The 57,671-nt window shown below is 43.9% G+C and carries 44 protein-coding genes, 11 tRNA genes, 6 rRNA genes and 1 pseudogene (2 of these 62 cut by a window edge); all 62 read left to right on the forward strand.

All coding sequences use genetic code 11. From position 1 onward, the window contains the following. A protein-coding gene (gene ridA / locus GKC25_RS00310) for a 2-iminobutanoate/2-iminopropanoate deaminase (RefSeq protein ID WP_034665708.1) crosses the window boundary here: on the forward strand, positions 1 to 243 show its 3' portion. It extends 135 nt beyond the left edge of the window; 243 of the gene's 378 nt are visible here — the last part of the coding sequence; its start codon lies off the left edge, out of view; the stop codon is at positions 241 to 243. A 225-nt stretch (positions 244 to 468) separates the two neighbouring features. Further along, positions 469 to 765, forward strand: coding sequence for a septation regulator SpoVG (gene spoVG, locus GKC25_RS00315; RefSeq protein ID WP_034324487.1), 297 nt, complete (start codon positions 469 to 471; stop codon positions 763 to 765). A gap of 199 nt (positions 766 to 964) precedes the next feature. Beyond that, a complete protein-coding gene (glmU, locus tag GKC25_RS00320; protein WP_034665711.1) occupies positions 965 to 2,335 on the forward strand; it encodes a bifunctional UDP-N-acetylglucosamine diphosphorylase/glucosamine-1-phosphate N-acetyltransferase GlmU in 1,371 nt (456 codons plus the stop codon). Between the two features lie 22 nt (positions 2,336 to 2,357). Further along, complete coding sequence (locus GKC25_RS00325; RefSeq protein ID WP_034665714.1) at positions 2,358 to 3,311, forward strand: ribose-phosphate diphosphokinase; 954 nt, start codon at positions 2,358 to 2,360, stop codon at positions 3,309 to 3,311. A 137-nt stretch (positions 3,312 to 3,448) separates the two neighbouring features. Next, positions 3,449 to 4,075: a 50S ribosomal protein L25/general stress protein Ctc gene (locus tag GKC25_RS00330; RefSeq protein ID WP_034665719.1), complete on the forward strand. Its 627-nt coding sequence runs from the start codon at positions 3,449 to 3,451 to the stop codon at positions 4,073 to 4,075. A gap of 140 nt (positions 4,076 to 4,215) precedes the next feature. After that, a complete protein-coding gene (pth, locus tag GKC25_RS00335) occupies positions 4,216 to 4,782 on the forward strand; it encodes an aminoacyl-tRNA hydrolase (RefSeq protein WP_012008658.1) in 567 nt (188 codons plus the stop codon). 55 nt (positions 4,783 to 4,837) lie between these two features. Continuing rightward, complete coding sequence (locus GKC25_RS00340) at positions 4,838 to 5,068, forward strand: anti-sigma-F factor Fin family protein (protein WP_003217967.1); 231 nt, start codon at positions 4,838 to 4,840, stop codon at positions 5,066 to 5,068. A 67-nt stretch (positions 5,069 to 5,135) separates the two neighbouring features. Beyond that, the gene (mfd, locus tag GKC25_RS00345) at positions 5,136 to 8,669 is read left to right on the forward strand and encodes a transcription-repair coupling factor (RefSeq protein WP_342689877.1); all 3,534 of its coding nucleotides are present in this window, start codon (positions 5,136 to 5,138) and stop codon (positions 8,667 to 8,669) included. Positions 8,670 to 8,808: 139 nt separating this feature from the next. After that, a complete protein-coding gene (spoVT, locus tag GKC25_RS00350; protein WP_003217990.1) occupies positions 8,809 to 9,345 on the forward strand; it encodes a stage V sporulation protein T in 537 nt (178 codons plus the stop codon). Positions 9,346 to 9,538: 193 nt separating this feature from the next. After that, on the forward strand, positions 9,539 to 11,143 hold the full coding sequence (locus GKC25_RS00355) for a putative polysaccharide biosynthesis protein (RefSeq protein WP_034665727.1): 1,605 nt from the start codon (positions 9,539 to 9,541) through the stop codon (positions 11,141 to 11,143). After that, complete coding sequence (gene mazG / locus GKC25_RS00360) at positions 11,133 to 12,617, forward strand: nucleoside triphosphate pyrophosphohydrolase (protein WP_342689878.1); 1,485 nt, start codon at positions 11,133 to 11,135, stop codon at positions 12,615 to 12,617. The genes GKC25_RS00355 and mazG overlap by 11 nt, the downstream gene beginning before the upstream one ends. Then, a complete protein-coding gene (locus GKC25_RS00365) occupies positions 12,614 to 12,874 on the forward strand; it encodes an RNA-binding S4 domain-containing protein (RefSeq protein WP_008357417.1) in 261 nt (86 codons plus the stop codon). Before mazG ends, GKC25_RS00365 begins: the two co-directional genes overlap by 4 nt. A gap of 74 nt (positions 12,875 to 12,948) precedes the next feature. Next, a complete protein-coding gene (gene yabP / locus GKC25_RS00370; protein WP_003217974.1) occupies positions 12,949 to 13,257 on the forward strand; it encodes a sporulation protein YabP in 309 nt (102 codons plus the stop codon). Continuing rightward, positions 13,254 to 13,892, forward strand: coding sequence for a spore cortex biosynthesis protein YabQ (yabQ, locus tag GKC25_RS00375; protein WP_060595359.1), 639 nt, complete (start codon positions 13,254 to 13,256; stop codon positions 13,890 to 13,892). The genes yabP and yabQ overlap by 4 nt, the downstream gene beginning before the upstream one ends. 18 nt (positions 13,893 to 13,910) lie before the next feature. Beyond that, positions 13,911 to 14,285 carry an FtsB family cell division protein gene (locus tag GKC25_RS00380; protein WP_003217952.1) on the forward strand — a complete coding sequence of 125 codons (375 nt, stop codon included), beginning with the start codon at positions 13,911 to 13,913 and terminating at the stop codon, positions 14,283 to 14,285. A gap of 82 nt (positions 14,286 to 14,367) precedes the next feature. After that, positions 14,368 to 14,766, forward strand: a complete 399-nt coding sequence (locus tag GKC25_RS00385) for a S1 domain-containing RNA-binding protein (protein ID WP_003217901.1) — start codon at positions 14,368 to 14,370, stop codon at positions 14,764 to 14,766. A 177-nt stretch (positions 14,767 to 14,943) separates the two neighbouring features. Then, positions 14,944 to 15,017 (forward strand) — tRNA-Met (locus tag GKC25_RS00390). A gap of 26 nt (positions 15,018 to 15,043) precedes the next feature. Beyond that, positions 15,044 to 15,115: transfer RNA gene (locus GKC25_RS00395), tRNA-Glu, on the forward strand. A gap of 203 nt (positions 15,116 to 15,318) precedes the next feature. Continuing rightward, positions 15,319 to 17,802, forward strand: a complete 2,484-nt coding sequence (gene spoIIE / locus GKC25_RS00400; RefSeq protein ID WP_095286202.1) for a stage II sporulation protein E — start codon at positions 15,319 to 15,321, stop codon at positions 17,800 to 17,802. Between the two features lie 77 nt (positions 17,803 to 17,879). Then, positions 17,880 to 18,617, forward strand: a complete 738-nt coding sequence (locus GKC25_RS00405) for a vWA domain-containing protein (RefSeq protein WP_034665741.1) — start codon at positions 17,880 to 17,882, stop codon at positions 18,615 to 18,617. Beyond that, on the forward strand, positions 18,601 to 19,608 hold the full coding sequence (locus GKC25_RS00410; RefSeq protein WP_095286203.1) for a protein kinase domain-containing protein: 1,008 nt from the start codon (positions 18,601 to 18,603) through the stop codon (positions 19,606 to 19,608). Before GKC25_RS00405 ends, GKC25_RS00410 begins: the two co-directional genes overlap by 17 nt. A 96-nt stretch (positions 19,609 to 19,704) precedes the next feature. Next, positions 19,705 to 21,127, forward strand: a pseudogene (gene tilS / locus GKC25_RS00415) (tRNA lysidine(34) synthetase TilS). Further along, the gene (gene hpt, locus GKC25_RS00420) at positions 21,124 to 21,663 is read left to right on the forward strand and encodes a hypoxanthine phosphoribosyltransferase (RefSeq protein ID WP_003217950.1); all 540 of its coding nucleotides are present in this window, start codon (positions 21,124 to 21,126) and stop codon (positions 21,661 to 21,663) included. Before tilS ends, hpt begins: the two are co-directional and overlap by 4 nt. 95 nt (positions 21,664 to 21,758) lie before the next feature. Next, entirely contained in the window at positions 21,759 to 23,663 is a 1,905-nt protein-coding gene (gene ftsH / locus GKC25_RS00425) for an ATP-dependent zinc metalloprotease FtsH (RefSeq protein WP_034665747.1), read from the forward strand. A 162-nt stretch (positions 23,664 to 23,825) separates the two neighbouring features. Next, a complete protein-coding gene (locus GKC25_RS00430; RefSeq protein ID WP_060595364.1) occupies positions 23,826 to 24,602 on the forward strand; it encodes a type III pantothenate kinase in 777 nt (258 codons plus the stop codon). A 15-nt stretch (positions 24,603 to 24,617) separates the two neighbouring features. Further along, the gene (gene hslO / locus GKC25_RS00435; protein WP_342689879.1) at positions 24,618 to 25,493 is read left to right on the forward strand and encodes an Hsp33 family molecular chaperone HslO; all 876 of its coding nucleotides are present in this window, start codon (positions 24,618 to 24,620) and stop codon (positions 25,491 to 25,493) included. Between the two features lie 46 nt (positions 25,494 to 25,539). Next, entirely contained in the window at positions 25,540 to 26,448 is a 909-nt protein-coding gene (locus tag GKC25_RS00440) for a peptidyl-prolyl cis-trans isomerase (protein ID WP_342689880.1), read from the forward strand. Positions 26,449 to 26,525: 77 nt separating this feature from the next. Further along, a complete protein-coding gene (gene cysK / locus GKC25_RS00445; RefSeq protein ID WP_012008673.1) occupies positions 26,526 to 27,449 on the forward strand; it encodes a cysteine synthase A in 924 nt (307 codons plus the stop codon). A 124-nt stretch (positions 27,450 to 27,573) separates the two neighbouring features. Continuing rightward, positions 27,574 to 28,992, forward strand: a complete 1,419-nt coding sequence (gene pabB / locus GKC25_RS00450; protein WP_187704279.1) for an aminodeoxychorismate synthase, component I — start codon at positions 27,574 to 27,576, stop codon at positions 28,990 to 28,992. A gap of 13 nt (positions 28,993 to 29,005) precedes the next feature. Continuing rightward, positions 29,006 to 29,599, forward strand: coding sequence for an aminodeoxychorismate/anthranilate synthase component II (gene pabA / locus GKC25_RS00455; RefSeq protein WP_003217897.1), 594 nt, complete (start codon positions 29,006 to 29,008; stop codon positions 29,597 to 29,599). Next, on the forward strand, positions 29,596 to 30,444 hold the full coding sequence (gene pabC / locus GKC25_RS00460; RefSeq protein ID WP_342689370.1) for an aminodeoxychorismate lyase: 849 nt from the start codon (positions 29,596 to 29,598) through the stop codon (positions 30,442 to 30,444). Before pabA ends, pabC begins: the two co-directional genes overlap by 4 nt. Positions 30,445 to 30,453: 9 nt before the next feature. After that, positions 30,454 to 31,311, forward strand: coding sequence for a dihydropteroate synthase (gene folP / locus GKC25_RS00465; protein ID WP_034665762.1), 858 nt, complete (start codon positions 30,454 to 30,456; stop codon positions 31,309 to 31,311). Next, the gene (gene folB, locus GKC25_RS00470; RefSeq protein ID WP_034665765.1) at positions 31,304 to 31,666 is read left to right on the forward strand and encodes a dihydroneopterin aldolase; all 363 of its coding nucleotides are present in this window, start codon (positions 31,304 to 31,306) and stop codon (positions 31,664 to 31,666) included. The genes folP and folB overlap by 8 nt, the downstream gene beginning before the upstream one ends. Further along, positions 31,663 to 32,166 (forward strand): 2-amino-4-hydroxy-6-hydroxymethyldihydropteridine diphosphokinase, encoded by a 504-nt coding sequence (gene folK, locus GKC25_RS00475; protein WP_034665768.1) that lies wholly within the window; start codon positions 31,663 to 31,665, stop codon positions 32,164 to 32,166. The genes folB and folK overlap by 4 nt, the downstream gene beginning before the upstream one ends. Continuing rightward, entirely contained in the window at positions 32,118 to 32,351 is a 234-nt protein-coding gene (locus GKC25_RS00480; protein ID WP_034665770.1) for a helix-turn-helix domain-containing protein, read from the forward strand. The genes folK and GKC25_RS00480 overlap by 49 nt, the downstream gene beginning before the upstream one ends. Further along, the gene (gene dusB / locus GKC25_RS00485; RefSeq protein WP_034665771.1) at positions 32,344 to 33,345 is read left to right on the forward strand and encodes a tRNA dihydrouridine synthase DusB; all 1,002 of its coding nucleotides are present in this window, start codon (positions 32,344 to 32,346) and stop codon (positions 33,343 to 33,345) included. The genes GKC25_RS00480 and dusB overlap by 8 nt, the downstream gene beginning before the upstream one ends. Positions 33,346 to 33,435: 90 nt before the next feature. After that, a complete protein-coding gene (gene lysS / locus GKC25_RS00490; protein ID WP_034665772.1) occupies positions 33,436 to 34,935 on the forward strand; it encodes a lysine--tRNA ligase in 1,500 nt (499 codons plus the stop codon). 343 nt (positions 34,936 to 35,278) lie between these two features. After that, positions 35,279 to 36,827: ribosomal RNA gene (locus tag GKC25_RS00495) — 16S ribosomal RNA — on the forward strand. A gap of 182 nt (positions 36,828 to 37,009) precedes the next feature. Continuing rightward, positions 37,010 to 39,940, forward strand: a 23S ribosomal RNA gene (locus GKC25_RS00500). Positions 39,941 to 40,001: 61 nt separating this feature from the next. Further along, positions 40,002 to 40,117, forward strand: a 5S ribosomal RNA gene (rrf, locus tag GKC25_RS00505). Between the two features lie 782 nt (positions 40,118 to 40,899). After that, positions 40,900 to 40,975, forward strand: a tRNA-Val gene (locus tag GKC25_RS00510). Between the two features lie 33 nt (positions 40,976 to 41,008). Beyond that, positions 41,009 to 41,084 (forward strand) — tRNA-Thr (locus tag GKC25_RS00515). Positions 41,085 to 41,121: 37 nt separating this feature from the next. After that, positions 41,122 to 41,197, forward strand: a tRNA-Lys gene (locus GKC25_RS00520). A gap of 8 nt (positions 41,198 to 41,205) precedes the next feature. After that, positions 41,206 to 41,288 (forward strand) — tRNA-Leu (locus GKC25_RS00525). A 30-nt stretch (positions 41,289 to 41,318) separates the two neighbouring features. Further along, positions 41,319 to 41,390, forward strand: a tRNA-Gly gene (locus GKC25_RS00530). A 12-nt stretch (positions 41,391 to 41,402) separates the two neighbouring features. After that, positions 41,403 to 41,488 (forward strand) — tRNA-Leu (locus tag GKC25_RS00535). 12 nt (positions 41,489 to 41,500) lie between these two features. After that, a tRNA-Arg gene (locus tag GKC25_RS00540) sits at positions 41,501 to 41,577 on the forward strand. 7 nt (positions 41,578 to 41,584) lie between these two features. Continuing rightward, positions 41,585 to 41,661, forward strand: a tRNA-Pro gene (locus GKC25_RS00545). Between the two features lie 8 nt (positions 41,662 to 41,669). Beyond that, positions 41,670 to 41,745, forward strand: a tRNA-Ala gene (locus tag GKC25_RS00550). 170 nt (positions 41,746 to 41,915) lie between these two features. Beyond that, positions 41,916 to 43,464, forward strand: a 16S ribosomal RNA gene (locus GKC25_RS00555). A 182-nt stretch (positions 43,465 to 43,646) separates the two neighbouring features. Then, positions 43,647 to 46,577 (forward strand): 23S ribosomal RNA (locus GKC25_RS00560). A 61-nt stretch (positions 46,578 to 46,638) separates the two neighbouring features. After that, positions 46,639 to 46,754 (forward strand): 5S ribosomal RNA (rrf, locus tag GKC25_RS00565). Together the 16S, 23S and 5S rRNA genes with 9 tRNA genes alongside form the textbook arrangement of a ribosomal RNA operon. Positions 46,755 to 46,931: 177 nt before the next feature. Further along, entirely contained in the window at positions 46,932 to 47,396 is a 465-nt protein-coding gene (locus tag GKC25_RS00570) for a CtsR family transcriptional regulator (RefSeq protein ID WP_003217184.1), read from the forward strand. 14 nt (positions 47,397 to 47,410) lie between these two features. Continuing rightward, on the forward strand, positions 47,411 to 47,968 hold the full coding sequence (locus tag GKC25_RS00575) for a UvrB/UvrC motif-containing protein (protein WP_034665655.1): 558 nt from the start codon (positions 47,411 to 47,413) through the stop codon (positions 47,966 to 47,968). A 4-nt stretch (positions 47,969 to 47,972) separates the two neighbouring features. Then, a complete protein-coding gene (locus GKC25_RS00580; RefSeq protein ID WP_342689881.1) occupies positions 47,973 to 49,064 on the forward strand; it encodes a protein arginine kinase in 1,092 nt (363 codons plus the stop codon). Further along, entirely contained in the window at positions 49,061 to 51,496 is a 2,436-nt protein-coding gene (gene clpC, locus GKC25_RS00585; RefSeq protein WP_034665649.1) for an ATP-dependent protease ATP-binding subunit ClpC, read from the forward strand. The genes GKC25_RS00580 and clpC overlap by 4 nt, the downstream gene beginning before the upstream one ends. Before the next feature lie 93 nt (positions 51,497 to 51,589). After that, positions 51,590 to 52,969, forward strand: coding sequence for a DNA repair protein RadA (gene radA, locus GKC25_RS00590; protein ID WP_034620767.1), 1,380 nt, complete (start codon positions 51,590 to 51,592; stop codon positions 52,967 to 52,969). Positions 52,970 to 52,971: 2 nt separating this feature from the next. Beyond that, positions 52,972 to 54,051, forward strand: a complete 1,080-nt coding sequence (gene disA / locus GKC25_RS00595; protein ID WP_012008686.1) for a DNA integrity scanning diadenylate cyclase DisA — start codon at positions 52,972 to 52,974, stop codon at positions 54,049 to 54,051. A 153-nt stretch (positions 54,052 to 54,204) separates the two neighbouring features. Next, positions 54,205 to 55,305 carry a PIN/TRAM domain-containing protein gene (locus tag GKC25_RS00600; RefSeq protein ID WP_003217214.1) on the forward strand — a complete coding sequence of 367 codons (1,101 nt, stop codon included), beginning with the start codon at positions 54,205 to 54,207 and terminating at the stop codon, positions 55,303 to 55,305. Positions 55,306 to 55,318: 13 nt separating this feature from the next. Then, complete coding sequence (gene ispD / locus GKC25_RS00605; protein WP_034665643.1) at positions 55,319 to 56,008, forward strand: 2-C-methyl-D-erythritol 4-phosphate cytidylyltransferase; 690 nt, start codon at positions 55,319 to 55,321, stop codon at positions 56,006 to 56,008. Positions 56,009 to 56,011: 3 nt separating this feature from the next. Next, positions 56,012 to 56,488, forward strand: coding sequence for a 2-C-methyl-D-erythritol 2,4-cyclodiphosphate synthase (gene ispF / locus GKC25_RS00610; protein WP_095286191.1), 477 nt, complete (start codon positions 56,012 to 56,014; stop codon positions 56,486 to 56,488). 94 nt (positions 56,489 to 56,582) lie between these two features. Further along, on the forward strand, positions 56,583 to 57,671 hold the 5' portion of the coding sequence (gltX, locus tag GKC25_RS00615) for a glutamate--tRNA ligase (RefSeq protein WP_034665641.1). The gene runs 363 nt beyond the window's last position; 1,089 of the gene's 1,452 nt are visible here — the first part of the coding sequence; its start codon is at positions 56,583 to 56,585; its stop codon lies off the right edge, out of view.

Below are 57,671 nucleotides of genomic sequence, written 5' to 3' on the forward strand. Positions count from 1 at the left end.
ATTAAAGAACAAACACATCAAGTGTTCCGTAATCTTAAGGCCGTACTTGAAGCAGCAGGTGCTTCCTTTGAGACAGTCGTGAAAGCAACAGTTTTTATCAAAGATATGGAACAATTCGCAGAAGTAAATGAAGTGTACGGTGAGTATTTCCATACACATAAGCCAGCTCGTTCATGTGTGGAAGTAGCAAGACTTCCTAAGGATGCACTCGTAGAAATTGAAGTGATTGCATTAGTAAAGTAAACAGGCAGTCTCAACGAAAGCCGTTTGGTTTCATCATATGCAGGAAAAGACATCATCATGATGTCTTTTTTTCACGCAGAGAATGTAAGCATCGTCACCAAAATGACAAATAATGTATAAATATCCCGATATTTCAAAAAAAGTTTAAAAAAAGAGCAGGAGAATCACCACAATCGTTGAATACCTAAGTAATGCTTTTATATTGGGAAAAGGTGGTGAACTACTGTGGAAGTTACTGACGTAAGATTACGCCGCGTGAATACCGATGGTCGCATGAGGGCGATTGCATCCATCACGCTGGACCACGAATTTGTTGTTCATGATATTCGTGTGATTGATGGAAACAATGGGTTGTTTGTGGCAATGCCTAGCAAACGCACGCCTGATGGAGAGTTTCGCGATATTGCACACCCAATTAATTCAGGTACTCGGGGTAAAATCCAAGATGCTGTATTAAATGAATATCATCGCTTAGGCGAAGAGGAAGAAACAATTGAATATGAAGAAGCTGGAGCTTCTTAATCATATGTGAATCCAAAAAGACAGCTTTAAGAGAAAATGGAATGTTTTCTTTTAAATGCTGTCTTTTTTGCGTTTTTTCTCTTGTTTCTTATGTCTTTCAACCATTAGAAAATTATTGCACTTCCTCTTGTATCCTTGAAATCAGTCCTTATTTAGGATATATTTTTCTATGGATAATAGGGATATTGGAGGCCAATCAATGGATAAGCGGTTCGCAGTGATTTTAGCAGCGGGAAAAGGAACGAGAATGAAGTCAAAGCTATACAAAGTACTTCATCCAGTTTGCGGAAAGCCAATGGTCGAGCATGTGGCAGATGAAGCGTTAAAGCTTTCTTTAGCCAAGCTAGTGACGATCGTCGGTCATGGAGCAGAGAACGTCAAAGAGCAGCTTGGAGACAGAAGTGAGTATGCACTTCAAGAAGAACAGCTGGGAACAGCACATGCCGTCAAACAAGCAAAGTCGTTCCTTGCGCAGGAAAAGGGAACAACCATTGTCATTTGTGGTGATACGCCATTATTGACAGCGGAAACAATGGAAGCTATGTTGAGCGAGCATCAAAAACATCAAGCGAAAGTCACTATTTTAACAGCACATGCGGATGACCCGACAGGTTATGGTCGTATTATTCGTGACGAAACCGGTGCTGTCGTGAAAATTGTGGAGCATAAAGATGCGAATGATGCGGAACGTCAAGTGAATGAAATTAATACAGGGACCTATTGTTTTTCAAATGAAGATCTCTTCCGTGTGATTGAGCAAGTATCGAATGAAAATGCACAGGGTGAATACTATTTGCCAGACGTCATTGAAATTTTAAAGAATGAAGGGCAAACGGTTGCAGCATATCAAACACCGCATTTTGAAGAAACACTTGGAGTCAATGATCGTATCGCTCTATCACAAGCAGAGCAATTCATGAAGCGACGTATTAATCATCAGCATATGAAGAATGGTGTGACCTTGATTGATCCTGAGAACACGTATATTTCACCAGATGCTGTCATCGGTGAAGATACAATCATTTATCCTGGGACGGTCATCAAAGGGAATGTGAAAATCGGTGCAGACGCTACTATTGGGCCAAACACTGAAATTGTTGACAGCATCGTCGGAGATCGCACAGTGATTAAGCAATCTGTCGTCTGCGATAGTGAGGTTGGAGTCGATGTGACAATTGGGCCGTTTGCTCATATTCGCCCGTTGTCGAAAATTGGCGATGAAGTGAAGATCGGGAATTTTGTCGAAATCAAGAAAACGGTTTTCGGTGACCGCAGCAAAGCATCTCATCTAAGCTATATTGGAGATGCAGAGGTCGGAACTGATGTAAACCTTGGCTGTGGATCTATTACAGTCAACTATGATGGGAAGAACAAATTCTTAACGAAGATTGAAGATGGCGCTTTTATTGGCTGTAATTCAAATCTCGTGGCACCAGTCACTGTCGGAAAAGGGGCATATGTTGCAGCTGGTTCAACGGTTACAGAAGATGTACCGCAGGATGCATTGTCTATTGCTAGAGCAAGACAAGTCAATAAAGAAGATTATGTGAAAAATATTCATAAAAAATAATCCAAATACCCGGAGGTTTACCATGTCTAATCGTTATGCTGATGCGAATTTAAAGATATTCTCTTTGAATTCAAACCCTGAACTTGCTAAAGAAATTGCCGATCGTATCGGAGTTGATGTAGGAAAGAGCTCTGTTAAACGCTTTAGTGACGGTGAAGTCCAAATCAATATTGAAGAAAGTATTCGCGGCTGTGATTGTTATGTCATTCAATCAACTAGTGCGCCAGTCAATGAGCACATTATGGAACTGCTCATTATGGTGGATGCACTAAAACGCGCTTCTGCGAAAACGGTCAATATTGTGATCCCTTATTACGGATATGCACGTCAAGATCGTAAGGCAAAACCTCGTGAGCCAATCACTGCGAAGCTTTTTGCGAACTTGCTTGAAACAGCAGGTGCTACTCGTGTCATTGCACTTGATCTTCATGCGCCGCAGATCCAAGGTTTCTTTGATATTCCAATCGATAACTTAATGGCTGTGCCAATCTTAACAAACTATTTCGAACAGAAAAATTTGAATGATATCGTCGTTGTGTCTCCAGACCACGGTGGTGTGACACGTGCGCGTAAAATGGCAGACCGCCTGAAAGCGCCAATCGCTATTATCGACAAACGTCGTCCGAAGCCAAATGTTGCTGAAGTGATGAACATCATTGGTAACATTGAAGGCAAAACGGCGATTCTCATCGATGATATCATTGATACGGCTGGTACCATTACACTTGCTGCAAATGCACTTGTGGAAAATGGAGCGGCTGAAGTATATGCTTGCTGTACTCACCCAGTATTGTCTGGACCAGCAGTAGAACGTATCACAAATTCTAAAATAAAAGAATTGGTTGTGACAAACAGTATTCACTTAACAGATGACAAGAAAGTTGAAAAATTCATTCCGCTTTCAGTTGGGCCTTTGCTAGCAGAAGCCATCATCCGTGTACATGAAGAAGAATCTGTGAGCTACCTTTTTAGCTAATTTTCTGATTAAAAAAGGCCCTAGGCATCAGCTTGGGGTCTTTTTGCTGTCATCATTCAGAGCAAATAGGTTTAAAATGATTCACTTATGGGTAATTATGAGAGTAGTGACAAAAATGAAATAGGATGGTGCTGAATATGGCAACTTTAAAAGCAAATAAAAGAACTGATTTCAAACGTTCCACACTGCAAAAAATCCGTCATTCAGGACACGTTCCTGGTGTCATATACGGAAAAAATACAGACAACCTGGCTGTTTCACTAGACAGCATCGATTTATTAAAGACCTTACGTGATGAAGGAAAGAATACAATCATCACATTAGACGTGAACGGTGAAACAAAATCCGTGATGGTCACAGAATTACAAACAGATCCGCTGAAAAATGAGCTTGTCCATGCAGATTTCCAAGTGGTCGACTTACAGCGTGAAATTGAAGCAGATGTACCTGTCCAGCTGATTGGCGAATCTAAAGGGGTAAAAGATGGCGGTGTGCTTCAGCAGCCACTATTTGAACTATCCATTACAGCGAAACCAAAAGATATCCCGCAGCATATTGAAGCAGATATTACAAACTTAGAAGTAAATGATGTCCTAACAGTCGCTGATTTGTCTGTTCAGTCATCATATCAAGTGAATAACGATCCAGAAGAAGTCGTTGCATCCATTTTGCCGCCTCAGCAATCAGAGGTTCCTGAGCCAGATAGCGAAGACGAACCAAAAGAACCTGAGGCCATTAAAGAAAAGGATAACGATGGAGAATAACTGGTCATTTAGAGACGTAACCCTCCCGCGGTTGCGTCTTTTGTGCTAGAATGAAAAGAATTCATACGTTATTACATGGGGCAATCCTATTGGCTCATTTTTTAGGCGTGTGCTTTGTGACAAAGGAGGTTATTGGTTTCATGATTGCATTCGTTGGATTAGGTAATCCAGGAAAAGAATATGAAAAAACAAGACATAATGTCGGGTTTATGACAATAGATGAATTATCGAAAAAATGGGACATCCCCTTAAATCAATCAAAATTCCATGGACAATTTGGAACAGGGTTTGTTTCAGGGCAAAAGGTTCTACTTGTAAAGCCGCTTACATATATGAACTTATCAGGAGAATGCGTGCGTCCGCTAATGGATTACTATGATATTCCACTTGAACATTTGAAAGTCATCTATGATGATCTTGATTTGCCAACTGGGCGGATTCGTTTGCGTACAAAAGGAAGTGCAGGCGGGCATAATGGAATCAAATCGTTGATTCAGCATTTAGGGTCACCTGAGTTTGACCGATTCCGTATCGGCATTGGACGTCCTCAAAATGGCATGAAGGTCGTCGATTACGTGCTAGGACGCTTTTCTGAAGAGGAGCAGCCTGACATTGCATCAGCCATTCAGGCGTCTGTCGAAGCTTGCGAGGCGGCTTTAACAAAGCCATTTTTAGAAGTGATGAATGATTTTAACAAGAAGGTATAAGAATGATAAGCAAAGCACATACTGATTATAAAATCTCAGCATGGGAGGATCACGTATGGCTTTGCATTATTACTGCCGGCATTGTGGTGTAAAGGTTGGCAGTCTAGATGAATCCGCTGTTCAAAGTGAAGCACTTGGATTTCATCACTTAACAAATGAGGAAAGAAACGATATGATTTCTTATAGGGAAAATGGTGATCTACATGTACAAACCATTTGTGAGGATTGCCAAGAGGCGCTCGAAAGAAATCCTGATTACCATCAGTATCATACCTTTATTCAATAAAAAGCTTTGGTGTAGATAATAGACCAAAGCGTTTTTCTGTTTTAAACAAGCAGGGAGGAGGAGCCAAATGAAAAATATACAATCATTTATCAAACAAAGTGATGATTTTCAGTCCATTTTTAATGGGCTAAAGGAAGGGTTAAAAGAACAGCTGCTCGCCGGACTATCAGGCTCCGTCAGATCTTTATTTACAGCCGCTATATCAGACGAACTTAAGCGGCCGATGTTTATTGTGACTCACAACTTGTATCAAGCGCAGAAGGTAACAGATGATCTTGCCAGTGTGATTTCAGATCGCTCGGTCCTTCTTTATCCTGTTAATGAACTCATTGCTTCAGAAATTGCCGTTGCCAGCCCTGAGCTCAGAGCACAGCGTCTAGATGTTCTGAACCGGCTGGCGAATGGAGAAAACCCCATTATCGTCACACCGGCTGCAGCGGTGCGCAGAATGCTTCCGCCAGTTGAGCTCTGGAAGGAGAGTCAGATCCATTTAAAGCTCGGTGAAGAAATTGATTTGGAGGCGTTTTCAAAACAACTTGTACAAATCGGTTATGACCGGACGTCGATGGTTGCTGCGCCCGGAGATTTTAGTGTGCGCGGAGGAATCATTGATATTTATTCGTTAACGGAAGATCATCCGATCCGTATTGAGCTGTTTGATACAGAAGTAGACTCGATTCGAACGTTCCACTCAGATACACAGCGTTCATTAGAAACACTTCAAGAGATTAAAATCGGTCCCGCAAAAGAGCTGATTGTGAGAGGTCCTGAACGAGTGAGAGCCATTGAACAGCTTGATCAAGGACTTGCGAAGAGCTTAAAGAAATTTAACTCAGACCAGCAAAAAGAACTGCTTCATCAACATATTTCTGCTGATCGAGAGAAGCTGCTAGAAGGTATCGTGACACAGGAAATGACGAAGTACCTGTCCTATTTCTATGAAAAGCCTGCTAGTTTGCTAGATTACACATCACAGGATACGATTATTATTTTAGATGAAATTAGCAGAATTCAGGAGATGGAAGAACAGCTTGAACAGGAAGAAGCTGATTGGACAATTAGCCTGCTTGAAGAAGGCAATATCCTTCATGATTTATCCCTTTCTTTCCCGTTCCAACAACTGATCAATCAGCAATCGCGGTCTATTCTGTACTACTCCTTGTTCCTGAGACATGTCCAGCAGACAAATCCGCAAAATATCGTCAATGTATCTAGTAAGCAAATGCAGAATTTCCACGGGCAGATGAATGTGCTTGCGAGTGAAATTGAACGCTACAAAAAACAACAATATACAGTTGTCTTCTTAGGTGCGGATGAAGAGCGGACAGATAAACTATCTTCTGTCTTACATGATTATGACATTGAAGCCGCTCTTGCCAAGCCGGACGCCGAGCTTGTAAGCGGACAGGTGTATATTTTACAAGGTGAGCTGCAAACAGGCTTTGAACTGCCGTTATCGAAAATTGCCGTGATCACAGAAGGCGAGCTCTTCAAGAAACGTGTGAAGAAGCAGGCACGTAAGCAAAAGCTGACCAATGCAGAGCGAATTAAGAGCTATTCAGAGCTTCAAGTCGGCGATTATGTGGTGCACATTAACCACGGGATCGGTAAGTATTTAGGAATTGAAACGCTTGAAATCGGCGGCATTCATAAAGATTATTTAAATATTCATTATCAAGGAAGCGACAAGCTTTATGTACCGGTTGAACAAATTGATCAGGTGCAGAAGTATGTCGGATCAGAAGGTAAAGAACCAAAGCTGTACAAACTAGGCGGCAGCGATTGGAAACGTGTGAAGAAAAAAGTGGAAACATCTGTACAGGACATCGCAGATGATCTCATTAAGCTGTATGCGGAACGTGAGGCAAGCAAAGGGTATGCCTTCTCGCCTGATCATGAGATGCAGCGCCAGTTTGAATCAGCGTTCCCTTACCAGGAAACAGATGATCAAATCCGTTCGATTCACGAAATCAAACAAGACATGGAGCGGGAGCGTCCAATGGACCGCCTGCTTTGTGGAGATGTGGGATATGGAAAAACAGAAGTGGCGATTCGAGCGGCCTTCAAAGCCATTGCTGACGGAAAACAGGTTGCTCTGCTTGTACCGACAACCATCTTAGCGCAGCAGCATTTTGACACGATTATGGACCGATTCCAAGACTACCCTGTCAAAATCGCTCAGCTGAGCCGTTTCCGTACAAGAAAAGAAACAACCGAAACGTTAAAAGGGCTGAAAAACGGAACGATTGATATGGTCATCGGCACACACCGTTTGCTTTCTAAAGATATTGTCTATAAAGACTTAGGTTTGTTGATCATTGACGAAGAGCAGCGTTTTGGTGTGACGCATAAAGAGAAAATTAAACAGATGAAAGCCAATATCGATGTACTGACATTAACGGCTACGCCAATTCCGCGTACGCTGCATATGTCTATGCTTGGCGTACGGGATTTATCGGTTATTGAGACACCGCCTGAAAACCGTTTCCCTGTTCAAACCTATGTGGTTGAGTACAATGGCGCTTTAGTCAGAGAAGCGATTGAGCGAGAACTAGCACGCGGCGGTCAAGTGTACTTTCTTTACAACCGTGTTGAAGATATTGAACGCAAAGCAGATGAAATCTCCATGCTAGTCCAAGACGCGAAAGTCAGCTATGCACATGGGAAAATGAGTGAGAACGAGCTGGAATCAGTGATGATCAATTTCCTTGAAGGTGAATCAGATGTATTGGTCAGTACCACCATCATTGAAACGGGAGTCGACATTCCAAATGTGAACACGCTCATCGTCCACGATGCGGATAAAATGGGGCTTTCTCAGCTGTACCAGCTAAGAGGACGAGTAGGACGTTCGAATCGTGTCGCATATGCTTATTTCACGTATCGAAAAGATAAAGTTCTGTCTGAAGTAGCAGAGAAGAGACTTCAAGCTATTAAAGAATTCACAGAGCTCGGATCAGGATTTAAAATTGCGATGCGTGATTTAACGATTCGAGGAGCAGGAAATTTACTTGGTGCACAGCAGCATGGATTCATTGATTCTGTTGGATTCGACCTCTATTCTCAAATGCTGAAAGAAGCCATTGAGGAAAGAAGAGGCGATACAACGGCTCAAGATAAATTCGAACCGGAAATCGATCTGCAAATCGATGCCTACATCCCGGACACTTACATTGCGGATGGGAAGCAAAAGATCGAGATGTATAAACAGTTCAGAGCGATTGGATCAATCGAAGAGCGAAAAGAGCTTCAAGATGAAATGATCGACCGATTTGGTGAATATCCGCAAGAAGTGGCGGACTTGTTCACGATTGCGACGATGAAAGTATACGCAGTGCAGGAACGTGTCGAACTGATCAAGATGGAGAAAGGCATTGTCAGGCTTACTCTTGAAGAGCAAGCAAGCAGTGAAATCGACGGTCAAAAATTATTTGCGCTCAGCAGTAAATATGGTCGTGATATAGGCTTGGGAATGGAAGGCAGCAAGCTGATTATTTCTGTTCAAACGAAAGGCAAGAAGACTGAGGAATGGCTTGAGATCGTTCTGAATATGCTTCGAGGCCTTCAAGAAGTGAAAAAAGAAACCATTCCATCTTCATAAAATTTTGTTTGTCTCTCGTGTATATTACATTTGATGTGACGGATACTAAACTCAGGGTCAAGTGGTGAATGTTGCATAAAGTGGACGCTTTTGTTCCATTCACCCAACACATCATCAAACGAAAGAGAGGCAGCAGTGAATGAAAGCAACTGGAATTGTACGCCGCATCGATGATCTAGGTAGAGTGGTTATTCCGAAGGAGATTCGCAGAACATTGCGCATCCGGGAAGGAGATCCGCTTGAGATTTTCGTCGACCGCGATGGAGAAGTGATTTTGAAGAAATATTCGCCGATTAGTGAGCTAGGAGACTTTGCGAAGGAATATGCTGATGCATTATTCGACAGTTTGGGTCATTCCATCCTGATCTGTGATCGAGATACGTATATTGCTGTATCCGGCAGTTCGAAAAAAGAGTACTTAAACAAATCCATCAGTGATTTACTTGAACGAACAATGGACCAGCGTAATTCTGTATTAGAAGAAAGCAAAAAAGAAATTCAACTTGTCGATGGTATTGATGATGACGTATCTGCTTATACCATTGCACCTATTGTTGCAAACGGAGATCCTATTGGCGCCGTCGTCTTATTTTCTAAAGAGCGTTCAATGGGAGAAGTGGAGCATAAAGCGGCAGAAACGGCAGCTGGCTTCTTAGCCCGTCAAATGGAACATTAGGTCTAATAATTCTATATCATATAGATAAAACGAAAGAATGCCGATGAAATCATTTGATTTTGTCGGCGTTTTTTATATGGGATGAAACAAAACGAGGAATGTGCCGTCTACTCCTTAGAAAGAAACGGCTTTTCATTCACGTATGATATAATGAGTGCGTTTAACTGTAGATCTATTTTTAAAGGAGTCATCCATGAAAAATGCTGTGAATCAGCCGCATTGGCTTTTCCAGGGTGCGGTGATTTTGACCATCGCAGGCTTGTTATCAAAGGTTCTAAGTGCCGTTTATCGTGTTCCATTCCAGAACATCGTAGGAGACACAGGGTTTTATATTTATCAGCAAGTGTATCCCTTCCTTGGCATTGCCATCATGCTCGGCACCACAGGGTTTCCTGTCATGGTGTCCAAGCTTCTGAGTGAGCATGGGGAAGAGAATCGAAGGATCATTACAAGGGTATCCTTGGTCTATATCACTTTACTGAGCTTGGTCTTATTTCTTTGTCTTTACATAGGAGCAGGCAGAATTGCGAGCCTTATGGCGGACAGTCAATTAATCCTGCTCATCCAAATGAGTGCTTTCGTGTTTTTATTTCTTCCGCTTACCGTGATGCTGAGGGGAGTTTTTCAGAGTGACGGTATGATGCTTCCAACGGCTATTTCTCAATTGGTGGAGCAGCTCATCAGGGTAGGCGTCCTGCTTGTTTTATCCTTCTATTTCGTGAGGCGCGGCTATTCGCTTTATGAAACAGGGGCGGGTGCGGTCTTCTCCTCCATAGCGGGGAGTGCGGCCTCGCTTATACTACTTCTTTTTCTTTGGCTGACATACCGAAAACAGTCTGCTGCAAGTATGACAAGCAAACAGGCGACACTTCGGAAAAAGGATGTTTTGAAGAGTTTGGTGCTGTATACATTCACGATTTGTGTCAGCGGACTGCTCATTTTATGGATGCAAATGGTTGATGCCTTTCATCTGTATGCGTTGCTGCGCAGTGAGGGTCTGAGTGAAGCCGCGGCAAAGGCGGCAAAAGGTGTGTATGACCGAGGACAGCCGTTCTTACAGCTAGGGACGGTGTTTGCCATTAGCATCGGAACCTCTCTTGTGCCATTTTTATCGGCGGCTATGAGGAATGGAGAGCATGAAGCGATAAGGCAAAAAGTGCGTACATCGTTTAAGACCACGTCGGTTTTAGGGATTGGTTCAGCAGTTGGGCTGATTTGTATTCTAGCGTCAGTCAATACCATGCTTTTTCGTAATGACTTAGGCACCGATGCGCTGCAAATATTCTGTATTTCCATCGCATTTACATCGATTGCGATTACGCAAGCATCTTTACTTCAAGGGCTCGGGCATACTGTGTATCCAGCTGTTGTGGTGATTCTCAGTGTGCTGGTGAAATGGATACTAACGCTTGCACTTGTCCCGCTATTTGGCATCTACGGTGCCGCATGGTCAACCGTATGTGGTTTTCTCGCTGCGGCTCTGCTCAATGCCGTTTATTTGAGGCATAAAGGATGGATTTCTTTGAGAGAGCTGTTCCCAGTGAAAATTCTTTTATCGGCTGCTTTCATGGCCATTGTCTTAATAGGGTATCAGGCACTGTTTTCTTGGGTCATTCCCTTTGAAAAACGTCCTTTTTTCGTTTTAGAGAGCCTGACGTCAGTTTTTATTGGTGGTTTCGCCTTTTTATATAGTATTCTTAAGCTAGAAGTATTTACGGACGAGGAATGGAGACTCATTCCATTAGGAGAAAAGATTTTATATTTTAAACAGATGAGAGGGAATCGAAATGGCAGGTAAGATTACCGTCGTCGGTCTCGGGGCAGGCGACATGGATCAGCTGACGCTCGGTGTATACAAGCAGCTGAAGCAGGCGAAAGAAGTATTTATGAGAACGCAGGATCATCCGCTTACCGCAGAGTTGATGCAGGAGGTCTCATCGCTGACCTTTTTTGATGAAATTTATGAAAAGCACGATCAGTTTGATTCGGTATATCAGGAAATCACTGAAATTTTATTTACAGAGGCTGCGGAACAGGAGATTGTGTACGCAGTACCAGGTCACCCATTTGTCGCAGAAAAGACTGTCCAGCTATTAGTTTCTCAGCAGCACGAACGCGGGATTGATGTGTCTGTTGCTGGTGGACAAAGCTTTTTGGATGCGACGTTTAACTCCTTGCAGATTGACCCAATCGAGGGATTACAATTCGTTGATGCAGGAGATATGAGAGCGGACGATCTGAAATTGACCCAGCATGTCCTCATTTGTCAGGTATATGATCAGCTGACCGCTTCGAATGTGAAACTCACGCTGATGGAAAAGCTTCCTGACGATTATGAAGTCTATATTGTGACTGCGGCTGGAAGCAGTCAGGAACAGATTACTGCCGTTCCTTTATTTGAACTTGATCGAGATGTGTCGATAAATAACTTAACGAGTGTTTATGTACCTCCGATTCAAGATGAAAAGCTGCTTTATCAACAATTTGACACTTTCCGTGACGTCATACGTACATTAAGAGGTCCGGGCGGCTGTCCATGGGATCAAAAACAAACCAATGAGTCACTTAAACCATATTTAATTGAAGAATGCTATGAACTGCTTGAAGCGATCGATGAAGATGATCCAGACCATATGGTGGAAGAGCTCGGAGATGTGCTGCTGCAGGTGTTACTTCACGCCCAAATTGGTGAAGATGACGGCTTTTTCTCAATTGATGACGTCATCCAGCATGTCACAGAAAAAATGATTCGTAGACATCCCCATGTGTTTGGTGACACAAATGTTTCTGAAGCAGCAGATGTGGTCGCCAACTGGGAAAAAATCAAGCAGCAGGAGAAGCCGGAGCGGGCAGCCTCCATTTTGCAATCCATCCCGGCGGCGCTTCCAGCACTAACAAAGGCATATAAGCTCCAAAAGAAAGCCGCCAAAGTAGGCTTTGATTGGACAGATGTGAAAGATATTTGGAACAAATACGAAGAAGAGAAGCAGGAATTTCTCGTTGAAGTGGCAGAGAAGCCGGACGAAAGTGCAACGAAGCAGATGAAAGATGAATTTGGAGATCTTTTGTTTGTTCTCGTCAACATTGGAAGGTTCTATCAGCTAGAGCCTGAAACGGCACTCGCTTCCGCCAACACAAAATTCATGCGTCGCTTTCAGCATATCGAACAAAAAGCAAAGGACATGGGACGTTCATTAGAGGACTTAACGCTAGAGGAAATGGACGATCTATGGAACGATGCCAAACGTATAGAAAGAGGTGAGCATACATGAGACTAGATAAATTTTTAAAAGTGTCCCGTTTAATTAAAAGAAGAACATTGGCAAAAGAAGTAGCTGATCAAGGCAGAATTTCTATTAACGGCACACAGGCGAAAGCCAGCTCTGACGTGAAAGAAGGAGACGAGCTTCAAATCCGTTTTGGTCAAAAAATTGTGACGGTTCAAGTCAACGAGTTAAAGGACACGACGAAAAAAGAAGAAGCCGCTGGCATGTATACTGTGCTAAAAGAAGAAAAAACAGCAGAATAGGGCTTGTTCTAAATGATCCTCCTGTCACATACAATGCAGTAACAATGCAAGTATGAGATATGGGGGATGTATAAATGAATCAATATTATAATCAACCTCAAGGCACGAAGCTGTCATCAGAAGCGGAGCACAATATCACAATGCGAAACAGAAAGCATTTAGATATTACCGGCGTCAAACAGGTGGAAAGCTTTGATAATGAAGAATTTCTGCTTGAGACAGTCATGGGGATTCTCGCTATCCGTGGAGAAAATCTGCAAATGAAAAACCTAGACGTCGAAAAAGGTGTTGTGTCGATTAAAGGACGTGTCTTTGACTTAATTTATGTAGATGAGCAGCACGGGGAGAAAGCTAAAGGGTTTTTTAGCAAGCTGTTTAAATGACGCTGACAGTCCAGTTTTATACGATGCTTTCGATGGTAGCGATGGGCATCTGGCTGGGCGCATCGCTTGATACGTACAAGCTGTTTGTGAATCGGGAAAAGACAGCAAAATGGCTTTTGGTCATACACGATCTCCTTTTTTGGCTGGTACAGGGCCTCTTATTCTTTTATGTCCTGCTGCTGACAAATGAGGGAGAATTCAGGCTTTATATCTTTCTAGCCGTTGCACTAGGTTTCTCGATGTATCAGGCATTGATGAAACAGCTGTATATGAACATTCTCAAGTTTATGATGATGTGTGTGTATCAGACCGCTCTCGTCCTTAAACGGCTGGTCATGTCCATCGTATTCCAGCCAATCCGCTGGCTGCTGACATTGATTATAAGTGCTATTATGTTCTTGCTCCACTTGCTCTTACGTCTTGTTCATTTTACGTTTCGGCTCGTGTGGAAGGTGCTGTCCATTGTTTGTTATCCGCTCATCTGGTTACTTAATGTGACCATTATTCATCGGATTCCCGAAAAATGGCGAACATCAATGAGATTGTTTTTCTCTAAAGGAGCAGGAATTTTACAAGGGACCAAGAAATTATCTGGTACCATCAAAACGAAATGGAAACAATTCTGGACAAAGTAAGAGAGGAGGCCTTCAACCTTGAACAAGAGAAAAAGAAATATCGCACAAATTCAAAATGATTACCAAAAACAAATGGAACAGCAAGCACAGCGCTTAAAACGCAAACGCCGTGGACTCCTTAGAAGGCTTACCGTGTTTGGTGTGATTGTGCTCATGTTTGCTGTCTTGGTGACAAGTGCCCTCTGGTCGCAATCGTCCTCATTAAAGGAAAAAGAAGAGAAGAAGGTTGCGCTTGAAAAAGAATTGAAGCAATTACAAACAAAGCAGGAAGATATTTCTGATGAAATTAAAAAGCTGAAAAGCAAAGAATACGTACTCGAACTGGCACGACGAGACTATTATATGTCCAAAAAAGGCGAAAAAATCTTTGATGTGGGCAATAAGAGCGATTAGCCTTGTTGACACTTAAAATTCAGTTTATGTATAATTGAACAAATGAGATTTTTTTATAAGTCTAAGGAGGAGCACTTTTTTTATGTCGATTGAAGTTGGCAGCAAGTTACAAGGGAAAGTTACGGGCATTACAAATTTTGGAGCTTTTGTGGAGTTGCCAGGCGGTTCAACTGGTCTCGTTCATATCAGTGAGGTAGCCGATAACTATGTAAAAGATATTAATGAGCATTTAAAAGTCGGTGAACAAGTTGAAGTGAAAGTGATTAACGTTGAAAAAGACGGTAAAATCGGCTTGTCCATTAAAAAAGCAAAAGATCGTCCTCAACAACAACAATCAAGACCGAGCAGAAATGATTTCCGTCCGAAGGAATCGTTTGAGCAAAAAATGAACAAATTCTTAAAAGATAGTGAAGACCGCTTAACATCTTTAAAACGTAACACGGAATCAAAACGTGGGGGACGCGGAGCAAGAAGAGGTTAACTTGTTGCTGCTTTCTATATATCTTTCACAACAAAGCACCTGCTGTCCGCAGGTGCTTTTTTTCTTGATCCATACGACATTTTTTGAGATTTCGTCATTTAATTTAAAACTTTCTATTGACGGACAAGCGATTCCTTTGTATTATAGATCTTGTGCTTCTTAGCGCATTTTTATTATGGCGGTGTAGCTCAGCTGGCTAGAGCGTACGGTTCATACCCGTGAGGTCGGGGGTTCGATCCCCTCCGCCGCTATCCTTTTTAGTAGAACATAAAAGCAAGGCCCGTTGGTCAAGCGGTTAAGACACCGCCCTTTCACGGCGGTAACACGGGTTCGAATCCCGTACGGGTCATCTTCAAAACAGCTTTCTTTAGGAAGGCTGTTTTTTTGTGTCTTCGTAAAATTCTGATGAAAGACATCGACTTTCATGAAAGTATGCCTCTTTGACGAATAAAGCGTCGAACGTTTTATGGAAACGACAACTTCTTTTGACAAAATTTCTTTTTCACCTTCGCTATAATGACAAGCAACGAATATCAGGTGGGGGATGAAAAGATGGAAAAACTAGAAAGAAGAACTGATTTAACAGGAGCGGGGTTTGAAAGAATCAGTGCAGGGTTAAAAAAGATGAAAAACCTGTTTCTTCATCACACGCATTCTCTTTTTTTCTATAAAGGGTTTATTTATGTTGTTCTTGGTTTTTTATTAGGACGAGCCTTTATTTTATCTGAAATTATGCCGTTTGCTCTGCCTTTCTTTGGCTCCATGCTGCTTATCAAAAGAGATAAGGCCATGCTTGCTTGTCTCGCTTTACTCGCTGGAGCCATGACGATATCACCTCAAAACGCATTGTTTGTGTTTGCGTCGTTAATCGTGTTTCTCCTTATGTCCAAGGTGGTTTCTTTCATCATCAAAGACCCAGTGAAAACATTGCCGGTTGTCATTGTGCTGTCGATGCTGATCACCCGAGGAGCATTTGTTTACCTAGAGCAAGGTGCTGTGCAAAGCTACGATTACGTCATGGCGGGTGTTGAAGCAGGACTTGCCTTCATTTTGACACTGATTTTCCTTCAAAGCCTGCCGATTTTTACAGTCAGGAAAATCAAACACTCCTTAAAGGTTGAAGAAATTATTTGCTTTATGATTTTAATTGCCTCAGTTTTAACAGGTCTGGCTGGCATCACATTTCAAGGGATGCAGGCAGAGCATATTTTGTCACGTTATGTAGTGCTGAGCTTTGCTTTTATTGGAGGAGCCAGTATTGGTTGTACGGTGGGTGTCGTGACAGGATTAATTCTCGGTCTCGCTAACATCGGAAACCTTTATCAGATGAGTCTTCTTGCCTTTTCAGGCTTATTAGGGGGACTGCTGAAAGAGGGGAAGAAAGCAGGCGCAGCCATTGGCTTAATTGTGGGTTCCTTACTTATTTCCCTATACGGAGAAGGATCAGCAGGTCTCGTGACCACGCTGTATGAATCACTTATTGCAGTTGCGCTCTTCTTACTCACGCCACAATCAGTGACCTCTAAGGTAGCGAAATATATTCCTGGTACGGTAGAGCATGTACAGGAACAGCAGCAATACGCCCGGAAAGTACGAGATGTGACAGCAAAAAAGGTAGACCAATTTTCTAATGTATTTCATGCGCTGTCTGAGAGTTTTGCGACATTTTACGAATCCATTCCTGAAGAAAAGAAGCAGGAAGAGGATGTAGATCTTTTTTTAAGTACGATCACAGAACGATCCTGTCAAACGTGCTATAAGAAAAATAAATGCTGGGTGCAGAACTTTGATACAACCTATGAACTGATGAAACAAGTTATGCATGAATCTGATGAAAAAACCTACGAGCATAACCGGAAATTGAAGAAGAAATTTAGCCAGCACTGCTCAAAATCAAAACATGTCGAGGAATTGATTGAAGAGGAGATCGCTTACTATAAAGCCAACCAGACCCTGAAGAAAAAGGTCCAAGACAGCAGACGACTTGTAGCCGAACAGCTGATGGGGGTCTCACAAGTGATGGAGGATTTTTCCCGGGAAATAAAACGAGAAAGAGAACAGCATTTTATTCAAGAAGAGCAGATGATAGAAGCACTTCAGCACTTTGGGATTGAAATTCAGCAAGTAGAAATTTATAGCTTGGAGCAGGGGAATGTCGATATTGAAATGAGAATCCCATATTGCCAAGGACATGGTGAATGTGAAAAAATCATCGCTCCCATGCTCTCAGATATTTTAGAAGAACAGATTTTAGTCAAAGCAGAGCAGTGTGCAGAGCACCCAACAGGCTATTGCCACGTTGTATTTGGCTCTGCAAAATCATATCGAGTGGCTACAGGCGTAGCGCATGCAGCGAAAGGCGGAGGGTTAGTGTCTGGGGATAGCTACAGCATGATGGAGCTGGGTGCGGGCAAATATGCCGCAGCTATTAGTGATGGAATGGGCAATGGAGCAAGGGCTCATTTTGAAAGCAATGAAACGATTAAGCTGTTAGAAAAAATATTGGCGTCAGGTATCAATGAAAAAGTGGCAATCAAAACCATTAATAGTATTTTATCTTTACGAACGACGGATGAAATCTATTCTACATTAGATTTATCAATTATTGATTTACAGGATGCGAGCTGTAAGTTCCTCAAGATTGGTTCAACACCCAGCTTTATTAAACGAGGTGAACAGGTGATGAAGGTACAAGCGAGCAACTTACCGATTGGGATTATTGATGAATTTGAAGTGGAGGTAGTGAGTGAACAGATGAAGGCAGGAGATCTGCTGATTATGATGAGTGATGGCATTTTTGAAGGACCAAAGCATATTGAAAATCATGATCTGTGGGTGAAGCGCAAAATGAAAAGCTTTAAAACAGAAGATCCGCAAGAGATTGCTGATTTATTAATGGAAGAGGTCATTCGAACAAGAGCGGGTCAAATTGACGACGATATGACGGTTGTTGTCATCAGGCTTGATCACAACACACCAAAATGGGCATCCATTCCGACTGGTACATTCTATCTTGAGAAACAAGAGATTTCTTAAAATATCGTATAATATGAATTTCTTCTGGCGATGATGGGGATATAAAGCATTCAGTTACGATCCCAGGAGGAATGAAGATGCGAAAAGGTCACGTAAACCAAATCTTATTGATTACAGATGGCTGCTCAAATCACGGGGAAGATCCACTTGCGATTGCCTCATTGGCAAAGGAACAAGGGATTACAGTCAATGTCATTGGCATTATGGAGGAAAACAGACACGATCATGAAGCGATGAAAGAAGTCGAGGGGATTGCCCTCGCAGGCGGAGGCATCCATCAGGTTGTCTACGTCCAGCAGTTATCTCAAACGGTACAAATGGTCACAAAAAAAGCGATGACACAAACCTTACAAGGTGTTGTGAATAAAGAATTGCAGCAAATACTTGGCAAAGACACTGAAATTGAAGAGCTTCCGCCTGATAAGCGTGGGGAAGTGATGGAAGTAGTCGATGAGTTAGGAGAGACGGTTCATCTTCAAGTACTTGTGCTTGTTGATACAAGTGCAAGTATGAAACCGAAGCTGCCGACCGTTAAAGAAGCACTCATCGATCTCTCTATTAGTTTAAATTCAAGAATTGGTGAAAATCAGTTTGGGATGTGTATATTTCCCGGGAAAAACTCAGATGCTGAAATTGTGTTGAATTGGACGCCTCGATTCGATTCGTTATCATCTATTTTCCCGAAACTGACCACGGGAGGAATTACTCCAACTGGACCAGCGCTTCGAGAAGCACTCCAGCATTTCAAATCAGTTCGTTCGCGTAAAGGGCTGCTTGAAGCAAAGGAAGAGCATGATAATGAATTCGGCTTCTAACATTCCGTTAGGCACGGTGATTCAAGGGAAATGGCATCACAATCATTACCGCATTGTAAAAGAGCTGGGAAAAGGGGCGAACGGTATTGTCTATCTAGCCGAATCGCAAAATGGTCAAGTAGCCCTTAAAGTGAGTGATGACAGTATGCTCATTGCATCTGAAGTCAATGTATTAAAATCCTTTTCTAAGGCTCCTGTGAAAACCATGGGGCCTTCTTTTTATGATATGGATGATGCGATTTATCCCGGTATGCTTCAAAAGCGTTCCTTTTATGTGATGGAGTATGTCAGAGGCCCGTTACTGCTTGAATTTGTAAAACAAAAAGGTGATGAGTGGATCGTCGTTTTAATGGTTCAGCTTTTATCTAACCTGGCTCATTTACATCAGGAAGGCTGGATTTTTGGTGACTTGAAGCCAGACAATCTCATCGTGTCAGGTCCCCCAGCCGCGATCCGGTGCATTGATGTAGGGGGAACGACAAAAGCAGGCAGGGCAATCAAGGAGTATACAGAGTTTTTTGATCGAGGCTATTGGGGATTCGGCACAAGAAAGGCAGAGCCATCCTATGATCTGTTTGCCTTAAGTATGGTGATGGTGAATTGTGCGTATAAGAAAGAATTCAAAAAAGGAGCAGAACCGGAAAAGCAGCTTTACAGAGCGATTGAAGGACATCCTTTATTAAAGCGTTATGAAAGGGTGTTAAAGGCTGCTCTACAAGGTAAATATCAATCAGCGGCGGCTATGAAGAGTGCGATGCTGAAAGAAGGACAGCTGATCGCTTCAAGAAAAGCGAGTCAAAAGAAGCAGCAGCAAAAAAACGGGCAAAAGCCCGCTGTTCAACAAAATCAACAGGTGACTTCACGATCGAGAGTTGCAGCAGCAAAAAGAACACCAGTACGCAAAAAATCAGGCGGGCTTTTTGAAACTGTTCTGATCGTGTGCAGTGTACTTGCTCTTTACTGTGCATATGTAGTTTTGTTCCTGCTATAGACCTGTAAAAAAGCAGGCTTCATCTTTGCTTGGAGCTACTGAAAGTGATAGGATATGTATATCTTTAAATTACCTGCTCTTTGTGAGGAGGAAGTTGTGAATAGAATTGAATCATTTTTGAAAAAACATGATGTTTACCTTGAAAATACGACAGTCATTGTCGGGGTTTCTGGCGGACCAGATTCCATGCTTTTACTGCACGAACTAAACAAACGTCGAAAAGGTTCCTATCAGCTGATTGCAGCCCATGTAGATCACATGTTCAGAGGAGAAGAATCCTTTGCTGATTTGGCATTTGTTGAGGCTTACTGCAAGGAGCAAGAGATTCCTTTTGAATCGGCCCGCATACAGGTCACCCAATATGCAAAAGAAAACCGCTTAAACAAACAGGCAGCTGCAAGGGAGTGCAGATATGCTTTCTTTCGTCAATTGATGGAGCAATACAACGCTCAATTTATAGCGCTTGCACATCATGGAGACGACCAAGTAGAAACAATGATGATGAGGCTTGCGAGAGGGACTGTTGGAATAGGACTCGCCGGTATCCAAGCAAAACGTCCTTTTCAAGATGGATGGCTGATTCGGCCGCTCATTGGATATTCCAAGGACGACGTGCTGACAGCTTGTGAAAAAGAACATATTCCCTATGTCATTGATCAAAGCAATCACACTGATGACTACTTGAGAAACCGGATAAGAAGACACATTCTTCCCGTGTTAAAAGAAGAGGCACCTCATGTACATGAAAGCTTTCAGTTTGTAAGTGACATGCTGACTGAGGATGAGCAATATTTGCAGGCATTAACAAAGGAACAAATGAACCAAGTGATAACGAATCAATCGCCTAAGCAAATTAAGATCAAAACGAAGCCTTTGCTTGACCTGCCTTTGCCTTTACAAAGAAGAGGCATTCAACTAATATTAAACTATCTTTATGAAAACACTCAATCAGCGTTTTCAAACCAGCATATTCTAGGGACTTTGGACTGGTTATCTCATACCGAACAACCGTCTGGATCATTAGATTTGCCAAAAGGTTTACAAGCTGTCAAGTCTTATGATTACTGTATGTTTACCTTTGAACGATCGCTTGTACTAGACCAGTCTTATGCTCTTCACTTAAAGGGTGAGCTTGGAGAGGAGCTTTTCCTTCCGAATGGGCAGTCTATCGTGGTATCAAATCATGTTCCGAAGGATGCACGGAACGGAAACCATTTTTTCTTGCTTCAAAAAGATCATGTTCGTCTCCCTTTGATCATTCGCTCACGAAAAAATGGTGATCGAATCAAACTTAAAGGGATGAATGGATCAAAAAAGGTGAAGGATATATTTATTGATAAAAAAGTGCCTCTTGCAGAAAGAGACAGCTGGCCGATCGTCACTGACTCGGATCATCAAATCATCTGGATCCCAGGTCTGAAAAAATCCGTTTTTGAAGAAATTGATATGACAAACAGCGATCTCATTGTATTACAATATAGACAGCATGAAAATTTGTAGGGGGCAAGCAAAAGCATGAAACAAGATATTGAAAAGGTTTTGATCTCAGAAGAAGAGATCCAGCAAAAAGTGAAGGAACTGGGTGCAACATTAACCAGCGATTATGATGGTAAATTTCCCCTGGCTATTGGTGTTTTGAAAGGGGCTCTTCCATTCATGGCAGACCTGATCAAACACATTGATACATATTTAGAACTTGATTTTATGGATGTATCTAGCTACGGAAAATCTACCGTATCTTCAGGAGAAGTAAAGATCATTAAAGATCTTGATACTTCTGTTGAAGGAAGAGATATTTTAATTATGGAAGATATCATCGACAGTGGGTTAACTTTGAGCTATCTGGTAGAGCTTTTCCGATACCGTAAAGCAAACTCCATAAAAATTGTGACATTGCTTGATAAACCAAGCGGTCGTAAAGCAGACATCAAAGCAGATTATGTTGGATTTGAAGTGCCAGATGCATTTGTTGTCGGCTATGGATTGGATTTCGCTGAACGTTACCGAAACCTCCCGTATATTGGAGTGTTAAAACCATCTGTTTACGAAGGCTAATCAGCATACGTATACATGAGGTTATTGGTTGTATTGGAATGATTTTCTATGATACTATTGAACATAGTTGTGCTTACTGTGGGAGGAGGTAAGGAATGAATCGGGTTTTTCGTAATACGATTTTTTATATACTTATTTTATTACTTGTGATAGGGGTAGTCAGTTGGTTAGGATCCCCTAATCAAAAGCCTGAGAACATGTCTTACAGCAAATTTTCGCAAAATCTAAGTGCGGGAAAAGTGGAGAGTATCTCCATTCAGCCTGTAAGAGGGGTTTATGAAATTCGTGGTCAATTAGATGGCGCGAAAAAAGATCAATACTTCATTACCCATGTTCCAGATGGTCAAGGTGTTGACCAGATTTACAGTGCACTGAAGAATACAGATGTAAAAGTAGAACCAGCACCTGAAACAAATGGATGGCTGCAAGTTCTGACAACCATCATTCCGTTTATCATCATCTTTATCCTGTTCTTCTTCTTATTGAACCAAGCTCAGGGCGGTGGAAGCCGTGTTATGAACTTTGGTAAGAGTAAGGCGAAGCTTTACACAGAAGAGAAGAAACGTGTGAAATTTAAAGATGTTGCCGGTGCAGATGAAGAAAAGCAAGAGCTTGTAGAAGTGGTTGAATTCCTAAAGGACCCACGTAAATTTGCGGAGCTTGGCGCAAGAATACCTAAAGGGGTTTTACTAGTAGGGCCTCCAGGTACAGGTAAAACTTTGCTTGCGAGAGCATCTGCAGGAGAAGCAGGCGTTCCTTTCTTCAGCATCAGTGGTTCTGACTTCGTCGAGATGTTCGTCGGTGTCGGTGCATCACGTGTACGTGATTTATTCGAAAATGCGAAAAAGAATGCACCTTGCTTAATCTTTATTGATGAGATTGATGCAGTGGGTCGTCAGCGTGGAGCCGGTCTTGGCGGTGGTCATGACGAGCGTGAACAAACGCTTAACCAGCTTCTTGTTGAAATGGATGGTTTTAGTGCGAACGAAGGTATTATTATCATTGCTGCGACGAACCGTGCAGATATCCTAGATCCTGCATTGCTGCGTCCGGGACGTTTTGACCGTCAAATTACGGTTGACCGACCAGATGTCATTGGCCGTGAAGAAGTACTGAAGGTTCATGCGAAAAACAAACCGCTTGATGATACAGTCAACTTGAAAGCCATTGCAAGCAGAACACCTGGGTTCTCTGGAGCAGATCTTGAGAACTTACTAAACGAAGCAGCGCTAGTTGCTGCCCGTCATAACAAAAAGAAAATCGATATGCGTGATATCGACGAAGCGACTGACCGTGTCATCGCTGGACCGGCGAAGAAAAGCCGCGTCATTTCGAAGAAAGAACGTAATATCGTGGCTTACCATGAAGCAGGTCATACTGTGATTGGACTTATCCTAGACGAAGCGGACATGGTGCATAAAGTAACGATCGTTCCTCGTGGTCAGGCAGGCGGATATGCGGTCATGCTTCCAAGAGAAGACCGTTATTTCCAAACGAAGCCAGAGCTTCTTGATAAAATTGTCGGCTTGCTCGGCGGTCGTGTTGCAGAGGAAATTACGTTTGGTGAAGTAAGCACAGGCGCTCACAACGACTTCCAGCGTGCAACAGGCATTGCAAGAAAAATGGTTACTGAGTTCGGTATGTCTGATAAGCTTGGTCCGCTTCAGTTCGGTCAAGCACAAGGTGGTCAAGTGTTCCTAGGCCGTGACTTTAACAACGAGCCGAATTATAGTGAAGCCATTGCTTACGAGATTGACCAAGAAATTCAGCGTTTCATCAAGGACAGCTACGAACGTGCGAAACAAATTCTTACTGAGAACAAAGATAAGCTAGAAATTATCGCACAAGCCCTTCTAGAAGTTGAAACATTAGATGCTGAGCAAATTAAATCTCTTTACGAAACTGGAAAGCTTCCAGAGCGTATATACGCAGATGACGAAGAGAAAAACGATGATGTGAAAGTGAACATCAAGAAAAAAGAAGAAGATGAGGAGATCTAATCTCCTTCTGTGAAAGCTGCCGGGATCACCGGCAGCTTTTTTTATTTCGATTCATGAATGGATCGGTTTCGAATTGTTTACAAATGGAACTCAATTCGTGTATGGTATGATAGAAAGTCGAAAAATGCTCTTTTTGAGAAACTATTCAAAGTGGTGATGAAGTTGTTACTCGTGATAGATGTAGGAAACACAAATACCGTTTTAGGTGTTTATCATAACGGCGATCTAAACTACCATTGGCGAATTGAAACAAGCCGTCATAAAACAGAAGACGAATTTGGTATGGCCATCAGGTCTTTATTTGATTATGTGGGGCTGATGTTTGATCAAATAGAAGGAATTATCATCTCGTCTGTTGTCCCGCCAATGATGTTTGCACTAGAAAGAATGTGCGAGAAGTACTTTCACTTAACACCCCAAATTGTAGGGCCTGGAATGAAGACGGGATTAAACATTATGTGTGACAATCCAAAGGAAGTCGGGGCTGATCGAATTGTGAATGCAGTAGCGGCGATTCACCTATATGGGGCACCTCTCATTGTTGTAGACTTTGGCACAGCGACAACCTACTGCTATATCAATGAACAAAAACAATACATGGGTGGGGCAATTGCACCTGGTATTACCATCTCAACAGAGGCTTTATATACAAGAGCGGCGAAGCTGCCGAGAATTGAAATTGTCCGTCCAGATCACATTGTTGGAAAAAACACCATTAGTGCGATGCAATCCGGCATCCTTTATGGATATGTTGGGCAAGTCGAGGGAATAGTGAAACGGATGAAGCAGCAAGCGAAACAAACACCGAAAGTCATTGCAACAGGCGGTTTGTCGACATTGATTGGAAATGAATCAGACTGCATTGATATTGTCGATCCGTTCTTAACATTAAAAGGACTTCAACTCATTTATGAGCGTAATCGTGTCGGTGTACTATAGGAGGTTTAAAATCGAATGGATTACTTAGTTAAAGCGTTAGCATATGACGGAAAAGTCCGAGCATATGCTGCAAACACAACAGATACAATCAATGAAGCACAAAGAAGACACCATACATGGCCAACAGCATCAGCAGCGATTGGCAGAACAATGACAGCTACAGTCATGATGGGTGCTATGCTGAAAGGCGAAAATAAGCTAACGGTCAAAATTGAAGGCGGTGGACCAATCGGTGCCATCATTGCTGATGGAAACGCAAAAGGTCAGGTGCGCGGATATGTCTCAAACCCACAAGTCCACTTTGACTTAAATGAACATGGCAAGCTGGATGTCAGACGTGCAGTCGGGACATCTGGAACGTTGAGTGTTGTCAAAGATATCGGACTGAAAGATCACTTTACAGGACAAACGGAGATCGACTCAGGTGAAATTGGAGACGACTTCACTTATTATCTTGTCTCTTCTGAGCAAGTGCCTTCCTCTGTAGGCGTAGGGGTTCTGGTCAATCCAGATAACTCGATCCTTGCAGCAGGCGGTTTCATCATTCAATTGCTGCCTGGAACAGAAGATGCTGTCATCGAAAGATTAGAAAAGCGGCTCTCAACCATTGAACCCATTTCTAAACTCATTGAAAAAGGGATGACACCAGAAGAAATTTTAGAAGAAGTACTCGGAGAAAAACCTCAAATTTTAGAAACTGTACCTGTCGAATTCTCTTGTAACTGCTCAAAAGAACGTTTTGCTAATGGCATTATCAGCCTAGGGAAAGCCGAAATTGACGACATGATTGAACAAGACGGACAAGCAGAAGCTCAATGCCATTTTTGTAACGAAACGTATGTATTTACAAAAGAAGAGCTAGAAGAGCTGCGTGAAGAAATAACCCGCTAAGCTCTAAGCAGCGGGTTTTCTTTTTAGAATGGAAAGGAGACGAAAAATGAGACTAAAAGCAAGAGTGGTATGGACATTTATCCTCGTGTTGCTTATGATCAATGCCGTTGTCATTGCATATGTATTAACAAAGTCGCAAATGTCACAGGCTTCTTCAAATGGGAAGAGCGGTGAAGAAATTGCGTCGATTGGAAAAGAGAAGGTGACGCGTCAAGAATGGTTAAAGAAGATGGAAGACCGCTATGGCAAGGCAACACTTGAGCAAATGATTAATCAGAAGGTGGTCAATCAGCTTGCGAAAGAAAACAAGCTTGAGGTGTCTTCAAAAGAGATCAATCGTGAATTGCTCATGCTTAAAGCGGTATCTAATAATTTCTACGAAGATGGACATACAAGTGAAAAAGATTGGAAAGAACAGATTCGTTATCAAATTTTATTAGAGCAGCTTTTAACGAGAGATGCTGTTGTTTCTGAAAAAGAAGCGAAATCCTTTTATGAAAAAAACAAGGACTTATATCAATATGATGATTCATACCGTATTCGTCATATCGTCGTGAAGACAAAAGGCGAAGCTGAAAATGTATTGAAGGATCTGAAAGGCGGATCTAGCTTCGAAGCGGTGGCAGCTGAACGCTCCATTGACCGCTACACCTCTCCATATGGCGGAGATCTTGGGTTTGTGACAGAAGAACAAGAAAGTATCCCAGCCCTATACATACAGGAAGCTCAAAAGCTTCAGCCAGACGAATGGACAAAAGAACCGATCGAGACCAAAAACGGGTATGCCATTATTCAACTAAAAGAAAAATTAGATGGCCGCTCCTTCTCTTATGAAGAAGTCAAAGATCAGATCAAAAGGCAGATTGCCATGGAAGACCTAGGTGAAAAGGCGAATGTCAAAACCCTGTGGAAAGAAGCAAAAGTCACATGGTTTTACGATGGCGAGCAGGACTAAAAGCATTGACAAAATTTTTTGAAATTGATAATTTAATATTAATGCAATAAAATTACTCGGAGATAGAGGTGTTAGTGATGGCTCGTATTGCAAATTCAGTTTTTGAACTAATAGGAAATACACCAGTCGTTAAATTAAACCGTTTAGTAGATGAAGACAGTGCGGATGTCTACTTGAAACTTGAATATATGAACCCGGGCAGCAGTGTAAAAGATCGTATTGCGTTAGCGATGATCGAAGATGCTGAAGCGAAAGGTACTTTAAAAGCCGGCGACACGCTCATCGAACCAACAAGCGGAAACACAGGGATCGGTCTTGCGATGGTAGCGGCAGCTAAAGGAATTAACGCAATTCTAGTGATGCCAGACACAATGAGTCAGGAGCGCCGCAACCTTTTACGCGCTTATGGAGCAGAGCTTGTATTAACACCAGGTGCAGAAGGAATGAAAGGTGCCATCAAAAAGGCAGAAGAATTGGCAGAAGAGCATGGTTACTTCATGCCTCAGCAATTTAGCAACGAAGCCAATGCGGAGATTCACCGTCGTACTACAGGAAAAGAAATTCTTGAACAGTTTGACGGCGAGCTTGATGCATTTATTGCAGGTGTTGGTACGGGCGGCACGATTACGGGTGCTGGTGAAGTCCTAAAAGAAGCCATCCCATCGATTCAGCTTTATGCGGTAGAGCCGACAGATTCTCCTGTATTATCAGGCGGAAAGCCAGGCCCGCATAAAATCCAAGGGATAGGAGCAGGTTTTATCCCTTCAATCTTGAACACGGAAGTATATGACGGTATTATCCAAGTGAAAAACGAAGATGCATTTGAGCTTGCTAGAAAAGCAGCGAAAGAGGAAGGGATCCTTGGCGGTATTTCTTCAGGAGCAGCTATTTACGCAGCACTTCAAACAGCGAAGAAGCTTGGTAAAGGGAAAAAGGTTCTGGCAATCATCCCAAGTAATGGGGAGCGTTACCTCAGTACACCTCTTTATCAATTCGATTAAACCAATTACCCCAGCATTTGCTGGGGTTTTTTTGTGAAATCTGTAGATGGAAAGCAAATACTATTTTCTAAATAAATTGGATTGCATTACAATAAGATTAATGAAAATGAAAAAGGATGATAACATGACACAACGCAGGCCGATGGGCATCAAAATTCCTTTTACGAAAGATGCTTTCCTGAAAAGATACGAACAATTAACTACTGGCGAAACACACCATGTTCTTCTTGAAAGTGCTCGCGGCGGTTCATACAGCATTGCTGGCATTCACCCGATCGCTAAAGCGAAGGGGAAAGACGGGATGACAACCATCCATTATCAAGATGAGGTGCTGTTCAAAGAAGGCGATCCATTCAGAGCGTTTACGGATTGGTTCCAAACCCTTCAAACCGAAATGAATGAGGAATATCCTGATTTTCAAGGCGGGGCGATTGGATTTTTAAGCTATGATTATGCAAGATATATCGAGCATTTTAAAATGCTGTCCATTGATGACCTGAAAACACCTGATCTTTATTTTCTCGTATTTAATGATGTTGCGGTCTTTGATCATGAAGAAAACGTGCTGTGGCTGATCACTCACACAGAAGGAACGGAACCTGTGAGTGACACTCATCAAAGACTCGAAGATTTGAAGCGAAAGTGGACAAGCTCTTCAGAAGAATCAGCGCAATCTCCTGTTCATGAATCTTCTGCAGAATTTGTACCAGCAGCACCGTTTACCGAAGAAACCTTTGGAGAAGCAGTAGAGAAAATTAAGCAATATATCGCAAGCGGTGATGTGTTCCAAGTGAATTTATCCATCAGACAAGATGAACAGCTCCACACACATCCGTATGATTTATACAAAACGTTACGTCAAGTCAATCCATCTCCGTATATGTCTTATCTGCACACGCCTGATTTCCAGATTGTTTGTGGATCTCCAGAGCTGCTTATTAAGAAAAAGGGGAATCAATTAGAAACAAGACCGATTGCGGGTACAAGATCAAGAGGCAAAGACGACGCTGAGGATCAAGCGCTGGCAAAAGAGCTCATTGAAAATGAAAAAGAACGCGCAGAGCATGTGATGCTCGTGGATCTTGAGCGGAATGACCTTGGACGCGTGTCTACTTATGGCTCAGTAAAAGTGAACGAATTTATGGCGATTGAGAAATATTCACACGTGATGCACATTGTATCCAACGTACAAGGGGAACTGCGTGATGATTGTGATGCAGTAGATGTCATGAGAGCTGTATTCCCAGGCGGAACAATTACAGGTGCTCCAAAGGTGAGAACAATGGAAATCATAGAAGAGCTTGAGCCGACAAGGCGTGGGCTTTATACTGGATCTATAGGCTGGTTTGGATTCAATCAAGATATGCACTTTAACATCGTCATTCGTACGGCGTATTGTACTGAAGGCAAAGCCTTTATGCAGTCGGGTGCTGGGATCGTCATCGATTCTGTACCAAAGCACGAATACAAAGAATCGATTAAAAAAGCCTATGCAGTGAAAAAAGCATTACAGTTGAGCAAAGAAGAGACTATTTTGAGTTAGAGGTGAGCAGAGCATGATATTAATGATTGATAATTATGATTCATTTACGTACAACCTGGTCCAGTATTTAGGTGAGCTTGGAGAAGAATTGATCGTGAAACGGAATGATCAAGTAACCATTCAAGAAATCGAAGAGCTTAAACCAGATTTTCTCATGATTTCTCCAGGGCCATGCAGTCCTGATGAAGCGGGAATTAGTATGGAGGCGATCAAGCACTTTGCGGGAAGTATTCCGATCTTCGGTGTGTGTCTAGGTCATCAATCCATTGCGCAAGTCTTTGGCGGGGATGTCGTTCGTGCAGAGCGCTTAATGCACGGTAAAACGTCAGAGATTGCACATGACGGAAAAGGCGTCTTCACTGGACTCCAAAATCCGCTTGTCGCAACGAGATATCATTCATTAATTGTCAAAAACGAGACGCTGCCGGAGTGCTTTGACGCAACAGCCAGCACAAAGGAAGGCGAGCTCATGGCCATTCGCCATAAAGAGCTGCCAATTGAAAGTGTACAGTTTCATCCTGAATCGATTATGACGTCCTTCGGAAAAGAAATGCTTAAAAATTTCATTGAAACCTATCGTAAAAAGGGGCATGAAGTAAACGCATGATCATTTATCTGAACGGTCAGTATATAGAGGAGAAAGACGCGACTCTTTCTCCTTTTGATCATGGTTTTCTATATGGCATCGGTGTATTCGAAACATTTACCAGCCTGGCAGGACAAGTCTTTCTGTTAGATTGGCACCTTGAAAGGATCAATGAATCATTGCGTGACCTTTGCATCGAATCCACAATAGAGAAACCATTTGTACTCGACATCATTCATACCTTACTGAATAAAAACGAAATAGCCGGTGGTCATGCGAGAATTCGCTTCAATGTTTCTGCGGGCAGAGGCAATGGATTTTCTGCAGATCCTTATGAAGAGCCTGTCGTTTTTGTCATGATCTCTCCATTCCGGCCCGAATCTGTTTTAGATGAGAAGCAGGGAGTCATTCTTCAAACGAGGAGAAATACGCCGGAAGGTCCAAGGCGCCTCAAGTCTCATCATTATATGAACAACCTGCTGGCTAAAAGAGAAGTGGGAAATGATGCATCGTTAGAAGGCATCTTTTTAACAAAAGAAAATGATGTGGCAGAAGGAATTACCTCCAATATATTTTGGCGAAAAGGTGATGTGATCTATACACCGTCACTTGATACAGGAATTTTAAATGGAGTCACTCGCCGATATTGTATTGAAACGCTTCAAGCTATGGGGACTTCACTAAAAGTAGGGCGATACCCAGTCTCGCAATTGCTATCAGCTGATGAGGCATGGATGACCAATTCTGTTCAGGGGATTGTGCCCTTCAGCAGTATAGGAGAAATTTCCTTGCCTCAAAACAGCCGGATCATCTCAACAAAGTTGAGAACGCAATATACAAAAGAACGTCTAGATCATAAAGAGTAGGTGGACACAATGACACAACAAGTGATAAAACAGCCTAAAATCATACAAGCCAAGCACCACACCCTTAGTTATGAAGAAAAGACATTGGTCATGGGCATTTTAAATGTCACACCTGACTCTTTTTCAGATGGAGGAAAGTTTAATCAAGTGGATAAAGCGCTGGCTCATGCAGCACAGCTGATAGAAGACGGGGCGCATATGATTGATATTGGCGGAGAATCGACTCGCCCAGGAGCGGCACTTGTCTCAGAACAAGAGGAGCTTTCAAGAGTCATTCCCGTCATTGAAAAGATCACTAAAGAATTGGATGTACCGATTTCCATTGATACGTATAAAGCCCATGTTGCAGATGAAGCGGTGAAAGCTGGAGCTTCCATCATTAATGATGTATGGGGAGCGAAGGCAGATCCTCAAATGGCGCATGTGGCAGCGAAGCACAATGTGCCGATTATTTTAATGCACAATCGGCCAGAGCGAAACTACACACATCTGATTTCAGATATGATCGCAGATTTGAAAGAAAGTGTTCAAATTGCGAAACAAGCGGGTGTCCGTGATGACATGATCATATTAGATCCAGGTGTAGGTTTTGCGAAAAATAAAGAGGACAACCTGATGGTCATGAATGAGCTCGAACATTTTTGTCACCTTGGTTATCCACTGCTCTTAGCTACATCTCGAAAACGATTCATCGGAGCTGTCTTAGACCTGCCGCCTGAAGAACGTACGGAAGGAACGGGGGCTACGGTCTGCCTTGGGATTCAAAAAGGCAGTGCGATGGTTCGCGTACATGATGTAAAAGAAATCGCAAGAATGGCAAAAATGATGGATGCCATGCTGAATAAGGGAGGCGCTTATCATCGATAAAGTATATGTAAATGGAATGGAATTTTACGGCTACCACGGCGTATTTGCAGAAGAAAATAAATTAGGACAGCGATTCCGTGTGGATTTAACAGCTTCACTTGATTTAAGTAAAGCCGGACAAACTGATGACCTCAATGAGACCATTAATTATGCAGAGCTCTACCAAATCTGCAAAAGCATTGTAGAAGGTGAATCAGTCAACCTCGTTGAAACACTGACAGAAAGAATTGCGAACCAAGTGTTAAAGGACTTTCCGACAGTTCAGGAATGTACAGTAAAGGTAATCAAACCAGATCCGCCAATTCCAGGACACTATCAGTCCGTTGCAATTGAAATGACGAGATCACGCACATGAACAATACTGCATACATCGCTTTAGGATCGAACATAGGTAAAAAGGAAACCTATTTAAAAGAAGCTGTCAAAAAACTGCACGAACATCCAGAGGTTCAAGTAGAATTGATCTCCTCTATATATGAAACAACACCTGTAGGTTACGAAAACCAAGATGACTTTTTAAATATGGCTGTGAAAATTTCCACTTCGCTTCGTCCAAATGAACTACTGGCACTTACTCAGAAAATCGAGCAAGAGTTAGGCAGAACAAGAGAAGTGAGATGGGGACCGCGAACGGCTGACCTTGACATTTTACTTTATAATCGTGAAAATATTGAAACAGAACAGCTTGTAGTACCACATCCTAGAATGTACGAACGTTTATTCGTTCTTGTTCCGATGAGTGAGATTTGCCCAGAAATCGGCGAAGTACAAATAAATGCCGTAACAGACCAAGAAGGTGTAAGCATATGGAAAAAGACATGTGGGGTAGAAGAATTCGTGCATACCGAAAGCTAAAAGGGTATACTCAGGAAGGGTTCGCGAAAAGACTAGGCATCTCTGTCTCTGTCTTAGGAGAAATTGAGCGAGGCAATCGATTACCAACAAACCAATTGGTTGGTCAAATAGCAGATGCTTTAAATATAACGGTGGAAGAACTTTCGCCAATTCTTGAAGAAGGAAGGAGGGGAAATGATGTTTAAAATCGGAGATATCGACATTAAAAACAAAGTGGTGCTCGCGCCTATGGCTGGTGTGTGCAACTCTGCCTTCAGACTGACAGTTAAAGAGTTTGGAGCGGGTTTAGTCTGCGCTGAAATGGTCAGTGACAAGGCGATCCTGATCAACAATGCAAGAACAATGGGTATGCTATACATTGATGAACGGGAAAAGCCTTTGAGCCTTCAGATATTTGGAGGTGAAAAAGACACACTCGTCGAAGCGGCAAAGTTTGTAGACCAGAACACCACAGCGGACATTATTGATATTAACATGGGCTGTCCTGTACCGAAGATTACGAAATGTGATGCAGGAGCGAAATGGCTGCTTGATCCAAACAAGATTTATGAAATGGTCTCTGCTGTTGTAGATGCTGTAGATAAACCTGTTACGGTGAAAATGAGAATGGGCTGGGACGAAGATCATATCTTCGCTATCGACAATGCCCGTGCTGTTGAACGAGCAGGTGGACAAGCGGTTGCGCTTCACGGACGGACACGTGTGCAGATGTACGAAGGAACAGCGAATTGGGATATTATAAAAGAGGTCAAACAATCTGTTTCCATTCCTGTCATCGGCAATGGAGATGTCAAAACCCCTCAAGATGCAAAACGAATGCTTGATGAAACGGGTGTAGATGCTGTCATGATCGGAAGAGCCGCGCTAGGAAACCCGTGGATGATCTATCGAACGGTTCATTATTTAGAAACGGGTGAACTAAAAGAAGAGCCAAATGTACGTGAGAAGATGTCAGTGTGCAAACTTCACTTAGACAGACTCATTGACCTAAAAGGCGAACACGTGGCTGTCAGAGAAATGAGAAAGCACGCAGCATGGTACTTAAAAGGTGTCCGAGGCAATGCGGACGTAAGAAATCAAATCAATCAAAGTGAAACGAGAGCGGAGCTTGTACAAGTTCTTGATGACTTTACGATCGAAGCCGAGGCAAAAGAGCTTCAAAGTATAAAAGTAGGATAAGACTATCTTTCTTTTTGTAGCTCACTGCTAGTGCATGTACTGGCAGTTTTTCTGCTTTTCTCTGCAAAATAAATTATTGGAGTGATATAAATGAGTAATGAAGGGCTTAATAACGAAGAATTAAATGACCAATTCCAGGTCAGACGTGACAAAATGAATAAAATGAGAGAAGAGGGTATCGATCCATTCGGTGAACGATATGACCGTTCTCATCAATCCGCACAAATTATCGCTGAATTTGATGAGTTTTCTAAAGAAGACTTAGAAGAAAAGTCTGCCCAAGTGACAATCGCTGGACGTATGATGACAAAGCGAGGAAAAGGGAAAGCTGGCTTTGCGCATATACAAGACTTAGAAGGACAAATTCAAATATACGTTCGTAAAGATAGTGTAGGAGAAGAAGCTTACGAGTTATTCAAAAGCTCAGACCTAGGCGATATCATCGGTGTAACAGGAATGGTATTTAAAACGAACGTAGGAGAACTTTCTATTAAAGCGACTAGCTTTGAGGTTCTCACAAAAGCACTTCGCCCGCTTCCTGATAAATATCATGGACTCAAAGATGTTGAACAACGTTATCGTCAGCGCTACCTTGACCTGATTGTAAATCCAGAAAGTAAGCAGACGTTCATCATGCGAAGCAAGATCATTCAATCCATGAGAAGATACTTAGATTCTAAAGGATACCTAGAAGTTGAAACACCAACAATGCACAGCATCCCTGGTGGTGCATCAGCACGTCCTTTCATTACTCATCACAATGCACTGGATATGCCGCTTTATATGCGTATTGCGATTGAACTGCACTTAAAACGCCTGATTGTCGGTGGTCTAGAGAAAGTATACGAGATTGGCCGTGTATTCCGTAACGAAGGTGTATCAACTCGTCATAACCCAGAATTCACTATGATCGAGCTGTACGAAGCTTACGCAGATTACAAAGACATCATGAACCTAACTGAAAACCTGATTGCTCATATTGCCGAAGAGGTACTAGGAACAACCACTATTCAATATGGAGAAGATGAAATTGATCTCAAGCCTGAATGGAAGAGACTCCATATGGTTGAAGCGGTCAAAGAAGCAACTGGTGTAGACTTCTGGCAGGAGATGTCTGTTGAAGAAGCGAAGCAGCATGCCGCTGATCACGGAATTGAAATCACGAAAAACATGACAGTAGGTCATATCATCAATGAGTTCTTCGAGCAAAAAGTAGAAGAAACATTGGTTCAGCCTACATTTATTTACGGACACCCAGTGGAGATTTCTCCATTAGCTAAGAAAAATCCTGAAGACCCTCGCTTCACTGATCGCTTTGAACTATTTATCGTACGCCGTGAGCATGCTAATGCATTCACAGAGCTTAACGATCCAATCGATCAAAGAGAACGATTCGAAGCTCAATTAAAAGAACGTGAAGAAGGGAATGACGAAGCGCATCTAATGGATGACGATTTTGTTGAAGCATTAGAATATGGTATGCCTCCAACAGGCGGTCTAGGAATCGGTATCGACCGGTTAATCATGCTATTAACAAATTCTCCATCAATCAGAGATGTACTGCTTTTCCCACAAATGAGAAACCGTTAATACATCACTCAAAGCGCCATTTTAACTATGGTGCTTTTTATTTTTCATAAAATGAAACTTTTTTTAAAAAAACTATTGCAAGGAAAGAATCAAGATGGTATATTATTATTCGTTGCCGCAAAACAGCAACGAGGTTAAAAAAGAAATTGAAAAAAGTTCTTGACTTTAACCGATACGAAATGTTATGATATTAAAGTCGCTTACGAGCGATAACGAAAATGATCTTTGAAAACTAAACAAGACAAAACGTACCTGTTAATTCGAGTTTTTATAAAAAAATCCTATGATACATCATAGGTAGTCAGTCAAACACTGACGAAAAACAAAACTTCGGTTTTGTACTTTTTCGGAGAGTTTGATCCTGGCTCAGGACGAACGCTGGCGGCGTGCCTAATACATGCAAGTCGAGCGGACAGAAGGGAGCTTGCTCCCGGATGTTAGCGGCGGACGGGTGAGTAACACGTGGGTAACCTGCCTGTAAGACTGGGATAACTCCGGGAAACCGGAGCTAATACCGGATAGTTCCTTGAACCGCATGGTTCAAGGATGAAAGACGGTTTCGGCTGTCACTTACAGATGGACCCGCGGCGCATTAGCTAGTTGGTGGGGTAATGGCTCACCAAGGCGACGATGCGTAGCCGACCTGAGAGGGTGATCGGCCACACTGGGACTGAGACACGGCCCAGACTCCTACGGGAGGCAGCAGTAGGGAATCTTCCGCAATGGACGAAAGTCTGACGGAGCAACGCCGCGTGAGTGATGAAGGTTTTCGGATCGTAAAGCTCTGTTGTTAGGGAAGAACAAGTGCGAGAGTAACTGCTCGCACCTTGACGGTACCTAACCAGAAAGCCACGGCTAACTACGTGCCAGCAGCCGCGGTAATACGTAGGTGGCAAGCGTTGTCCGGAATTATTGGGCGTAAAGGGCTCGCAGGCGGTTTCTTAAGTCTGATGTGAAAGCCCCCGGCTCAACCGGGGAGGGTCATTGGAAACTGGGAAACTTGAGTGCAGAAGAGGAGAGTGGAATTCCACGTGTAGCGGTGAAATGCGTAGAGATGTGGAGGAACACCAGTGGCGAAGGCGACTCTCTGGTCTGTAACTGACGCTGAGGAGCGAAAGCGTGGGGAGCGAACAGGATTAGATACCCTGGTAGTCCACGCCGTAAACGATGAGTGCTAAGTGTTAGGGGGTTTCCGCCCCTTAGTGCTGCAGCTAACGCATTAAGCACTCCGCCTGGGGAGTACGGTCGCAAGACTGAAACTCAAAGGAATTGACGGGGGCCCGCACAAGCGGTGGAGCATGTGGTTTAATTCGAAGCAACGCGAAGAACCTTACCAGGTCTTGACATCCTCTGACAACCCTAGAGATAGGGCTTTCCCTTCGGGGACAGAGTGACAGGTGGTGCATGGTTGTCGTCAGCTCGTGTCGTGAGATGTTGGGTTAAGTCCCGCAACGAGCGCAACCCTTGATCTTAGTTGCCAGCATTTAGTTGGGCACTCTAAGGTGACTGCCGGTGACAAACCGGAGGAAGGTGGGGATGACGTCAAATCATCATGCCCCTTATGACCTGGGCTACACACGTGCTACAATGGACAGAACAAAGGGCTGCGAGACCGCAAGGTTTAGCCAATCCCATAAATCTGTTCTCAGTTCGGATCGCAGTCTGCAACTCGACTGCGTGAAGCTGGAATCGCTAGTAATCGCGGATCAGCATGCCGCGGTGAATACGTTCCCGGGCCTTGTACACACCGCCCGTCACACCACGAGAGTTTGCAACACCCGAAGTCGGTGAGGTAACCTTTATGGAGCCAGCCGCCGAAGGTGGGGCAGATGATTGGGGTGAAGTCGTAACAAGGTAGCCGTATCGGAAGGTGCGGCTGGATCACCTCCTTTCTAAGGATATATGGAGCAGCGTACGTTTTCGTCTTGTTTAGTTTTGAAGGATCATTCCTTCAAGATATGTCTCTAGCGAGACAGGATTGTTCTTTGAAAACTAGATAACAATAAGTAATACATTCACATTGAATGCAATGCAAAGTTCATCACACATAGTGATTCTTTCTAAAGTAAGAAATGGTTAAGTTAGAAAGGGCGCACGGTGGATGCCTTGGCACTAGGAGCCGATGAAGGACGGGACGAACACCGATATGCTTCGGGGAGCTGTAAGCAAGCTTTGATCCGGAGATTTCCGAATGGGGAAACCCACTGCTCGTAATGGAGTAGTATCCATACTTGAATACATAGAGTATGAGAAGGCATACCCGGGGAACTGAAACATCTAAGTACCCGGAGGAAGAGAAAGCAAATGCGATTCCCTGAGTAGCGGCGAGCGAAACGGGAACAGCCCAAACCAAGAGGCTTGCCTCTTGGGGTTGTAGGACACTCTATACGGAGTTACAAAGGAACGATATAAGCGAAGAGGTCTGGAAAGGCCCGCCAAAGAAGGTAACAGCCCTGTAACTGAAATGTTGTTCTCTCCAGAGTGGATCCTGAGTACGGCGGAACACGTGAAATTCCGTCGGAATCCGGGAGGACCATCTCCCAAGGCTAAATACTCCCTAGTGACCGATAGTGAACCAGTACCGTGAGGGAAAGGTGAAAAGCACCCCGGAAGGGGAGTGAAATAGATCCTGAAACCGTGTGCCTACAAGTAGTCAGAGCCCGTTAATGGGTGATGGCGTGCCTTTTGTAGAATGAACCGGCGAGTTACGATCCCGTGCAAGGTTAAGCAGAAGATGCGGAGCCGCAGCGAAAGCGAGTCTGAATAGGGCGCATGAGTACGTGGTCGTAGACCCGAAACCAGGTGATCTACCCATGTCCAGGGTGAAGTTCAGGTAACACTGAATGGAGGCCCGAACCCACGCACGTTGAAAAGTGCGGGGATGAGGTGTGGGTAGGGGTGAAATGCCAATCGAACCTGGAGATAGCTGGTTCTCTCCGAAATAGCTTTAGGGCTAGCCTCAAGGTAAGAGTCTCGGAGGTAGAGCACTGATTGGACTAGGGGCCCCTACCGGGTTACCGAATTCAGTCAAACTCCGAATGCCGATGACTTATCCTTGGGAGTCAGACTGCGAGTGATAAGATCCGTAGTCGAAAGGGAAACAGCCCAGACCGCCAGCTAAGGTCCCAAAGTATACGTTAAGTGGAAAAGGATGTGGAGTTGCTTAGACAACCAGGATGTTGGCTTAGAAGCAGCCACCATTTAAAGAGTGCGTAATAGCTCACTGGTCGAGTGACTCTGCGCCGAAAATGTACCGGGGCTAAACGTATCACCGAAGCTGCGGACTGTTCTGACGAACAGTGGTAGGAGAGCGTTCTAAGTGCTGTGAAGTCAGACCGGAAGGACTGGTGGAGCGCTTAGAAGTGAGAATGCCGGTATGAGTAGCGAAAGACGGGTGAGAATCCCGTCCACCGAATGCCTAAGGTTTCCTGAGGAAGGCTCGTCCGCTCAGGGTTAGTCGGGACCTAAGCCGAGGCCGAAAGGCGTAGGCGATGGACAACAGGTTGATATTCCTGTACCACCTCCTCACCATTTGAGCAATGGGGGGACGCAGGAGGATAGGGTAAGCGCGGTATTGGATATCCGCGTCCAAGCAGTTAGGCTGGGAAATAGGCAAATCCGTTTCCCGTAAAGGCTGAGCTGTGATGGCGAGCGAAATTTAGTAGCGAAGTTCCTGATTCCACACTGCCAAGAAAAGCCTCTAGCGAGGTGAGAGGTGCCCGTACCGCAAACCGACACAGGTAGGCGAGGAGAGAATCCTAAGGTGATCGAGAGAACTCTCGTTAAGGAACTCGGCAAAATGACCCCGTAACTTCGGGAGAAGGGGTGCTTCTTAGGGTGTTAAAGCCCCGAGAAGCCGCAGTGAATAGGCCCAGGCGACTGTTTAGCAAAAACACAGGTCTCTGCGAAGCCGTAAGGCGAAGTATAGGGGCTGACGCCTGCCCGGTGCTGGAAGGTTAAGAGGAGCGCTTAGCGTAAGCGAAGGTGCGAATTGAAGCCCCAGTAAACGGCGGCCGTAACTATAACGGTCCTAAGGTAGCGAAATTCCTTGTCGGGTAAGTTCCGACCCGCACGAAAGGCGCAACGATCTGGGCACTGTCTCAACGAGAGACTCGGTGAAATTATAGTACCTGTGAAGATGCAGGTTACCCGCGACAGGACGGAAAGACCCCGTGGAGCTTTACTGCAGCCTGATATTGAATGTTGGTACAGCTTGTACAGGATAGGTAGGAGCCTTGGAAACCGGAGCGCTAGCTTCGGTGGAGGCATCGGTGGGATACTACCCTGGCTGTATTGACCTTCTAACCCGCTGCCCTTATCGGGCAGGGAGACAGTGTCAGGTGGGCAGTTTGACTGGGGCGGTCGCCTCCTAAAATGTAACGGAGGCGCCCAAAGGTTCCCTCAGAATGGTTGGAAATCATTCGCAGAGTGTAAAGGCACAAGGGAGCTTGACTGCGAGACCTACAAGTCGAGCAGGGACGAAAGTCGGGCTTAGTGATCCGGTGGTTCCGCATGGAAGGGCCATCGCTCAACGGATAAAAGCTACCCCGGGGATAACAGGCTTATCTCCCCCAAGAGTCCACATCGACGGGGAGGTTTGGCACCTCGATGTCGGCTCATCGCATCCTGGGGCTGTAGTCGGTCCCAAGGGTTGGGCTGTTCGCCCATTAAAGCGGTACGCGAGCTGGGTTCAGAACGTCGTGAGACAGTTCGGTCCCTATCCGTCGCGGGCGCAGGAAATTTGAGAGGAGCTGTCCTTAGTACGAGAGGACCGGGATGGACGCACCGCTGGTGTACCAGTTGTTCTGCCAAGGGCATCGCTGGGTAGCTATGTGCGGACGGGATAAGTGCTGAAAGCATCTAAGCATGAAGCCCCCCTCAAGATGAGATTTCCCATTCCGCAAGGAAGTAAGATCCCTGAAAGATGATCAGGTTGATAGGTCTGAGGTGGAAGCGTGGTGACACGTGGAGCTGACAGATACTAATAGATCGAGGACTTAACCTATATTCTAATGTGAAGCATGAACATTGTTATCTAGTTTTGAGAGAACATTCTCTCCATCAGGTTTGGTGGCGATAGCGAAGAGGTCACACCCGTTCCCATACCGAACACGGAAGTTAAGCTCTTCAGCGCCGATGGTAGTTGGGGGTCTCCCCCTGTGAGAGTAGGACGCCGCCAAGCTCTTCTAAGGACCAGTTCCATACGGAACTGGTCTTTTTTGTGTTTTTGAAAAAATTACTTCTATTAAATCACTTTGTAAAGTGAGAAGTGATGATTTAGTAAATGCCTTATCGATAAGTTGATCTTTCTGTCCGTCTCACTTTCATGTATTTTCATTGAACAACGCAGCTGTTGTTGTGGGTCGGCCGTTCAATTCGTTTAGGATGAAGATCAAAAGCATAGAAAGCAGCTAATAAGAATTTTCTTTGGCAGCCAGATACAGAGGACTATTTAGAGACACACTAGATGACTGAGTATCGCAACACTTACAGTTGAATTTTTCGCTCGCTCTAAGTAAGAATAAGAAAGAATCAACACTAACTTGATACCCTAGTAACACTTTGATATTGAAGATAGTAAAGAAACAGCATCATTTAAGGATATTTTTACATGAAAATGATTTCTCAGAAAAATAAAATAATAAAAGAATTCCTTCTCTAAATGATTTGTATGAGAAGATATATTGAATAAAATAAGCATGTAAAAAGCTTGAAAAGGGTAATTTCCCATCAATAAAGCTTTATTAGAGCCCTTTTTAACAAAAAAACATAAAAAGATGAAAAAAAGACTTTTAAAATGATGAGACAAGTGGTAGAATTCTTTAGGTGCCTTAACGAAAAGATGAAAAAACAACGTTAAAATAAATTCAAAAATTATTTTAAAAAAGTCTTTACAAACAATATCTTATCGTTATATAATACTATTTGTCGGATCGAGAGACATTCGAAATGACAACACAATATGGAGGATTAGCTCAGCTGGGAGAGCATCTGCCTTACAAGCAGAGGGTCGGCGGTTCGAGCCCGTCATCCTCCACCATATTTATTCTTACATAATGTTAGAATAGATAAAGCCGGTGTAGCTCAACTGGTAGAGCAACTGACTTGTAATCAGTAGGTTGGGGGTTCAAGTCCTCTTGCCGGCACCACTTTCATATGGTAAGATAGACAAGTCGCTTTTAAAGAGAGCCATTAGCTCAGTTGGTAGAGCATCTGACTTTTAATCAGAGGGTCGAAGGTTCGAGTCCTTCATGGCTCACCATGTTTCATGCGGGTGTGGCGGAATTGGCAGACGCGCTAGACTTAGGATCTAGTGTCTTTATGACGTGGGGGTTCAAGTCCCTTCACCCGCATTGCCAAATAACATAAAGAAATCCTGTAATGCGGAAGTAGTTCAGTGGTAGAACACCACCTTGCCAAGGTGGGGGTCGCGGGTTCGAATCCCGTCTTCCGCTTATACCATCCACGCCGGGGTGGTGGAATTGGCAGACACACAGGACTTAAAATCCTGCGGTAGGTGACTACCGTGCCGGTTCAAGTCCGGCCCTCGGCATTATAAAAATAAGCGCCCGTAGCTCAATTGGATAGAGCGTTTGACTACGGATCAAAAGGTTAGGGGTTCGACTCCTCTCGGGCGCGCCATTAAGATCGGGAAGTAGCTCAGCTTGGTAGAGCACTTGGTTTGGGACCAAGGGGTCGCAGGTTCGAATCCTGTCTTCCCGACCATCTTTTATGGGGCCTTAGCTCAGCTGGGAGAGCGCCTGCCTTGCACGCAGGAGGTCAGCGGTTCGATCCCGCTAGGCTCCACCAATATGATCTTTGAAAACTAAACAAGACAAAACGTACCTGTTAATTCGAGTTTTTATAAAAAAATCCTATGATATATCATAGGTAGTCAGTCAAACTGGCGAGGCAGGAAATGATCACATGCTAAGTTCGCTACATCGTGTAGCAACGCATGTGTGATATGCATCCTGCATACCTCGGAGAGTTTGATCCTGGCTCAGGACGAACGCTGGCGGCGTGCCTAATACATGCAAGTCGAGCGGACAGAAGGGAGCTTGCTCCCGGATGTTAGCGGCGGACGGGTGAGTAACACGTGGGTAACCTGCCTGTAAGACTGGGATAACTCCGGGAAACCGGAGCTAATACCGGATAGTTCCTTGAACCGCATGGTTCAAGGATGAAAGACGGTTTCGGCTGTCACTTACAGATGGACCCGCGGCGCATTAGCTAGTTGGTGGGGTAATGGCTCACCAAGGCGACGATGCGTAGCCGACCTGAGAGGGTGATCGGCCACACTGGGACTGAGACACGGCCCAGACTCCTACGGGAGGCAGCAGTAGGGAATCTTCCGCAATGGACGAAAGTCTGACGGAGCAACGCCGCGTGAGTGATGAAGGTTTTCGGATCGTAAAGCTCTGTTGTTAGGGAAGAACAAGTGCGAGAGTAACTGCTCGCACCTTGACGGTACCTAACCAGAAAGCCACGGCTAACTACGTGCCAGCAGCCGCGGTAATACGTAGGTGGCAAGCGTTGTCCGGAATTATTGGGCGTAAAGGGCTCGCAGGCGGTTTCTTAAGTCTGATGTGAAAGCCCCCGGCTCAACCGGGGAGGGTCATTGGAAACTGGGAAACTTGAGTGCAGAAGAGGAGAGTGGAATTCCACGTGTAGCGGTGAAATGCGTAGAGATGTGGAGGAACACCAGTGGCGAAGGCGACTCTCTGGTCTGTAACTGACGCTGAGGAGCGAAAGCGTGGGGAGCGAACAGGATTAGATACCCTGGTAGTCCACGCCGTAAACGATGAGTGCTAAGTGTTAGGGGGTTTCCGCCCCTTAGTGCTGCAGCTAACGCATTAAGCACTCCGCCTGGGGAGTACGGTCGCAAGACTGAAACTCAAAGGAATTGACGGGGGCCCGCACAAGCGGTGGAGCATGTGGTTTAATTCGAAGCAACGCGAAGAACCTTACCAGGTCTTGACATCCTCTGACAACCCTAGAGATAGGGCTTTCCCTTCGGGGACAGAGTGACAGGTGGTGCATGGTTGTCGTCAGCTCGTGTCGTGAGATGTTGGGTTAAGTCCCGCAACGAGCGCAACCCTTGATCTTAGTTGCCAGCATTTAGTTGGGCACTCTAAGGTGACTGCCGGTGACAAACCGGAGGAAGGTGGGGATGACGTCAAATCATCATGCCCCTTATGACCTGGGCTACACACGTGCTACAATGGACAGAACAAAGGGCTGCGAGACCGCAAGGTTTAGCCAATCCCATAAATCTGTTCTCAGTTCGGATCGCAGTCTGCAACTCGACTGCGTGAAGCTGGAATCGCTAGTAATCGCGGATCAGCATGCCGCGGTGAATACGTTCCCGGGCCTTGTACACACCGCCCGTCACACCACGAGAGTTTGCAACACCCGAAGTCGGTGAGGTAACCTTTATGGAGCCAGCCGCCGAAGGTGGGGCAGATGATTGGGGTGAAGTCGTAACAAGGTAGCCGTATCGGAAGGTGCGGCTGGATCACCTCCTTTCTAAGGATATATGGAGCAGCGTACGTTTTCGTCTTGTTTAGTTTTGAAGGATCATTCCTTCAAGATATGTCTCTAGCGAGACAGGATTGTTCTTTGAAAACTAGATAACAATAAGTAATACATTCACATTGAATGCAATGCAAAGTTCATCACACATAGTGATTCTTTCTAAAGTAAGAAATGGTTAAGTTAGAAAGGGCGCACGGTGGATGCCTTGGCACTAGGAGCCGATGAAGGACGGGACGAACACCGATATGCTTCGGGGAGCTGTAAGCAAGCTTTGATCCGGAGATTTCCGAATGGGGAAACCCACTGCTCGTAATGGAGTAGTATCCATACTTGAATACATAGAGTATGAGAAGGCATACCCGGGGAACTGAAACATCTAAGTACCCGGAGGAAGAGAAAGCAAATGCGATTCCCTGAGTAGCGGCGAGCGAAACGGGAACAGCCCAAACCAAGAGGCTTGCCTCTTGGGGTTGTAGGACACTCTATACGGAGTTACAAAGGAACGATATAAGCGAAGAGGTCTGGAAAGGCCCGCCAAAGAAGGTAACAGCCCTGTAACTGAAATGTTGTTCTCTCCAGAGTGGATCCTGAGTACGGCGGAACACGTGAAATTCCGTCGGAATCCGGGAGGACCATCTCCCAAGGCTAAATACTCCCTAGTGACCGATAGTGAACCAGTACCGTGAGGGAAAGGTGAAAAGCACCCCGGAAGGGGAGTGAAATAGATCCTGAAACCGTGTGCCTACAAGTAGTCAGAGCCCGTTAATGGGTGATGGCGTGCCTTTTGTAGAATGAACCGGCGAGTTACGATCCCGTGCAAGGTTAAGCAGAAGATGCGGAGCCGCAGCGAAAGCGAGTCTGAATAGGGCGCATGAGTACGTGGTCGTAGACCCGAAACCAGGTGATCTACCCATGTCCAGGGTGAAGTTCAGGTAACACTGAATGGAGGCCCGAACCCACGCACGTTGAAAAGTGCGGGGATGAGGTGTGGGTAGGGGTGAAATGCCAATCGAACCTGGAGATAGCTGGTTCTCTCCGAAATAGCTTTAGGGCTAGCCTCAAGGTAAGAGTCTCGGAGGTAGAGCACTGATTGGACTAGGGGCCCCTACCGGGTTACCGAATTCAGTCAAACTCCGAATGCCGATGACTTATCCTTGGGAGTCAGACTGCGAGTGATAAGATCCGTAGTCGAAAGGGAAACAGCCCAGACCGCCAGCTAAGGTCCCAAAGTATACGTTAAGTGGAAAAGGATGTGGAGTTGCTTAGACAACCAGGATGTTGGCTTAGAAGCAGCCACCATTTAAAGAGTGCGTAATAGCTCACTGGTCGAGTGACTCTGCGCCGAAAATGTACCGGGGCTAAACGTATCACCGAAGCTGCGGACTGTTCTGACGAACAGTGGTAGGAGAGCGTTCTAAGTGCTGTGAAGTCAGACCGGAAGGACTGGTGGAGCGCTTAGAAGTGAGAATGCCGGTATGAGTAGCGAAAGACGGGTGAGAATCCCGTCCACCGAATGCCTAAGGTTTCCTGAGGAAGGCTCGTCCGCTCAGGGTTAGTCGGGACCTAAGCCGAGGCCGAAAGGCGTAGGCGATGGACAACAGGTTGATATTCCTGTACCACCTCCTCACCATTTGAGCAATGGGGGGACGCAGGAGGATAGGGTAAGCGCGGTATTGGATATCCGCGTCCAAGCAGTTAGGCTGGGAAATAGGCAAATCCGTTTCCCGTAAAGGCTGAGCTGTGATGGCGAGCGAAATTTAGTAGCGAAGTTCCTGATTCCACACTGCCAAGAAAAGCCTCTAGCGAGGTGAGAGGTGCCCGTACCGCAAACCGACACAGGTAGGCGAGGAGAGAATCCTAAGGTGATCGAGAGAACTCTCGTTAAGGAACTCGGCAAAATGACCCCGTAACTTCGGGAGAAGGGGTGCTTCTTAGGGTGTTAAAGCCCCGAGAAGCCGCAGTGAATAGGCCCAGGCGACTGTTTAGCAAAAACACAGGTCTCTGCGAAGCCGTAAGGCGAAGTATAGGGGCTGACGCCTGCCCGGTGCTGGAAGGTTAAGAGGAGCGCTTAGCGTAAGCGAAGGTGCGAATTGAAGCCCCAGTAAACGGCGGCCGTAACTATAACGGTCCTAAGGTAGCGAAATTCCTTGTCGGGTAAGTTCCGACCCGCACGAAAGGCGCAACGATCTGGGCACTGTCTCAACGAGAGACTCGGTGAAATTATAGTACCTGTGAAGATGCAGGTTACCCGCGACAGGACGGAAAGACCCCGTGGAGCTTTACTGCAGCCTGATATTGAATGTTGGTACAGCTTGTACAGGATAGGTAGGAGCCTTGGAAACCGGAGCGCTAGCTTCGGTGGAGGCATCGGTGGGATACTACCCTGGCTGTATTGACCTTCTAACCCGCTGCCCTTATCGGGCAGGGAGACAGTGTCAGGTGGGCAGTTTGACTGGGGCGGTCGCCTCCTAAAATGTAACGGAGGCGCCCAAAGGTTCCCTCAGAATGGTTGGAAATCATTCGCAGAGTGTAAAGGCACAAGGGAGCTTGACTGCGAGACCTACAAGTCGAGCAGGGACGAAAGTCGGGCTTAGTGATCCGGTGGTTCCGCATGGAAGGGCCATCGCTCAACGGATAAAAGCTACCCCGGGGATAACAGGCTTATCTCCCCCAAGAGTCCACATCGACGGGGAGGTTTGGCACCTCGATGTCGGCTCATCGCATCCTGGGGCTGTAGTCGGTCCCAAGGGTTGGGCTGTTCGCCCATTAAAGCGGTACGCGAGCTGGGTTCAGAACGTCGTGAGACAGTTCGGTCCCTATCCGTCGCGGGCGCAGGAAATTTGAGAGGAGCTGTCCTTAGTACGAGAGGACCGGGATGGACGCACCGCTGGTGTACCAGTTGTTCTGCCAAGGGCATCGCTGGGTAGCTATGTGCGGACGGGATAAGTGCTGAAAGCATCTAAGCATGAAGCCCCCCTCAAGATGAGATTTCCCATTCCGCAAGGAAGTAAGATCCCTGAAAGATGATCAGGTTGATAGGTCTGAGGTGGAAGCGTGGTGACACGTGGAGCTGACAGATACTAATAGATCGAGGACTTAACCTATATTCTAATGTGAAGCATGAACATTGTTATCTAGTTTTGAGAGAACATTCTCTCCATCAGGTTTGGTGGCGATAGCGAAGAGGTCACACCCGTTCCCATACCGAACACGGAAGTTAAGCTCTTCAGCGCCGATGGTAGTTGGGGGTCTCCCCCTGTGAGAGTAGGACGCCGCCAAGCTCTTCTAAGGACCAGTTCCATACGGAACTGGTTTTTTTTGTGTTTTTGAGAGGTTTGACACCATATAAATGTGGAAATAATATTCTTAGTTGAGCGATTATCTTGAAAAATCGATTGAAAAAATTTATAGTAAGGTTAAAGTCAAATATAGTCAAAGTCAATGGAGGAGGAGGCGGAGTGGCACAAAATATTTCTGATATCATCGAGCAGTATTTGAAGGAAGTCTTGGATCAGAATGGTCGAGAAATATTAGAAATTAAGCGCAATGAAATTGCAGATAAGTTTCAATGCGTACCTTCACAAATTAACTATGTTATCAATACACGCTTTACGAGCGAGAGAGGCTATATCGTTGAAAGTAAGCGTGGCGGCGGTGGCTATATCCGCATCATTAAAGTCAAAATGAATGATGAAGTCGACTTATTGAACAACATTATTTCCCAAATATATCATCGTTTATCACAGGCTGCCTCTGATCATATCATCATGCGTCTTGTAGAAAATAATATTTTATCTGAAAGAGAAGCAAAGATGATGATCAGTGTCATGGACCGTTCTGTTTTGCACATTGATTTACCTGAACGAGATGAATTGAGAGCTCGGATGATGAAAGCGATGTTAAATGCTTTGAAATTAAAGTAAAGCGGGTGAAAAGATTGATTTGTCAAGAATGCAATGAGAGACCAGCCACTTTTCACTTTACGAAAGTTATAAATGGAGAAAAACAAGAAATGCACATATGTGAACAATGTGCAAAAGAAAACAGTGATTCATATGCTATGAGTGGAAACCAAGGTTTCTCGATTCACAACTTATTATCAGGTTTATTGAATATTGATCCTAGCTTTACCACAAGTGCTAATAAGGGATCTTCTATTTTTCAAGAAGCGAGAGAAGTGGATCAATGTCCTAAGTGTGGCTTAACCTTTCAACAATTCAGAAAAACAGGCCGTTTTGGCTGTGCAGAATGCTATCGTTCATTTGATCAGTATCTGAACCCTGTTTTACGGAAAGTCCATAGTGGAAATACAGTCCATAATGGAAAAGTGCCTAAACGGATTGCCGGCAGTCTTCATGTCCGCCGGAAACTTGAGTTGATGCAGCAAGAGCTGAAGCAGTTAATTGAACAAGAAGAGTTCGAAAAAGCAGCGGAAGTTCGAGATCAAATTCGTGCACTAGAGCATGAGCAATCTCAGCAGAGGGAGGGAGATTAACAACATGTCGCTCCAGCATTTTATTCAAGACGCTTTAAGTCAATGGATGAAACAAAAAGGACCAGAAAGTGACATTGTTCTAAGCAGTCGAATCCGGCTAGCACGCAACCTAGAGCATGTTCGTTTCCCAACTCAGTTTTCTCAAGAAGAGGCTGAAGCTGTCCTCCAGCAATTCGAGCAAAAGTTTGCTAGCCAGGAAGTGAAGGACATCGGAAACTTTGTTCTGATTCGTATGAATGAAACGCAACCTTTAGCAAAGAGAGTACTTGTTGAAAAACATTTGATCAGCCCAAACTTAGCTGAATCAAGATTTGGCGGTTGTTTGCTTTCTGAAAATGAGGAAATCAGTGTGATGCTGAATGAAGAAGACCATATTCGAATCCAATGCTTATTCCCAGGATTCCAACTAGCCAATGCATTAAAAGCGGCTAATCAGATAGATGACTGGATTGAAGAGCAAGTGGATTATGCGTTTTCGGAAAAGCGGGGATACTTAACAAGCTGTCCAACTAATGTAGGTACAGGTATTAGGGCATCGGTCATGATGCATTTACCAGCTTTAGCCCTCACAAGACAAATGAATCGGATTATTCCGGCCATTAATCAATTAGGTCTTGTAGTCAGAGGAATTTATGGTGAAGGCAGCGAAGCAATAGGGAACATCTTTCAAATTTCAAATCAAATCACACTTGGTCAATCAGAAGAAGATATTGTAGACGACTTAAATAGTGTGACCGCTCAGCTCATTGAACAAGAGCGATCTGCACGAAAGGCGTTATATCAAACATCTCAAATTGAACTTGAGGACAGAGTGTACCGTTCCTTAGGGATTTTGGCCAATTGTCGCATGATTGAATCAAAGGAAACAGCAAAGTGTTTGTCAGATGTGCGCCTTGGAATTGATTTAGGTATCATTAAGGGGCTTTCAAGTAATATACTGAATGAACTCATGATTTTGACTCAGCCTGGCTTTCTTCAACAGTACTCAGGAGGAGCTTTGGAGCCAAATGAACGAGATATAAAACGAGCAGCGATTATTAGAGAAAGGCTGCGTTTAGAAATGCATAGGAATGGACAGGAGGATGAAACGATATGATGTTTGGAAGATTCACTGAAAGAGCTCAAAAGGTATTAGCACTTGCACAAGAAGAAGCCATTCGCCTAGGCCATAAGAACATTGGTACTGAGCACATTTTACTTGGTCTAGTACGTGAGGGTGAGGGCATCGCCGCAAAAGCGTTAGAAGCACTGGGTCTTGTTTCAGATAAAATCCAAAAAGAAGTCGAAAGCTTGATTGGAAGAGGGCAAGAGGTGTCTCAAGCTATTCCTCATTATACGCCTAGAGCGAAGAAGGTCACTGAGCTTTCAATGGATGAAGCAAGAAAGCTAGGTCATTCCTATGTAGGGACAGAACATATTCTATTAGGTCTTATTCGCGAGGGAGAGGGTGTAGCTGCCCGCGTTTTAAATAACCTCGGAGTGAGCTTAAATAAAGCACGTCAGCAAGTTCTGCAGCTGCTTGGCAGCAATGAAACAGGTGCATCTGCCGCTGGCTCTAACAGCAATGCAAATACACCAACATTAGATAGCTTGGCAAGAGATTTAACAGCTATTGCGAAAGAAGACAGCTTGGACCCTGTCATTGGAAGAAGCAAAGAAATTCAGCGTGTCATTGAGGTCCTAAGCAGAAGAACAAAAAATAACCCTGTGCTGATTGGTGAGCCTGGTGTTGGTAAAACAGCCATCGCTGAAGGTCTTGCGCAGCAAATTATTCATAATGAAGTGCCTGAAATCCTGCGCGATAAACGAGTGATGACACTTGATATGGGAACCGTTGTAGCGGGAACGAAATATCGTGGTGAATTTGAGGATCGTTTGAAAAAAGTCATGGACGAAATTCGTCAGGCAGGAAATATCATTCTCTTCATTGATGAGCTTCATACACTCATTGGTGCTGGTGGAGCAGAGGGTGCGATTGACGCATCTAATATTCTCAAACCATCCTTAGCACGTGGAGAGCTTCAATGTATCGGGGCGACAACGTTAGATGAGTACCGTAAATATATTGAAAAGGATGCTGCGCTTGAACGACGTTTCCAGCCAATTCAAGTGGATCAGCCATCTGTTGATGAAAGTATTCAAATCTTAAGAGGACTTAGAGATCGTTATGAGGCACATCACCGTGTGTCCATTACGGATGAAGCGATTGAGGCGGCGGTGAAGCTGTCTGACCGTTATATTTCTGATCGTTTCCTTCCAGATAAGGCGATTGATTTAATTGATGAGGCAGGTTCGAAAGTCCGCTTACGTTCTTTCACAACACCGCCTAACCTAAAAGAACTAGAGCAAAAGCTCGATGAAGTACGCAAGGAAAAGGATGCTGCTGTTCAAAGTCAGGAATTTGAAAAAGCAGCTTCTCTTCGCGATACGGAACAGCGTTTGCGTGAAAAAGTAGAAGTCACAAAGAAATCTTGGAAAGAAAAGCAAGGACAGGAGAATTCAGAGGTATCAGTGGATGATATCGCAATGGTTGTCTCTAGCTGGACGGGAGTGCCTGTTTCAAAAATTGCACAAACAGAAACAGATAAGCTTCTCAATATGGAACAATTGCTCCATTCTCGTGTGATCGGGCAGGATGAAGCGGTTGTCGCTGTAGCAAAAGCTGTGAGACGTGCGCGTGCTGGCCTAAAAGATCCAAAACGTCCAATCGGCTCCTTTATCTTCTTAGGCCCAACAGGGGTTGGTAAAACGGAGCTTGCAAGAGCACTCGCAGAGTCTATTTTCGGTGATGAAGAAGCGATGATCCGTATTGATATGTCTGAATACATGGAGAAACACTCTACATCTAGACTTGTTGGGTCACCTCCAGGCTATGTTGGCTATGAAGAAGGCGGACAACTGACTGAAAAAGTGAGAAGAAAACCTTATTCTGTTGTGCTTTTAGACGAGATTGAAAAGGCACATCCAGATGTATTCAACATTTTGCTGCAAGTGTTAGAAGATGGCCGTCTGACTGATTCTAAAGGGCGTACCGTTGACTTTAGAAATACGATTTTGATCATGACATCCAACGTTGGAGCTAGTGAACTGAAGCGAAATAAATATGTTGGCTTTAACGTGCAGGATGAAGGTCAAAATTACAAGGATATGAAAGGCAAAGTGATGGGCGAGTTGAAGCGTGCATTTAGACCAGAATTCATCAACCGTATTGATGAAATCATTGTCTTCCATTCACTTGAAAAGAAACATCTAAAAGAGATCGTGTCTCTCATGTCTGATCAATTGACGAAACGATTAAAAGAACAAGACCTTTCAATCGAATTGACGGAAGCAGCAAAAGCGAAGATTGCCGACGAAGGTGTAGATCTTGAGTACGGTGCGCGCCCGTTAAGAAGAGCGATTCAAAAGCATGTGGAGGATCGACTTTCTGAGGAGCTTCTGAAGGGTAATATTGAAAAAGGTCAACATATCGTATTAGATGTGGAAGATGGAGAAATTGTCGTAAAAACGACGGCTGCTACGAACTAATATAGTAAGAAAAAAGTGTGAGGCATACCAGTAAAGTGTATGCCTCCCTTTACTTATTTTCTGATCAGTATAAGGAGTTGTATTCTTCAATCTATGGCTAAGACAAAATCAAAATTTATATGCCAATCGTGCGGTTATGAGTCAGCCAAATGGATGGGGAAATGTCCAGGCTGCGGCACGTGGAACAGTATGACAGAAGAGGTCGTTCGCAAAGAGCCGGCAAACCGTCGAAGCGCTTTTAATCATTCTGTTCAAACCATTCAAAAACCTTCACCTATATCTGCAATTGAAACATCAGATGAACCCCGAATCAAAACGAATTTAGAAGAATTTAACCGAGTATTAGGAAGTGGAATTGTCAAAGGCTCTCTTGTTCTCATTGGCGGAGATCCTGGGATTGGGAAGTCCACATTATTATTACAAGTATCAGCACAGCTCTCAGACAAAAATCAGAATGTATTATACATATCTGGTGAGGAGTCCATTAAACAAACGAAGCTAAGAGCGGACCGCCTCGGCATAAAAAGCACCTCTTTACATGTTTTGGCTGAAACCGATATGGAGTATATAACGTCTGCTATACAAGAGATGAAACCCGCTTTTGTCGTGGTGGATTCGATTCAAACCGTTTATCAAAGCGATATTACGTCAGCTCCTGGGTCTGTATCTCAAGTGAGAGAATGTACAGCACAGCTGATGAAAATTGCCAAGACAAATGGTATTCCAATATTTATCGTTGGTCACGTAACCAAAGAAGGCTCGATCGCTGGTCCACGCCTTTTAGAGCATATGGTGGACACGGTTCTTTATTTTGAAGGCGAGCGTCATCATACGTTTCGTATCTTACGTGCGGTGAAAAACCGATTTGGCTCGACGAATGAACTAGGGATTTTTGAAATGAGAGAGGAAGGACTCACGGAAGTATTAAACCCATCCGAAATTTTCTTAGAAGAACGTTCGGCAGGTGTATCTGGATCGTGTGTTGTTGCCTCAATGGAAGGAACAAGACCTGTTCTTGTCGAGATACAAGCATTAATTTCACCGACAAGCTTTGGAAATCCACGGAGAATGGCTACAGGCCTTGATCATAATCGTGTGTCATTGCTCATGGCGGTTTTAGAAAAACGTGTCGGACTGCTGCTGCAAAACCAAGATGCGTATTTAAAGGTCGCAGGCGGTGTGAAGCTTGACGAACCGGCGATTGATTTGGCCATTGCGGTCAGTATTGCTTCAAGCTTTAAAGACGCAGCGCCGCATCAAGCGGATTGCTTTATAGGAGAGGTCGGTCTGACGGGAGAAGTCAGAAGAGTATCAAGAATTGAACAGCGTGTGCAGGAAGCTGCGAAACTAGGATTTAAGCGAATGTTTATTCCTCAGGCGAATATAGATGGATGGAAAAAGCCGAGAGGGATTGAGTTAGTCGGTGTAGAAAATGTAGCGGAGGCACTTCGAATTTCACTAGGGGGATCATAGAAATGGAAAAAGAGAAAAAAGGAGCGAGAGAACTCGATCTCTTAGATATCGTACAGTTTGTGGCACCAGGGACACCTCTTCGGGCTGGGATCGAAAATGTCCTGAGGGCCAATACTGGCGGGCTCATTGTTGTTGGTTATAACGACAAAGTCAAGAGTGTTGTAGATGGAGGGTTTCATATTAACTCTGCCTTCTCCCCAGCACACTTATATGAATTGGCTAAGATGGATGGAGCCATTATTTTAAGCGATTCTGGTCAAAAGATCTTGTATGCGAATACACAGCTGATGCCAGATGCAACCATCCATTCATCGGAAACGGGCATGAGGCACCGTACTGCTGAACGTGTAGCGAAGCAGACAGGCTGCTTAATCATTGCGATTTCTGAACGGAGGAACGTCATTACCTTATACCAAGGGAATCGTCGTTATACGCTGAAAGATATTGGCTTTATTTTAACTAAGGCCAACCAAGCCATACAAACACTTGAGAAATATAAAACCATTTTAGATCACGCCATTTCTGCGCTAAGCGCCCTAGAATTTGAAGAGCTTGTGACCTTTGGTGATGTATTATCCGTGCTGCATCGTTACGAGATGGTGCTTAGAATCAAAAATGAAATCAATATGTATATCAAAGAGCTCGGAACAGAAGGACATTTGATCCGTCTGCAAGTCAATGAACTGATTACAGATATGGAGCAGGAAGCGGCTTTATTTATTAAAGATTACGTGAAAGAAAAGATTAAAGATCCATATGTTCTGCTTAAACAGCTACAAGATATGTCTAGCTTTGAGCTTTTAGATGACTCCATTCTGTACAAGTTACTTGGCTATCCAGCTTCTACAAATATTGACGAATATGTGTACACAAGAGGCTACAGATTGCTTCACAAAATCCCTAGACTGCCTATGCCAATCGTCGAAAACGTGGTTGAAGCGTTCGGTGTGTTAGATCGAATTATGGAAGCGGATGTACAAGATTTGGATGAAGTAGAAGGAATTGGAGAAGTAAGAGCGAAAAAGATAAAAAAAGGATTAAAAAGACTGCAAGAAAAACATTATATCGACCGCCAGCTATAAGGAGAGAAATTTTTCTTAAACACGGTTAAAAATGGATGAATATGGGTATATTAATGATGCTTTTGTTTTCTGTTGATTATGATAGGAAACTTAAACATATATCAATGTCAGGTGAGGGTGGATTGACAGATGAAAAATAAAGGAGGTGAAGGTATGTTAAAAAGAATCGTTCAGGCGTTTTTTATCATTTTTGGTGCAGTTGTAGGGATTTTTATCATTCCAGAGTTATTTCTGCTGTTAAATGTAAAGGACATACCTTTCATAACAAATGCTTACTCTTCAGCACTAATAGGAGCCGCTGTGTTCTTTATCATCGGCAAATGGTGCACAGGCTATGTGGTTAATTGGGTGAAATGGATCGAGGATTCTCTATTAAAGGCGCCTCTTCCTGATCTTATATCTGGAAGTTTCGGATTAGTATTTGGACTTATTCTAGCATATCTTATTGTAAACGTGATCCCGCTAAACAATATCCCATATCATATTTTTGGTACCATTATTCCGATTTTCCTGGCTTTCTTTTTAGGATACCTTGGATTTCAGGTAGGGTTTAAGAAGAAGGATGAAATGATGGGGCTGTTCTCCCGATCTGCAAAGGTCACCAAGAAAAAAGGAGCAGCTGATGATGAACCTGAAATAGAAGATAAAAAGCTGAAAATTTTAGACACAAGTGTTATCATTGATGGAAGAATCGCAGATATTTGTCAAACTGGATTCTTAGAAGGTGTCATGGTCATTCCTCAATTTGTGCTCGAGGAATTACAGCATATTGCAGACTCTTCTGATGTATTAAAGAGAAATAGAGGCCGAAGAGGTCTTGATATTTTAAATCGTATTCAAAAAGAATTAGATATCAAAGTTGAAATTTATGAAGGTGACTTTGAAGACATTCAAGAGGTTGATAGCAAGCTTGTGAAGCTCGCTAAATTAACTTCAGGTGTTGTTGTGACAAATGATTTTAATTTAAATAAAGTATGCGAACTTCAAAAAGTAGCAGTGTTAAACATCAATGATCTAGCCAATGCGGTGAAACCGGTTGTGCTACCTGGGGAAGAAATGAAGGTACAGGTCATTAAAGATGGGAAAGAGCATAACCAAGGTGTTGCTTACTTAGATGACGGTACGATGATTGTGGTCGAAGAAGGACGCAATTACATTGGAAAAGACATCGATGTGCTCGTCACAAGTGTGCTGCAGACTGCTGCTGGAAGAATGATTTTTGCGAAGCCAAAACTTCTGGAGAAGGCGCTCTAAAGGGAGAACGAACATGTATTATGAAGTAGTTATTCCGGCTGCGGGGCAGGGGAAACGAATGAAGGCCGGCCGCAATAAGCTTTTTATTGAGCTGAAAAGAATGCCGGTCATTATTCATACACTAAAGGTGTTTGACGCTCATTCGCAATGCAAACGCATGATCCTAGCGATCAATGAAGAGGAGCGTCAAGACTTTGAAAGGCTACTCAAGGTACACGCTTTTCAAACGCCTGTTTCACTTGTCACTGGCGGTGAAGAACGTCAGCAAAGTGTATACGAAGGATTAAAGGCTGTGAAAGATGCAGACATCGTGCTTGTTCATGATGGGGCAAGGCCTTTTATTAAGCATACACAGATTGACTTGCTCGTTAAAGCAGCGATTGAAAAAGGCTCCGCAGTTGTAGCGGTACCAGTGAAAGACACAATCAAACGCGTTCAAGAAGGCAAAGTGGAACAAACCATTGAACGTCAGAGCTTGTGGGCAGTCCAGACCCCACAAGCTTTTCGTCATTCTATTTTAAAAGAGGCGCATGAATATGCGGAGCGGACCGGCTTTCTTGGAACAGACGACGCCAGTCTTGTGGAACAATTACATGGTGAAAACGTGTATATTGTCCAAGGAGATTACACCAATATTAAGCTGACGACACCGGATGATTTATTGGTTGCCAAGGCAATTATGGATGCGGAAAGAGGGTACTAGATCATGTTGAGAATAGGACAAGGCTTTGATGTACATCAATTAACAGAGGGAAGACCTTTGGTTATCGGCGGGGTCACCATCCCTTATGAAAAGGGGCTGCTTGGGCATTCAGACGCTGATGTACTGCTTCACACAGTGGCAGATGCCTGCCTAGGTGCGATTGCTGAAGGAGATATCGGCAGACATTTCCCAGACACAGATCCTGAGTTTAAGGATGCGGATTCTTTTAAATTACTGCAGCATGTGTGGGCACTAGTAAAGGAAAAAGGCTACACACTTGTGAATATTGATTGCACAATCATGGCGCAAAAGCCCAAAATGGCACCTTACATTCAACCAATGTGTGAGAAGATTGCAGAAGCGCTTGAGGCAGATGTCACACAGGTGAATGTGAAAGCAACAACGACAGAGAAACTTGGATTTACAGGAAGAGGCGAAGGAATTGCCTCTCAGGCAACAGTGCTTCTTCAGAAAAAGTGAAATCCATTTTGATGAGAATGGGATTTGATGATAAAATACGTTTATAAAAAATTGGTGTCAGACAACATGATGCAGATGAAAGGAAGTTAAACTCATGGGAAATGAAGTGCGTGTTCGTTATGCACCGAGTCCAACTGGTCATTTACATATTGGGAATGCTAGAACGGCTCTTTTCAACTATTTGTTCGCACGCAGTCAAGGCGGCAAATTTATTATTCGAATCGAAGATACGGATCAAAAGCGTAATGTAGAAGGCGGAGAAGAAAGCCAGCTTCGCCACCTGCAATGGCTCGGTATTGATTGGGATGAGAGCATTGATAAAGATGGCGGCTATGGTCCTTACAGACAATCAGAGCGTAATGAGATTTACAAAAAATATTATGATGAGCTGCTAGAGAAAGACTTGGCGTATAAGTGCTATTGTACGGCTGAAGAGCTAGAGGAAGAGCGTGAAGCACAAATCGCCCGAAGTGAAATGCCTCGATATTCTGGTAAATGCAGCCATTTATCAAAAGAAGAAGAGGACAAGCTGATCGCTGAAGGAAGAGAGCCAAGTATCCGCTTCCGAGTGCCAAAAGGAGAAATCATCAAATTTGACGACATGGTCAAAGGCGATATTTCATTTGAGACAGACGGCATCGGTGATTTTGTCATTGTGAAGAAAGACGGCACGCCAACTTATAACTTCGCTGTAGCAGTGGATGATCATTTGATGAAAATGACTCACATTCTTCGCGGAGAGGATCACATTTCGAATACGCCTAAACAAATCATGATCTTCAACGCATTTGGCTGGGATGTTCCGCTATTCGGACATATGACGCTGATTGTGAACGAGAACCGCAAAAAATTAAGTAAGCGTGATGAATCCATTATTCAATTCATCGAGCAATATAAAAACTTGGGCTATTTACCAGAAGCCCTGTTCAACTTCATTGCACTACTTGGATGGTCTCCGGTGGGCGAAGAAGAACTGTTTACAAAAGAGCAATTCATCGACATTTTCGATGTAAACCGACTTTCTAAGTCACCAGCTCTATTCGATATGCATAAACTAAAATGGGTAAATAACCAATATGTGAAGGCACTTGATCTTGATCAGGTTGTTGCGTTAACGCTTCCGCATCTTCAAAAGGCAGGCAAGGTAAGCGAGCAGCTGACAGAAGAAGAAAACACGTGGGTG

The organism is Bacillus pumilus (assembly GCF_038738535.1).
Classification (GTDB): domain Bacteria; phylum Bacillota; class Bacilli; order Bacillales; family Bacillaceae; genus Bacillus.

Bases quoted from the DNA above. Each gene is read 5' to 3' on its own strand.
- glmU (WP_034665711.1), top strand. From the start codon at position 965: ATGGATAAGCGGTTCGCAGTGATTTTAGCAGCGGGAAAAGGAACGAGA.
- GKC25_RS00325 (WP_034665714.1), top strand. From the start codon at position 2,358: ATGTCTAATCGTTATGCTGATGCGAATTTAAAGATATTCTCTTTGAAT.
- GKC25_RS00330 (WP_034665719.1), top strand. From the start codon at position 3,449: ATGGCAACTTTAAAAGCAAATAAAAGAACTGATTTCAAACGTTCCACA.
- pth (WP_012008658.1), top strand. From the start codon at position 4,216: ATGATTGCATTCGTTGGATTAGGTAATCCAGGAAAAGAATATGAAAAA.
- GKC25_RS00340 (WP_003217967.1), top strand. From the start codon at position 4,838: ATGGCTTTGCATTATTACTGCCGGCATTGTGGTGTAAAGGTTGGCAGT.
- mfd (WP_342689877.1), top strand. From the start codon at position 5,136: ATGAAAAATATACAATCATTTATCAAACAAAGTGATGATTTTCAGTCC.
- spoVT (WP_003217990.1), top strand. From the start codon at position 8,809: ATGAAAGCAACTGGAATTGTACGCCGCATCGATGATCTAGGTAGAGTG.
- GKC25_RS00355 (WP_034665727.1), top strand. From the start codon at position 9,539: ATGAAAAATGCTGTGAATCAGCCGCATTGGCTTTTCCAGGGTGCGGTG.
- mazG (WP_342689878.1), top strand. From the start codon at position 11,133: ATGGCAGGTAAGATTACCGTCGTCGGTCTCGGGGCAGGCGACATGGAT.
- GKC25_RS00365 (WP_008357417.1), top strand. From the start codon at position 12,614: ATGAGACTAGATAAATTTTTAAAAGTGTCCCGTTTAATTAAAAGAAGA.
- yabP (WP_003217974.1), top strand. From the start codon at position 12,949: ATGAATCAATATTATAATCAACCTCAAGGCACGAAGCTGTCATCAGAA.
- yabQ (WP_060595359.1), top strand. From the start codon at position 13,254: ATGACGCTGACAGTCCAGTTTTATACGATGCTTTCGATGGTAGCGATG.
- GKC25_RS00385 (WP_003217901.1), top strand. From the start codon at position 14,368: ATGTCGATTGAAGTTGGCAGCAAGTTACAAGGGAAAGTTACGGGCATT.
- spoIIE (WP_095286202.1), top strand. From the start codon at position 15,319: ATGGAAAAACTAGAAAGAAGAACTGATTTAACAGGAGCGGGGTTTGAA.
- GKC25_RS00405 (WP_034665741.1), top strand. From the start codon at position 17,880: ATGCGAAAAGGTCACGTAAACCAAATCTTATTGATTACAGATGGCTGC.
- GKC25_RS00410 (WP_095286203.1), top strand. From the start codon at position 18,601: ATGAATTCGGCTTCTAACATTCCGTTAGGCACGGTGATTCAAGGGAAA.
- hpt (WP_003217950.1), top strand. From the start codon at position 21,124: ATGAAACAAGATATTGAAAAGGTTTTGATCTCAGAAGAAGAGATCCAG.
- ftsH (WP_034665747.1), top strand. From the start codon at position 21,759: ATGAATCGGGTTTTTCGTAATACGATTTTTTATATACTTATTTTATTA.
- hslO (WP_342689879.1), top strand. From the start codon at position 24,618: ATGGATTACTTAGTTAAAGCGTTAGCATATGACGGAAAAGTCCGAGCA.
- GKC25_RS00440 (WP_342689880.1), top strand. From the start codon at position 25,540: ATGAGACTAAAAGCAAGAGTGGTATGGACATTTATCCTCGTGTTGCTT.
- cysK (WP_012008673.1), top strand. From the start codon at position 26,526: ATGGCTCGTATTGCAAATTCAGTTTTTGAACTAATAGGAAATACACCA.
- pabB (WP_187704279.1), top strand. From the start codon at position 27,574: ATGACACAACGCAGGCCGATGGGCATCAAAATTCCTTTTACGAAAGAT.
- pabA (WP_003217897.1), top strand. From the start codon at position 29,006: ATGATATTAATGATTGATAATTATGATTCATTTACGTACAACCTGGTC.
- pabC (WP_342689370.1), top strand. From the start codon at position 29,596: ATGATCATTTATCTGAACGGTCAGTATATAGAGGAGAAAGACGCGACT.
- folP (WP_034665762.1), top strand. From the start codon at position 30,454: ATGACACAACAAGTGATAAAACAGCCTAAAATCATACAAGCCAAGCAC.
- folK (WP_034665768.1), top strand. From the start codon at position 31,663: ATGAACAATACTGCATACATCGCTTTAGGATCGAACATAGGTAAAAAG.
- GKC25_RS00480 (WP_034665770.1), top strand. From the start codon at position 32,118: ATGGAAAAAGACATGTGGGGTAGAAGAATTCGTGCATACCGAAAGCTA.
- dusB (WP_034665771.1), top strand. From the start codon at position 32,344: ATGTTTAAAATCGGAGATATCGACATTAAAAACAAAGTGGTGCTCGCG.
- lysS (WP_034665772.1), top strand. From the start codon at position 33,436: ATGAGTAATGAAGGGCTTAATAACGAAGAATTAAATGACCAATTCCAG.
- GKC25_RS00580 (WP_342689881.1), top strand. From the start codon at position 47,973: ATGTCGCTCCAGCATTTTATTCAAGACGCTTTAAGTCAATGGATGAAA.
- clpC (WP_034665649.1), top strand. From the start codon at position 49,061: ATGATGTTTGGAAGATTCACTGAAAGAGCTCAAAAGGTATTAGCACTT.
- radA (WP_034620767.1), top strand. From the start codon at position 51,590: ATGGCTAAGACAAAATCAAAATTTATATGCCAATCGTGCGGTTATGAG.
- disA (WP_012008686.1), top strand. From the start codon at position 52,972: ATGGAAAAAGAGAAAAAAGGAGCGAGAGAACTCGATCTCTTAGATATC.
- GKC25_RS00600 (WP_003217214.1), top strand. From the start codon at position 54,205: ATGTTAAAAAGAATCGTTCAGGCGTTTTTTATCATTTTTGGTGCAGTT.
- ispD (WP_034665643.1), top strand. From the start codon at position 55,319: ATGTATTATGAAGTAGTTATTCCGGCTGCGGGGCAGGGGAAACGAATG.
- ispF (WP_095286191.1), top strand. From the start codon at position 56,012: ATGTTGAGAATAGGACAAGGCTTTGATGTACATCAATTAACAGAGGGA.